General features: G+C 43.2%; 35 protein-coding genes and 1 tRNA gene (1 of these 36 running past the window's edge). 22 read left to right on the top strand and 14 right to left on the bottom strand.

Annotation, left to right across the window (positions count from 1 at the left end):
• Nucleotides 1-503: 503 nt before the first annotated feature.
• Together ACRD7A_RS16615 and ACRD7A_RS16620 are read right to left on the bottom strand one after the other, a co-directional pair.
• A complete protein-coding gene (locus tag ACRD7A_RS16615; protein WP_430812424.1) occupies nucleotides 504-4,526 on the bottom strand; it encodes a glycoside hydrolase family 2 TIM barrel-domain containing protein in 4,023 nt (1,340 codons plus the stop codon).
• Between the two features lie 119 nt (nucleotides 4,527-4,645).
• Nucleotides 4,646-4,918 carry an HU family DNA-binding protein gene (locus ACRD7A_RS16620; protein WP_430812423.1) on the bottom strand — a complete coding sequence of 91 codons (273 nt, stop codon included), beginning with the start codon at nucleotides 4,916-4,918 and terminating at the stop codon, nucleotides 4,646-4,648.
• Nucleotides 4,919-5,209: 291 nt separating this feature from the next.
• Here ACRD7A_RS16620 and ACRD7A_RS16625 point away from each other — a divergent pair, with 291 nt between their 5' ends.
• The 13 genes from ACRD7A_RS16625 to ACRD7A_RS16685 all read left to right on the top strand — a co-directional run bounded on the left by ACRD7A_RS16625 (nucleotide 5,210) and on the right by ACRD7A_RS16685 (nucleotide 31,836).
• A complete protein-coding gene (locus ACRD7A_RS16625) occupies nucleotides 5,210-6,853 on the top strand; it encodes a tetratricopeptide repeat protein (protein ID WP_430812422.1) in 1,644 nt (547 codons plus the stop codon).
• 298 nt (nucleotides 6,854-7,151) lie between these two features.
• Nucleotides 7,152-7,313: a hypothetical protein gene (locus tag ACRD7A_RS16630; protein ID WP_430812421.1), complete on the top strand. Its 162-nt coding sequence runs from the start codon at nucleotides 7,152-7,154 to the stop codon at nucleotides 7,311-7,313.
• A gap of 33 nt (nucleotides 7,314-7,346) precedes the next feature.
• Nucleotides 7,347-15,002: a S8 family serine peptidase gene (locus tag ACRD7A_RS16635; RefSeq protein ID WP_430812420.1), complete on the top strand. Its 7,656-nt coding sequence runs from the start codon at nucleotides 7,347-7,349 to the stop codon at nucleotides 15,000-15,002.
• A gap of 78 nt (nucleotides 15,003-15,080) precedes the next feature.
• Nucleotides 15,081-15,515, top strand: coding sequence for a DUF4625 domain-containing protein (locus ACRD7A_RS16640; RefSeq protein ID WP_430812419.1), 435 nt, complete (start codon nucleotides 15,081-15,083; stop codon nucleotides 15,513-15,515).
• Between the two features lie 347 nt (nucleotides 15,516-15,862).
• Nucleotides 15,863-17,425 (top strand): tetratricopeptide repeat protein, encoded by a 1,563-nt coding sequence (locus ACRD7A_RS16645; protein WP_430812418.1) that lies wholly within the window; start codon nucleotides 15,863-15,865, stop codon nucleotides 17,423-17,425.
• Nucleotides 17,426-17,816: 391 nt separating this feature from the next.
• Entirely contained in the window at nucleotides 17,817-17,954 is a 138-nt protein-coding gene (locus ACRD7A_RS16650; protein WP_430812417.1) for a hypothetical protein, read from the top strand.
• 60 nt (nucleotides 17,955-18,014) lie between these two features.
• On the top strand, nucleotides 18,015-25,532 hold the full coding sequence (locus ACRD7A_RS16655) for a S8 family serine peptidase (protein WP_430812416.1): 7,518 nt from the start codon (nucleotides 18,015-18,017) through the stop codon (nucleotides 25,530-25,532).
• Between the two features lie 79 nt (nucleotides 25,533-25,611).
• Nucleotides 25,612-26,046 carry a DUF4625 domain-containing protein gene (locus tag ACRD7A_RS16660; RefSeq protein ID WP_430812415.1) on the top strand — a complete coding sequence of 145 codons (435 nt, stop codon included), beginning with the start codon at nucleotides 25,612-25,614 and terminating at the stop codon, nucleotides 26,044-26,046.
• A gap of 162 nt (nucleotides 26,047-26,208) precedes the next feature.
• Nucleotides 26,209-27,795: a sensor histidine kinase gene (locus ACRD7A_RS16665; protein WP_430812414.1), complete on the top strand. Its 1,587-nt coding sequence runs from the start codon at nucleotides 26,209-26,211 to the stop codon at nucleotides 27,793-27,795.
• Between the two features lie 3 nt (nucleotides 27,796-27,798).
• Nucleotides 27,799-28,449: a response regulator transcription factor gene (locus tag ACRD7A_RS16670; protein WP_430812413.1), complete on the top strand. Its 651-nt coding sequence runs from the start codon at nucleotides 27,799-27,801 to the stop codon at nucleotides 28,447-28,449.
• A gap of 198 nt (nucleotides 28,450-28,647) precedes the next feature.
• Entirely contained in the window at nucleotides 28,648-29,079 is a 432-nt protein-coding gene (locus ACRD7A_RS16675; protein ID WP_430812412.1) for a response regulator, read from the top strand.
• 45 nt (nucleotides 29,080-29,124) lie between these two features.
• Nucleotides 29,125-29,856, top strand: a complete 732-nt coding sequence (locus tag ACRD7A_RS16680) for a hypothetical protein (RefSeq protein ID WP_430812411.1) — start codon at nucleotides 29,125-29,127, stop codon at nucleotides 29,854-29,856.
• Between the two features lie 33 nt (nucleotides 29,857-29,889).
• Nucleotides 29,890-31,836: a methyl-accepting chemotaxis protein gene (locus ACRD7A_RS16685; protein WP_430812410.1), complete on the top strand. Its 1,947-nt coding sequence runs from the start codon at nucleotides 29,890-29,892 to the stop codon at nucleotides 31,834-31,836.
• A gap of 316 nt (nucleotides 31,837-32,152) precedes the next feature.
• Here the strand turns inward: ACRD7A_RS16685 and ACRD7A_RS16690 are convergent, their stop codons facing one another.
• The 4 genes from ACRD7A_RS16690 to ACRD7A_RS16705 form a co-directional block, all read right to left on the bottom strand.
• Nucleotides 32,153-33,175, bottom strand: coding sequence for an aldose epimerase family protein (locus ACRD7A_RS16690; protein ID WP_430812409.1), 1,023 nt, complete (start codon nucleotides 33,173-33,175; stop codon nucleotides 32,153-32,155).
• A gap of 60 nt (nucleotides 33,176-33,235) precedes the next feature.
• Nucleotides 33,236-34,510: a galactokinase gene (locus ACRD7A_RS16695; RefSeq protein ID WP_430812408.1), complete on the bottom strand. Its 1,275-nt coding sequence runs from the start codon at nucleotides 34,508-34,510 to the stop codon at nucleotides 33,236-33,238.
• A 64-nt stretch (nucleotides 34,511-34,574) separates the two neighbouring features.
• On the bottom strand, nucleotides 34,575-35,621 hold the full coding sequence (locus ACRD7A_RS16700; RefSeq protein WP_430812407.1) for a UDP-glucose--hexose-1-phosphate uridylyltransferase: 1,047 nt from the start codon (nucleotides 35,619-35,621) through the stop codon (nucleotides 34,575-34,577).
• 24 nt (nucleotides 35,622-35,645) lie between these two features.
• Nucleotides 35,646-36,347, bottom strand: coding sequence for an NUDIX hydrolase (locus ACRD7A_RS16705; protein ID WP_430812406.1), 702 nt, complete (start codon nucleotides 36,345-36,347; stop codon nucleotides 35,646-35,648).
• A gap of 196 nt (nucleotides 36,348-36,543) precedes the next feature.
• On the opposite strand from ACRD7A_RS16705, the gene ACRD7A_RS16710 reads away from it, so the two are divergent.
• On the top strand, nucleotides 36,544-38,160 hold the full coding sequence (locus ACRD7A_RS16710; RefSeq protein ID WP_430812405.1) for a DUF6377 domain-containing protein: 1,617 nt from the start codon (nucleotides 36,544-36,546) through the stop codon (nucleotides 38,158-38,160).
• A gap of 362 nt (nucleotides 38,161-38,522) precedes the next feature.
• The gene (locus ACRD7A_RS16715; protein WP_430812404.1) at nucleotides 38,523-40,541 is read left to right on the top strand and encodes a glycoside hydrolase family 97 protein; all 2,019 of its coding nucleotides are present in this window, start codon (nucleotides 38,523-38,525) and stop codon (nucleotides 40,539-40,541) included.
• Nucleotides 40,542-40,607: 66 nt separating this feature from the next.
• Here ACRD7A_RS16715 and ACRD7A_RS16720 read toward each other — a convergent pair whose 3' ends face one another.
• Nucleotides 40,608-41,570 (bottom strand): glycoside hydrolase family 130 protein, encoded by a 963-nt coding sequence (locus tag ACRD7A_RS16720; RefSeq protein WP_430812403.1) that lies wholly within the window; start codon nucleotides 41,568-41,570, stop codon nucleotides 40,608-40,610.
• A gap of 12 nt (nucleotides 41,571-41,582) precedes the next feature.
• Nucleotides 41,583-42,851, bottom strand: coding sequence for an MFS transporter (locus tag ACRD7A_RS16725; protein ID WP_430812402.1), 1,269 nt, complete (start codon nucleotides 42,849-42,851; stop codon nucleotides 41,583-41,585).
• 202 nt (nucleotides 42,852-43,053) lie between these two features.
• Between ACRD7A_RS16725 and ACRD7A_RS16730 the strand changes: the two genes are divergently transcribed.
• Nucleotides 43,054-43,710, top strand: a complete 657-nt coding sequence (locus ACRD7A_RS16730; RefSeq protein WP_430812401.1) for a DUF4956 domain-containing protein — start codon at nucleotides 43,054-43,056, stop codon at nucleotides 43,708-43,710.
• A gap of 47 nt (nucleotides 43,711-43,757) precedes the next feature.
• Here the strand turns inward: ACRD7A_RS16730 and ACRD7A_RS16735 are convergent, their stop codons facing one another.
• From ACRD7A_RS16735 to ACRD7A_RS16745, 3 genes are all read right to left on the bottom strand, one after another.
• A complete protein-coding gene (locus ACRD7A_RS16735) occupies nucleotides 43,758-44,471 on the bottom strand; it encodes a LytR/AlgR family response regulator transcription factor (protein ID WP_430812400.1) in 714 nt (237 codons plus the stop codon).
• Nucleotides 44,472-44,535: 64 nt separating this feature from the next.
• Nucleotides 44,536-45,222 (bottom strand): TrmH family RNA methyltransferase, encoded by a 687-nt coding sequence (locus ACRD7A_RS16740; RefSeq protein ID WP_430812399.1) that lies wholly within the window; start codon nucleotides 45,220-45,222, stop codon nucleotides 44,536-44,538.
• Nucleotides 45,223-45,304: 82 nt separating this feature from the next.
• Nucleotides 45,305-45,577: an HU family DNA-binding protein gene (locus ACRD7A_RS16745; protein ID WP_212226352.1), complete on the bottom strand. Its 273-nt coding sequence runs from the start codon at nucleotides 45,575-45,577 to the stop codon at nucleotides 45,305-45,307.
• Nucleotides 45,578-45,826: 249 nt separating this feature from the next.
• Here ACRD7A_RS16745 and ACRD7A_RS16750 point away from each other — a divergent pair.
• From ACRD7A_RS16750 to ACRD7A_RS16770, 5 genes are all read left to right on the top strand, one after another.
• Nucleotides 45,827-45,911: transfer RNA gene (locus ACRD7A_RS16750), tRNA-Ser, on the top strand.
• 309 nt (nucleotides 45,912-46,220) lie between these two features.
• Nucleotides 46,221-47,435, top strand: coding sequence for a site-specific integrase (locus ACRD7A_RS16755; protein WP_430812398.1), 1,215 nt, complete (start codon nucleotides 46,221-46,223; stop codon nucleotides 47,433-47,435).
• Nucleotides 47,436-48,055: 620 nt separating this feature from the next.
• Nucleotides 48,056-48,871 carry a hypothetical protein gene (locus tag ACRD7A_RS16760; protein WP_430812397.1) on the top strand — a complete coding sequence of 272 codons (816 nt, stop codon included), beginning with the start codon at nucleotides 48,056-48,058 and terminating at the stop codon, nucleotides 48,869-48,871.
• A complete protein-coding gene (locus ACRD7A_RS16765) occupies nucleotides 48,828-50,222 on the top strand; it encodes a PCMD domain-containing protein (RefSeq protein ID WP_430812396.1) in 1,395 nt (464 codons plus the stop codon). The genes ACRD7A_RS16760 and ACRD7A_RS16765 overlap by 44 nt, the downstream gene beginning before the upstream one ends.
• A 6-nt stretch (nucleotides 50,223-50,228) precedes the next feature.
• Nucleotides 50,229-51,404 carry a BamA/TamA family outer membrane protein gene (locus ACRD7A_RS16770; protein ID WP_430812395.1) on the top strand — a complete coding sequence of 392 codons (1,176 nt, stop codon included), beginning with the start codon at nucleotides 50,229-50,231 and terminating at the stop codon, nucleotides 51,402-51,404.
• Between the two features lie 1,150 nt (nucleotides 51,405-52,554).
• Here ACRD7A_RS16770 and ACRD7A_RS16775 read toward each other — a convergent pair.
• Nucleotides 52,555-54,195 (bottom strand): IS1182 family transposase, encoded by a 1,641-nt coding sequence (locus ACRD7A_RS16775; protein ID WP_430817957.1) that lies wholly within the window; start codon nucleotides 54,193-54,195, stop codon nucleotides 52,555-52,557.
• A gap of 67 nt (nucleotides 54,196-54,262) precedes the next feature.
• Between ACRD7A_RS16775 and tnpA the strand changes: the two genes are divergently transcribed.
• On the top strand, nucleotides 54,263-54,676 hold the full coding sequence (tnpA, locus tag ACRD7A_RS16780; RefSeq protein ID WP_430812394.1) for an IS200/IS605 family transposase: 414 nt from the start codon (nucleotides 54,263-54,265) through the stop codon (nucleotides 54,674-54,676).
• Between the two features lie 135 nt (nucleotides 54,677-54,811).
• Here the strand turns inward: tnpA and ACRD7A_RS16785 are convergent, their stop codons facing one another.
• Together ACRD7A_RS16785 and ACRD7A_RS16790 are read right to left on the bottom strand one after the other, a co-directional pair.
• On the bottom strand, nucleotides 54,812-57,568 hold the full coding sequence (locus ACRD7A_RS16785) for a M16 family metallopeptidase (RefSeq protein ID WP_430812393.1): 2,757 nt from the start codon (nucleotides 57,566-57,568) through the stop codon (nucleotides 54,812-54,814).
• A gap of 41 nt (nucleotides 57,569-57,609) precedes the next feature.
• A protein-coding gene (locus ACRD7A_RS16790) for a hypothetical protein (RefSeq protein WP_430812392.1) crosses the window boundary here: on the bottom strand, nucleotides 57,610-57,671 show its final stretch. The gene runs 688 nt beyond the window's last position; only the last 62 of its 750 coding nucleotides appear in the window; the start codon falls outside the window, past its right edge; the stop codon is at nucleotides 57,610-57,612.

The raw sequence follows: 57,671 nt of genomic DNA on the forward strand, positions 1-57,671 counted from the left end.
GGGGTTTTGTTATACTTTTAAGATAGTAATAATTATCTAGATATCAAAGATATAAGTCAACTTATGAATATCCCTAATCTAGAAAAATTTATACCTGGACTGGTTCCATAAACGTCCATATAGACAAAAAGTCGTGTTGCTAGCAAATGACATAGCGCATAAGGCGATGTCCGCGGGTCAATAAGGCATGCTGCTTCGGTCAGCTTAGCCAAATGGTTGATTTGGCTCACCAAAAAGAAAAGTTAAAACCAAATACAAGGCTTTGGCTTCCCTTCTCTTCTCTTATCGAGGTCTGCAAGGTCAATTCACCTTACGCGCCATGCTGTAGGCCGCTACTGAAAAAAAAGGTGCATCCCCAAAGAATGCACCTTTTCAAATATTATTCAAGAATTTAACTGGCAGTAAGTTCTGATAGTTTCATTCTAAATAAGTGTTTACGGAACGGTTCTTTATAAGCATCTTACCAAAGAGAACCGTTCCCAAAAAACTTATTGAACGCTCTACTAGTCAGCCAGCACACTGAATTCTGCGCCACCGGCAAAATCCTGTCCGTTCTGCGAGCTTTTACCCGTAAAGCGGATGTAACGAGCCTTAACGGTTTTACTAAAATCCACACGTTTCTCTTTCTTGCTTCCATCAAAGCTGCCGCTGTATATGGCTTCACCCCAGTTTTCACCATCGTTACTCACGTGAATGGTATAGTCCTTAATATCACCATTCTTTCCACCATCCTGACGAGGCAGGTAGGTGAAACCTTTGATGGTTTTCGTTTCGCCACAGTCAAAATCCACCCAATGAGGGTACTGGGCTACGGTTACCGAATACATGGTATGCCAGGTAGTGGCCGGGTTGCCGTCAACCAGATTTTTGGCTGAGCTGCCGCCTCCGGGCTCCTCACTGCTGGCAAAGACAACGGTTGTTGCAATCTTTTCAATCTTATTGAACTTCATGCTTACTTCCGAGTCTTTGTTTCCCTTGAACCAAGCCTTCACGGTGCCGCCATTGCGCAAGGCTACAGGGGCAGTATAATCCTTAGTGGCACCCCCGTTAACAGCATAACAGATTTTTGCATCTGCTTTACTGGTAGAAATTGTAAGCGTACCGTTAAGGGTGCGGGTGATGGTAATAGGTACCTCGCCCGATGGTGCCACATTGGCAATTTCATCCAGGTTATCGCCGGCAGGGCGTATGATAAAACCAAAATCGTTCTGCCCTGCATACACACGGTCGTGGGTGAGTGGTCCGCCCTGTCCGCAACTGGCGCCTCCCAGGCCGGTTACCTTAGCATCAAGGTGGAGGGTGATGTCACCCGCTTCGGGTAACTCATAGATATGAGCCGCTGTGGCCATGGCCTGAGCCGTGTAAGGGAGAGCGCTCACTGTCATATCACCCGTGGCCACAAAAACAGCGCCTGCACCCTCCTTTGTTAAGGCACACCAACGTGTTTCTTCGTGGTTGGCCATGTCCTGTGGTTTGGGGAAGTTCACAAATTCCTCGTTAACCGTTGTGGTGTATTTCTGAATGTTCTGCGCTGTCTTGCGGTCGTTGTAGTTCCCAATGGGGCCACGTCCGTAGTAGGTAAAGTTCTCATAGGTCTTGGGTATCGTCATGGAATAACCCAAGCGTGGAAGAACAAAGTGAGCCTCGTTGGATGTAATGCTCGACTGTAACTCTACAGAGCCATCCTGATAAACTGTCCATATCTGGTTGGTAACAAAGCGGAAATCATCCTCGCCGAAAGTGCGGTCGGTCAGTTCCTCAACGGATATGACATTGCCGCTGGTGCCACCATGCTGACGGGCAGCGTTGGGAGCTTGCGAAATAACGGTGAACGACAGCGTAGCTGTTCCGTCCTTGTTGGTTCGCATTTTAGAATCAATGGCTTTGTGCTTCAGGTTATGCAGGCCTTTTTCGTACCAGCTGCGATATCCCCATGTGTCGTTATTAACAAAGGCACGAAAGGCATCCAGCTTGGGGCCATGTCCATCGGCAATAATGGTTTTGCCATCATAAGTAAGCCCATAAAGCGAACCATCTGTCAGGTTGAATTTAGCAATAAAGCCTTTGCCGCTAACCACCTTGATGTTATTGCCGGCATCACTTATCTTCACTTTACCTTGGCCATTTACTTTGGCTACATCGGCAATAAAGGGTATTTCGGTCTTGGCTTTTAGTAGGAACTGCTCTTCCGCCTCCACAAAGTCTTTTTTTGCCCAAGGCTGATCCTCTTTCAGCACAAACTGAAGCTTTACAAAGTACTCAGCACCGGCTTTCATATCGGCAAAACGATAGGGAAGCGTTATAGTACTTTTTGTTCTGGCAGCAATGGCACCGGGCGTCATACGGCCTTTCTTAATCTCCGAGCCGTTTTCCCAGATTGACCATACCAGATCGTAATCGGCCAGCGATTTGAAATAGTACTTATTGAAGATTTCAAAAGTACCCTTCTGAATATCCATGGCTTTCACACCAATATTCTGGTATACCTTTTTCACTTCGTAGTACTGGGGTTTCAGGTCGCGCTCGGCAAACAGGATGCCGTTCATCACAAACTGACCGCTGTTGGGTTTATCGCCAAAATCGCCACCGTAAGCCAGATAACGTGTGCCATCGGCCCGGTAGTTGTAAATGGCCTGGTCGATCCAGTCCCAGATAGCGCCACCACAGAAGAAGTTAGTGGATTCAATGGCCTCCCAGTAATCAATAAGGTTACCACAGGCATTACCCATTGAGTGGGCATATTCAGAGATATGGAATGGATATTTAATATCCATTTTACCGGTTACGGCGCTCTTCATCCAGCCGATGGATGGATACTGGTTAGAACCCATATCCACAATGCTGTTGTTACGTTCGTACTGCACCGGACGCGATTGATCGATTTCTTTCAGCGCCTTGTAGGCATGCACAAAGTTTTTGCCCGGCCCGGCTTCGTTACCCAGTGACCAGATGACGATTGAGGGGTAGTTTTTGTTTTGGTGAGTCATTTCAATGACACGACCTACGTGGGCATTTTCCCATTCGGGAGGATGCGACAGCGATGCTTCACCGTAGTAATACTGATGCGATTCAATATTGGCTTCGTCTTCCTGATAAATACCATATTTATCACACAAGTAGTACCAATAAGGATCAGCCGGGTAGTGAGAGTTACGAACATGATTAATATTGCCGCGTTTCATCAGCATTACCTCATGCTCCATTTGCTCACGTGTAAGCGTATGACCCGTTTCAGGGTGCGTTTCATGACGGTTTACGCCTTTCAGTTTTACCGTTTTACCATTGATATAGTAATAGCGACCGGCCAGTCCGAATTCATCATCCTCGGCTGCTGTATCTTTGATTTCTACCTCGCGAAAACCGGTATGTGTCGATATGGTCTCAACCACTCTGCGTTTGTTGTCTTTCAGCTGGGCAACCAGGGTATAACGATAGGGGTGCTCGCCTGACCATAGCTTGGGTGATGATATCTTTAATTCTACTTTTGCCTGAGCCTGCTCACCGCGTTTCACTACGGGCACCGTTGCCTTAGCCACAGCATCGTTTACCAGTGTGTTATTATCGGAATACAACTGGTTGGCATACAGTGAATATTCGATGGAGTATCCTTTAGCCGTTTTCTTACTCAGGTTACGGATGTCGGCCGATATTTTAAGTGTACCATGCTCGTAGTTATCATCCAGCTCCGGCAGGGCAAACAGGTCGCGAATCTGCACTTTGGGTGTGGAATAGAGCTGCACGGTGCGGAATATACCGGGCAGGCGAAACATGTCCTGTGCCTCAAGGAATGAGCCGTCGGAGTTACGGTATACCTCAACGGCAATTACGTTAGTGCCTTTTACCAGGTATGGACTGATGTCGAAAGTTGCGGCATTGCGCGAGTTTTTTGAGAATCCAATGTAATGACCGTTGATCCATAGGTAGAAAAAGGAATCAACCCCGTCGAACTGAACAAACACCTCACGGCCATCCCAGTTTTCGGGTATCTCAAAGTTACGGCGGTAGGAGCCCACTTCGTTTCGAGCTTCGTAGGTTACCCAATCTTTTGCCGGCTCACGCATTACACCACCTTTCCAGTCGTCCACTTTTACGCTGTGTTTAAAAATAACCGGCTGGTTGCAATAGATAGGAGTACCGTATTTCTGCCCGCCATCCTTGGCCAGGCCATATACGTTCCAGTTGGAAGGAACGGGAATTTCATCCCATTTGCTGACATCAAAATCTGGTTTGTAAAAGTCTGTGGGGCGTTGCTCGGGGCGCTTGACCCAGTTAAACTTCCAGTTGCCGTTAAGTGTTTTCCAATATGCCGAGTTTTCCGGTAGTACTTTACGTGCATTCTCCACATCGTGGAATGAGTAGAAGGTGGCCCGGGGCTGTTCTTTATTATGGGCTATGTGCGAGGGGGACTCCCACTCTTTTCCGTTAGGCCCTTCTAATTTTCCGTAGGTGTAGCCCTCGAGCTGAGCCGAGGCTCCGTAATGTAGCGCAAACAGGCACACCAACAATCCAAAAAATCCTTTTGTCATGAAAATAGATTAAATTAATTTATTGCCTTTTGTTAAAAGGCAAATCTAATATTTAAAGTGGCGTAAAAAAAGGCTACCCCAAGGGGGTAACCTTTTTTATTTTTCTGATGGGCTAAGTCTTAGTTAATGCTGTCGTCTAATGCTTTACCCGGCTTAAATTTCACAACGTTTTTAGCGGCAATCTGAATTTCTTTACCTGTTTGTGGGTTGCGACCTGTGCGTGCAGCACGTTCTGATACAGAGAAGGTTCCGAAACCAATTAGTTGGATGCTTTCTTTATTGGCCAGGGTTTTCTTGGTGGTTTCTACGAAGGCGTTAACGGCCTTTTCGGCATCTGCTTTTGTAATGCCTGCTTCTTCAGCAATTGCAGTAACTAAATCTTGTTTATTCATATCTATGTAAAATTAAATTTATGCTAAAACTATATTTTTTTTCCGAAGTACAGCAAGGAATGATTCATCAAATTATGGTTTATTTATGAGGAATAGCGCTACTTATCAGATTATCAGATAAAAAAAATCAATCGCTTCATCCTGTATTAGGCTAGCATACATAAGGTTTAGAGTTTGTATGTGATTGATAAGGAGATGTTGATAAGTGGTAGATTAAAAAAGAAAGATGTTTTTTAGGAATATAATTATTTATTTGCTTTTTTTAAGTCTTCCTAAATCAACCCAATTAGCATGAGTGCGCTCAAAACGTTTTTTTTTGCCATAAATATCTTTTCGTGTTTTTGTGCCTTTGGGCATGATAAGGAACGTGTGGACAGTCTGATGAATCGACTGGTGCACGAGGAGGATAAGCGGCAGCGGGGGGAGTTGTATTTGGCCTTGGCCGATTGCTTTGGTTATAGTGACGTTATCAAGAGCTATGATTATATTGAGAAGGTGAGAAGTTTGGCAGAGCAGGAGGGTTACAATGATTTGCTGTCGAAGGGCAATTTTCTCCTGGCCAATTTGCTGATTCGCCAGGGTAAGCTCAATGAGGCTTTGCAATGCCTCAACGATGAGCTGGCCGAGCTTGATAAAGAGGAGCAGGCTTATAAGCATGTGGTGTTGCTGGCAAATATTGGTGCTATCTATTACAGTTTGGAGGAGTCAGATACGGCACTGTCCTTTTTTATGAAGGCTCTTGAGCTTGTAGAAACCGGTAAGGTGGATTGTAGCGAGCGCAAGTCGGTGGAAATCATTATCGTCATTAAAAATAATATCGGAAATGTTTATGGTGATATGAACGATAATGCCAAGGCTCTGATGTATTATAAGGAAGCCTTGGTTATGACGAGGAAAATAGATGCAAAGGAGCACCTTGGGGTTATCACTAAAAACATAGGCGATTTATATATTGAAGTGAATCGGCGGGAGGAAGCCTTACCTTTTATCAGAGAGTCCATCGATATACGCGAGGAGATTGGAGATTTAGCTGGGGTGGCCTCCAGCTATTGTCTTTTAGGTGATTATTATCGAGATGAGGATAACAGTAAAAAGGCCATTGACGCTTATCAGATATCTTTGCAACAGGGACTGAAAGCTAATGCTTGGTTGGTAATTTCGGAAACGGCACAAAAGCTGTATCAGACTTTTAAGCAACAGGGCGATTATAAAAGGAGTCTGGAATATTTTCAAACCTATCATCAGTATAACGATAGCCTGATGTTGCAGAACTCAGAGAAACAGCGTGCGTCTATTGAGTTCGATTACCAGATGCAACAACGGCAGCAGCAATGGGAAGAGCAGCAGCGCAAAGAGCGTTATCTACATTATCTGGTGGGTGCCGCTTTACTAATTGTGGTTTCCTACCTAATGTTGCTCTTTTTATTGTCGCGGGCTCGTATGAAACGCATAAAGCTTGAGCAGAAGAATCTGGTGCTGGAGAAGGAACACCTAGAGCAGGATCTGCATCTAAAAAAGAAGGAGCTGACCACCAATGTGATGTATCTTGTGCGTAAAAATGAGCTTATTAAAGAAGTGGCACAGCGCCTTATGAATGACCTGGGCAAGTTCAAGCCGCAAAACCAGAAGATAATACAGGGGGTGATGATGGACTTGCAGCAGTCGCTCGACAACGATGTGTGGGAGGAGTTTGAGCTGCGATTTAATCAGGTACACTCCGATTTTTATGAGCGTTTGCGCAGTGATTTTCCCGATTTAACACCTAATGAAGTGAAGTTGTCAGCTTTCTTACGGTTAAATATGAGTTCCAAAGAAATATCTGCTATCACCCATCAAACGATCCGAAGTATTGAGGTGGCACGTACGCGCCTGCGTAAAAAATTAAACCTCACAAACACAGATACAGGTCTTGTAGCTTTTCTGAATCAATTTTAAAGCATCTTTTTTACCTCTTTGTTAATCTGCTTAAAACCAAACTTATAAAATTATTTGTGCAGTGCTTGTTGTGGTTCAATATTGTCTTTGTATCATTTTTGAGATATTCAAATGTGTTTTTGTGACAGTTATGTTGAGGTTGTATAATTGAATCGCTGCATTTCGATAATTAGTTTTACAGGTGAGCAGAATAGGGCAGTGCTAAAAATTGCTAACTATCATAATCCAAATCGCCTGTTTGATTCTGTCTTGATAGAAATCGAAAACAAAATGCTAACTAATTGTAAATGAAAATGAGGTGAAGAAGAAATCCCTAAAGCCATCTTTAATAATAAAAGGAGATGATAGCACACATGATTTTGAGCAGTTAATGGCAGAGAATGAAGTCCGTTTGAAAGCCTTAAAAAAACTACTCAACAAACTGAATGAGAAGAAAAATCCCCCAAGATCAACAGAATAACACATTCGTATTATTAACTTAAATAAATAGACTATGAAACAAAATCTACGATCGCTTACCTGTTACACAGGGGTGATAATAATGGGTCTGCTGCTGAGCTTTAGCAGTATGGCACAGAATTATAAAGACGGTATCCTGCAAGGTACCTTCCGGATTAAGCTGCAGCCCCACCTGGGGCAAAGCATCCAGGTGAAAAGTGCAGGTGGTGGCCAGGCGGTGACCACCGGTGTGAACGATATTGATATGCTTAATAGCCGTTATTCAGCGGTTCAGATGGAGCGTATCTTCCCTTATTCGCCGCAATTTGAGGATAAGCACCAGAAGTATGGCCTGCATCTGTGGTACAAAGTAACAATCACTGACGAGGCGAAAACCCATAGTGCTATCAGTGCATATGCTAGCCTGGCTTCAGTAGATGTTTGCGAACCCGTGCGGGAAATATCGTTGATACATCCCATGAGCAGTCAGGCCTTTGATAAGTCGCAGGTGCTGAAGGCAACCAGCGAAATGCCTTTTAATGATCCTTACCTGCCCATGCAGTGGCATTATAATAACACAGGACAGACCAATGGCTTGCCCGGTGCCGATATTAATGCTTTTGAAGCCTGGAAAATCAACACAGGCTCCAACAAGGTGATCGTGTCCATCCATGATGAGGGTGTAGATGTGAATCACGAAGATTTGCACGAGGCCATGTGGGTGAATGAAGCCGAGTTAAATGGCGAGCCCAATGTGGATGACGATGGCAATGGTTATAAAGACGATATATATGGTTTTAACTTTGGTGATAACATGGGGGAAATTGCGCCCGGACACCATGGTTCGCACGTGGCCGGTACGGTTGGAGCCATCAACAACAACGGCATTGGTGTGTCGGGTGTTGCCGGAGGTACTGGTAGTAACGATGGAGTTCGCATTATGAGTTGCCAAATATTAGGCGGTGTGAGCCAGGGTAACCTGCCTTCCTCATTTGTGTATGCTGCTGATAATGGAGCGGTTATATCCCAGAATAGCTGGGGCTATAAGCGTCCTGATTATGTGGAACAAGCTGTGTTAGATGCCATTGATTATTTCATTCAGGAGGCCGGATCGTATGCAGGTAGCCCCATGAAGGGTGGCGTGGTTATTTTTGCCGCCGGTAACGACAACGCCGAGGGGCTGTTTTATCCCGGCTGTTACGAAGAGGTCATTGCCGTGTCGGCCTTAGGATCGAGCAACAAACGAGCCGGTTATACCAACTATGGAACCTGGGTGGACCTTGCTGCACCGGGTGGCGACTCTGATGATAATGCCAATATGACTGATAGCCAAGCGGAGGCTGGTTTCTCAAACGGGGTATTAAGCTGTTATGCCGGCAATGCCTACGGCTATATGGATGGTACTTCCATGGCCTGTCCGCATGTATCAGGTATTGCTGCTTTGGTTGTTTCCCAGCACGGTCATAGTGGTTTTTCCAATACTACATTGAAGAACCAGTTGATTACAGCGGTTAATGATATTTACCAAATTGAAGGAAACGCTCCCTATAAAGGAAAGCTGGGTTCCGGTGCCATCGACGCCGTACTGGCTCTTAAGAATAACGAAGGCAAGGCACCTGTGGCCATCACTGATTTAAACATGCTTGGTTTAGCGCAGGATTTTGCAGTGCTGGAATGGAGCGTGCCTGCCGATGAAGATGACGGTAAGCCCTGGGAATTTGAGATATTGTATTCGAAGAAGGAGATTAGCACTGCAACTCTGGAATATGCTCGTCGCATCAATTTGAAGAATGATTGGGCAGTGGGTGAAAAAGTAAGTTTTGAAGTGGAAGGCCTTGAGGCCATGACTGAATACTATTTTGCAGTGCGTAGTATCGACCGTTGGGGTAACCAATCCGATTTCTCCAATCAGCTCAGTGCAACAACCAACGAAGGGCCTGATGCTCAGATTGACGAAGCTACGCCAAACGTAAATCTTGTGGTGGATGCCACGGAGTCAACGGAAGCAAGTGCCAGCTTTAATATTCAGAATGTGGGAACCGGTTTGTTGCGCTGGACTACTGAGAACCATCATGTTTCAAGTATGGATGCTTACAGTATTGCAGATGTTCGTTATCCAAAAATTAAGCAGCAGGCATTTTCAGGGAAGGCGAATATACAAAGTACTGGAGCCAATTTTGATATTCCGATACATACCTATCGTCAGAAGCCGGCAACCGATCAGATGAGCTACTTCAGTATGTGGAGCGGACTGTATTATATTGGTGAGGAAGACACCTCTTATACCAACTCAGCTGCCATTCGCTATTATGTGTCACAGGAAGAGGGTTTTAATATGACTCACCTGAATGCTTTGGTACGTAACAACCCGGAACGTGGGCCATTGGTATTTGAGGTGCGCGAAGGTGCTGATATTTTGGATTCAAAGCTTATCTATGCACAGGAACATGAAGGATCAGAAGGGGGGGATTTTGTTAACATTAAGCTGAAAGAGCAGCTTTATTTCCCGCAGGGAAGCTATTTCTGGCTGGTGTTACATGTGCCATCAGGCAACCGTTATCCGATAGGAGCCGGTGTAGAGATGCAGCCCGAGCTGTCTGAGATGTGCTACATGAGCCTTAATGGCGGCGAAACATGGGCGCTTTTTGAGGATATGTATTATAATAACCTGCTGGTGTGGGCCATCACGCCGGTCAGCACTCTAAAGCCCGAGCAAAAATATATTAGCATCAATCCGGAGAGTGGCGAGACCCCTTCCAATGAGACAACAACTGTTGATGTAAGTGTGGATATGTCGCAGCTTGTAAACGGTACTTACAAGTCCAATGTTGTGGTTTACACCAACGAAACAGAAGAGTCTATGCTGCGTGTACCTACACAGGTAAAGCTAAGCGGTCATCCGCATAAGATACAGGGCGAGAGTATTGTTGACTTTGGTAGTGTAGTGCTGGGCAACACTAAGGAAATGCCTGTTAACATCGACAACATAGGTCTGGGTAACTTCTCTTCTGCTTATATTGAGATTGATAATCCTGCCTTTACCGTAAAGCGTAATTATCTGGGTCAAATAGCAGCTCTTTCGGGTGTTCAGTTTAAGGTAGTTTATAATCCTACTACTGCCGGTAATACCAATGCCGTAGCCCGTATTTATAACAGAAAAGGTGATGAGTTTACCTTCAATCTGTTTGGTGTGGCGGCCGAGCCACCGGTAATGGAAATCAGTCCTGCCGAGCTTTCATTCGATAACCTGAACATCGGCGATGAGGTAAGTGGTGAGTTTACCATTACCAACCATGGGAATTACCCGCTTGAGTACTTCTTTCCTTCATTTGTGCAGCTCGATCAGAGTGTTCAGGTGGATCCTAAGACCTGTTTGTTTGGTTATGCAGCGCAGATTAACGAAGATGGTGCATTGCCCAATCCGGCTTATGAATGGGTAGATATTGTAGCGACCGGAACAAAGGTAGTGCCTGAAAATGCTAACGCAGATTATTTCTATTATCCTGTGGAGCTGGATTTTGATTTCCCCTTCTTTGGTAAGCGCGAAAATAGTTTGTTCATTACCGATTGGGGTATGATTACCTTCGATCAGAATAGCGTATTTAATGTGTTGCCTCCGCACTATAAACTAGATGATTGCCCCGACCGCTTTATCTCGGCTCTGGGTAATAAGTATCGTTTAAATGACGGGGGTAATATCTACTACCAGAGCTTTGGCGATAAGTTTGTAGTGCAGTACGATAAAGTGATATGGGAAGGCTTTGACTGGGGTACCGGTGAATTTACACCGCACGAGCAGACTTTCCAGATTGTGTTGCATAGCAATGGAAACATAGATTTGATTTACAAAACTTTGGGTGGGTTAAATAGTGATGCTTTAAGAAAAGCATTTATCGCTATTGAAGATCAAAAGCAGGATGATGGCTATTTTATTAGCGATATAGATTCGCCTGATCTGATTGTGAGCGATCAAACGGTTGTTCGCTTTGTGAATCCCGGCTTAGGTTTGGTTACCGAACTAAGTAACCCTAAAGGCAAAGTACAGGTGGGTGAGTCGGTTACCGTAGCGTTTAAAGCCTCAACCGAAGTGCTGAATGTGGAGCATCATCGCGAGAAACTGGCGGTACTGAGTAACGATCCGCAAAATAACCCTGGAATTTTCACAATTGACTTAAATGTTACCGGAGGCGGAGAGCCAAAAGTGGAATTGGCACAAACGACCCTTGATTTTGGTAAGGTGTTCCAGGAGGCACAGGTAGTGCAGCCGTTATGGGTGCTGAATAGTGGACGTGCTGATGCCGATATTACCTCAGTTAAGAATAGCAACAGTGTGTTTACCATTGCGGCCGAAACACCACAGATCCTGACACCCGGTCGTAAGTTGCCATTTAATGTTACCTTGAATACTACGCAAATAGGTATTTACGAAGATGTAGTGACTATACTGGCAAGCGATGGCACAGAGTTAACGGTAGCTTTAAAAGCAGAAGTGATTGAGGCGCCAACGATAGACCTCGATATCGCAGAAATTACAGAGACAGTAGCCTCGGGTACTGTAAAGGATGTTTCTTTCTCGGTTACGAATAACGGTGGTAACAATCTGGAGGTAGCACCCATTGGTACGCCATGGATGACTGTGCAGGAAATGATAGCACCCCAGAGCACAGCAATTAAGGACTTCACCTACCATGTTGTTAGCAGTGATGATGAAAACGGGCCGGAGTACCGCTGGGAAGACATCCGTGAGAGCGGCATCCAAATTTCTAACGAGGTGTTGGCCGAGAGCTATTGGGCCGGTAATATTGAATTGCCATTTACCTTTGATTTCTATGGTGCGCCTCAGAACAGTGTCAATATTGGTGCCAATGGTGTATTGTGTTTTAATACCTATACCAATCCATATCCATTCGGAGGCGATCTGATTCCTAATACGGCAGAACCCAATAACCTGATTGCCGTAATGTGGGGTTTGAACGGACCGAATACCTATATGTATGAAGATGCTGGTATTTATTATCAGGTATTTGAGGATAAGCTAATTGTGCAGTTTGAGAAATATATCGATGGTTTTGGTATGAGTGATGCTACCTCGTCGCAAGTGATCCTTTATGCCAATGGTACCATTAAAATGCAGTATGAATGGTACGATGCCTGGTTAGTAAATGTACCGCAATTCTCGCAGGTTGGTTTAGAAAATGCCGACGGTACCGAAGGAGTTTCTTTTGCTGCTTACGAAGAAGGTACAATACATGATGACTTAGCCGTAGTATATACACCGGTTGAAAAATATGTGGTGGCACCGGGTGCCAAGCGCGACTTTGTGGCTACTATCAATGCCAAAGAGCTGTTTGCTGGTTCTTACTCTTCAGTACTGCAAATACTGAACAATACCCCCAATACATCGATGGTTGAGGTGCCTGTTGAACTAACGGTAACGGGCGAAGCTAAATTGGTGGCGCCTGCAAGTGTAGATTTTGGAGCACCCATGGTGGTAGAAAATCCCAATGCCGGCATGTATGATCCTACTCACCAAACTTACGAGATGGAGTTTGAGTTGAAAAACGAAGGAACGGCACGCTTTGAAATCACAGGTTTCGACCTGTCGGAAGTATTGCAGCTGAACAGTGCCGTGTCCTTCGATGAGAGTATAAGAGCTTACGTTGAAGCTACTGATTGGATGGGTAACAAGGTAATGCAGTGGATGGATTTGAACAACCTGCCCATCTTCGATTGGATGACCGGTACAACGCAGCCTATTTATGTGGAGCCACAATCAACGCTTAGATTTAAGGCTGTGTATATGCCGGATGGCACAATGAATGCCGAAGGTACTGCACCTGAAGCATTGGCCGATAAGCTGATCATCAATACTGATCTGGCTGACCATCCTGCTATTGCCGTTTCCCTTACTGCTCAACCTGTGTTGCCACCGGTGATGGCCATCAGCGAAGATTTACTGAGTGTGTATGCCCAAGATGGCAATGTGGTTGAAAACCATAGTGTTTTGATTGATAATACAGCGGGCAATTCAGACTTGCACTATAACATCGTGATGGACTATACCCGTAACACCGGAGCCGATGCTAAGGAAGCGGCACAGAGCATGCAGGCAGTTACTGCTGAGCCACTGCAGGCAGAAGCCTTCCAGGCAGGTAACAAGGTGAATGCCACTACTTATAGCGATACCTACAACCGTGTACTGACTTATTCAGAGGCTGTTGAGCCAGAATCAAAGCTGGGCTTTGGTGGTGCTTATCAGTTTAACTCGGCAACTCGTTATTATGCACCCGAAAACGGCTTTAACCTTACGCATGTGCGCACCTGGTACGCGCCAGAAGATTGGTTGGAGTCGAAAATAACGGTTACGATCATGGCAGGATCACCCTACATTTCGCAGTGTGAAGCACTGTATTCGCAGGATTATATGCATGTGATTACCGAAGCTGATCATATAGGTGACTTCCTGACTATTGAATTGGATCAAACACAGATTTTCTATCCTAACGAGCCTTTCTTTGTGGTGTTTACTTACCCAACAGCAGTTAAGTATCCACAAGGGGTGGTGGAGACAGGCGATCCTGTTGATGGCCGATTCATGTATACTTCCGGTAGTGACTGGAGCGATCTGGCTGGTAGTGATTTCGCCTCAAAAGGATGGATGACAGCCGCCATCGAAGCCGAATATAAAACGGGTCTTTGGGTTGAGCTGGCCGACAATAATAATATGGAAGGAACCGTTAAAGCCGGCGAATCATTGAGTCTCGACTTTGCCTTTAATGCTGCGTATGCCGAACTGGGCGATAACTATGCGGTGGCAAGCGTATCGTCCAACGATCCGCTCAATATGCATCAGAAGATTAATTTACATTTGCTGCGTAATCGTGCTCCTGAAATTACTTATGATGGTAAAGCCATTTCAGTGATTGAGAATGAGACCCAGACACTTGAAATTTCCGCCATTGATCATGAGCAGGATACTTACGAGTTGGTACTGAATGATGCACCGGAGTTTGTAAGTACTCAGGTTGCTGAAGGCACCATGACCATTACCCTTGAACCGGGTTACGATGCAGCGGGCACTTATGCTTGCAAACTGGTGGCTACTGACGCCTTTGGCAATGCCAGCACGATTCCGCTTAGCATTATGGTGGTGAACAGTAACCGTGTGCCTGAAGTACTTATGGCCATTGAAGATCAGGAGGTGATTATGGAGTATGGCGTAGTTGATATTGACCTGGCTGCTTACATTACTGATCCGGATGCTGAGCAGCTGAGCTTCGAAATGAGCCATACAGATAACAATGTTGTAGAGGTGTTTGTGGCTGGTAATAAGATGATGCTTAATCCGGTGGGTATCGGTGAGTCGGTGGTGACACTGACCGCTACTGATCCAAACGGTGCTGCCGCTACCCTGGAGTTTACGGTGACTGTGCGCAACCGCACCGGTTTAGACGCCAATGAGAAAGGTAAGTGGATGTTGTATCCGAATCCGGCAACCACACATGTTACCGTGTCATGGGGTAATGATGTGCAGTCGGATGTGCAGGTTCGCCTGTTAACTGTCGGTGGTACGGTGATTGCCAATGAGGTGGTGAATGCGGCTGAGCATAGCCAGTACGATCTTAAGCTTAATAAGTTAACGCCGGGTGTGTATTTCGTAGAGCTGATCGAAGACGAGCAGTCCTTTGTTTACAAGTTGATTAAGAAGTAATAGGTTTTAATAGTGAGAAATCATGGTGCGGTGATAGTGCCGCCCATGATTTTACCACGAAATAATAAAATTAGACAGATGAAGAAGTATATATCGAAAATAGGTGTGCTGCTGGTGGTATTGTCGGGCCTGTTGGTAGTGAGTTGCTCCGACGACGACGATCCGGCAGATACCAATGCACCGCAGGCCAGCTTTACAGCGCCTGCCGAGGCGGCTGTTTATCAGCGGGGACAATCTTTAATATGCGATGCCGTATTTGAAGACGACCGCGAACTGGCGCAGTTACATGTATCCATCGCCAATGTTTCAGGTCTAAAAGGCTGGGATACACCCTGGACGGACGAAGAAGTCATTCCTTTGGTGGGGAAGCGCATGGAAATGTCAGGTCAGCAACTCTTTGGAGAAGCCATACCCATGGAAATCATGTCGGGCGAATACGAGGTGACTTTTACCGTGGAGGATAAAACAGGCAATAAAAGCGAGGGCTTTGTATTTGCCATTGTTATTAACTAGTGCCTTGGGTCTGATATTCTTGCTTTTTTGAGCAGAATATTTTCGCAGCCGGTCATTGAATGGCCGGCTGTTTTTGGTGTAAGTTTTTGTTGTGCTGTTTATTTTTTTGCAAAATATTTTAAGGAAACTAATGGGCATGATAACTTTCTGCTTTGCTAAGCTTGGGCATGCCATACTCCAGATATGAAGGCATAACGAAATATATTCACTGCTTGAAAGTGCCATATTTAGTGTTATTATTTTAGATTTGTAAGCATATTATAACAATTGGTTAAATGATTTCATTGCGCATTTTCTCTTCTTTTTTCTTGTGTCTATTAGTCATCTTGCTTAAGGGGCAGAATGTTATGCTATTGGATAGTCTTAAGGTTCAACTAAATTATGCGCAGCAGGACAGTGATAAGATAAAAACCCTTTGGGAGCTTTCTGACTATTATTGGGCCGATGACTTGCGGGAGTCGTACCGTTATTCTGAGCAGGCATTGGTAATTGCCAGAAAGTTAAAGGATAAGCGACTGTTAGCCATTTCCTTTCAAAAAGTGGGGGATGCACTTGTTTTTAGAGGAGACAACAGTAATGCACTTAAGTATTACCTGGACGGTCTTGTACTTGCCGAGAAATTAGATGACCAGGCAGTGTTGTTTACCTTATATCATAACATGGGTGTTGTATTTGACCGTTTAAATGACTATGACCAGGCCTTGCGCTATTACGAGCAGGCCTTGTTTGTATATAATAATGCCGCTTCAAAAAACAATGCCATGGCTGGTGTTTATACCTTGTATAATAGCATTGCTAATATTTACGATAAGAAAAAGGATGCCCAAACAGCCATGGATTATTATACAAAAGCGCTTGCCATGGCAACCGAGAAGCAGGATGATCAGGCGTTGGGTACCATATTCAATAATCTGGGTAAAGTAGCCATGGAAGCGGAAAAGTGGGAGGATGCCTACAATTATTTGCAGCAGTCTTTGAAGTGCCGGCAAAACATCAATGACTTAAACGGTATGGCGAAGTCATATAACAATTTGGCTATATACTATCGTTTGCATCAGGGAATTGATGCAGCCTATGATGCCGCCCAAAAGGCCTTGCATTATGCCAATCAGTCCGGTGCCATGTATACACGTCTCACGGCTCTTGAAAATATTTCACTCATACAAGAAGAAAAGGGAGCTCTCCAAGATGCTTTGGTAATGTACAAGCAATATAAATCACTAAGCGATAGTTTGTTGAATGAGAGTTCGATAAAAAAACAAACCGAGTTGCAGATAAAGTATGAGTATGAGAAGGAGCAAAAAATTAAACAGGTGGAGCAGCAAAAGAAAAATTTGCATTTCACACTGATCATTGCCTTCCTGTTATTAAGCCTTATAATTTCGATACTGTTTTATTTGCTTACCATCAATCGTTCCAAGCGCATACGGCTGGAGAAAGAGAATCTACAAAAGGATTTGGATATTCGTACGCAAGATGTTGAAAATAAGGATAAAGAATTAGCATCGTCAGTGCTATATCTGCTGAAAAAAAATCAATTATTGAATGATGTGTCAGAGCGATTATTATTGCTTAAAAAGCGGATGAAGGCTGAGAATCATAACGCGATTCAAAAGATTATTCTTGATATACAGGAAGGAGCCAAAGAGGATGCATGGGAGGAGTTTGAGATGCGTTTTCAACAGGTACACGATGATTATTTCCGAAAATTAAAGGCTCATGCTCCGGATTTGACTCCCGGTGAAATTAGAATATGTACTTTTTTAAAGCTGAATATGACCAGTAAAGAAATTTCAGCCATTACCCGACAAAGCGTAAAAAGTATTGAAGTAGCCAGAACACGAATTCGAAAAAAGATGCGATTGACCAATAAAGAGGTTAATCTGGTTCACTTTTTAATGGACATGTAAAGGAATTTAAATTTTGTTCTCGCTTCAGTTCTCACACTTTCTTTAAGAAGAAACTGGCTTATTAGTAGTTTATATTTCTTTTTACGATTAAATTATCAGGGGCATATATTGCACAGTTAATACTTAAAAACTTACTCCATTCATTGGTTTATCTGTCTCAATGATGCCTTCATCACTTAGGATTCACTTACATTTCTTTATCTGAATTAATTATCTAATAATCAAATTAGTGTATCTGATAGTAGTGTCATTGTAGGGTTGATATGCTGCTTTTGAGTGTTTCTTATGTTTGCTTGTAGTTGTTTTAAGTAGTTGCTTTTTTTCTTGCACAATCTCTCTGTAAATATATTAGCGTACCCAATTTTTTAAATCAGCAAATTATAAATGGAGTATGGAGAGCAAATCAGATCGGGAGATTAAGCAGTTAATCGATCGAAAACGCCTGGAGAGTGAAGCACTCAAAAAGATATTGACTGCCATCGAGGCTCGTCGGGCAGCAAATGGCAAACAACAAAAAAAAGATAATTAACCCAAAGAATAATATGTCCGAGAGGACAGCAGTCATATTTGTTCAATTAACTTAAAATCTATGATGAAGTCACTACATTTCAAAAGAGGCATACTCTTGGGACTCAGTCTGCTGCTGTTAAGCAGTATGATGGCACAGGTCTCGGTGAAGGGTATGCACGAAGGTGTTGTGAGAGTCAAGTTTAAACGCTCACTCTCAGCTACACTCAAAACAATGCAAACCACCCGCAGTGCCGGTGTCTTGTCCACGGGCATCACCACGTTTGATGCGGCCAGTAAGCAAGTGCTGGCAAAAAATATGAAGCGCGTATTCCCCTATTCAGCCAAGCATGATGCCAAACACCGCAAGCATGGACTCGACCTGTGGTATGAAGTTACTTTTGATATGTCAGTGAGCCCGCTTCAGGCTGTTTCTGCCTACCAAGCAAGTAATGAAGTAGATCTTGTAGAGCCTATCTACGAGAAATCACATATAAAAGGTCAGGTGCTTCCCTTTGAAGGCTCTGTATTAAAAAGTACCGCCAACTTACCATTTGATGATCAGTTTTTAGCTGATCAGTGGCACTACAATAATGATGGCAGCCTGGAGCCAAGTGTGGCAGGTGCCGACATTAATGCTTTTGAGGCCTGGAAGACGCAGAGCGGACAACCCAATGTTATTGTATCCGTTGTGGACGGTGGTATTGATGTGGAACATGCCGATCTGGAGGCCAATATGTGGGTTAACACAGCAGAGTTGAATGGGGTAGCCGGTGAAGATGATGATGGCAATGGTTATATTGACGATATACATGGTTTTAACTTTGCCGATGTAACAGGAACCATCACTGCACACGACCATGGTACCCACGTGGCCGGTACCGTGGCCGCTGTTAATAACAACGGTATAGGCGTGGCCGGTGTGGCTGGTGGTACCGGCAACAACGACGGCGCCCGTCTGATGTCATCGCAGGTATTTACTTCTGCCGGTGGCGCCGGTGGTTTCGCGCAGGCCATTGTTTATGGTGCCGATAACGGTGCCGTTATTTCTCAAAATTCATGGGGATATAAGGCGGCCGGTGTGTATGAGCAAACTGTATTGGATGCCATCGACTATTTTGTGGCCGAAGCGGGTATGTATGAGGGCAGTCCCATGAAAGGTGGTATTGTTATTTTTGCTGCCGGTAACGACTTTGTGGATGCCGAGATGTACCCCGGTTATTACGATAAAACTTTTTGTGTGGCAGCGCTAGGCCCGGAAAATAAGATTACCCACTACTCTAACCACGGTAGCTGGGTGGATATTTCGGCTCCTGGTGGTGATTTGATGTTGAGCCCGGTGGCTGGCGTGTTAAGTACTACACCTAATAATTCCTACGGCTATATGCAGGGCACGTCCATGGCTTGTCCACATGTGTCAGGTATTGCTGCTTTAGCAGTGTCGCAGCACGGAGGTTCTGATTTTACAGCGGAAGAGTTACGTTTGTACCTTGAGAGTTCAACTCATGATGTGGATCAATTGAATCCCGATTTTGCCGGTAAGCTGGGTGTGGGGTATATTGACGCCGCTATGGTGCTTAAAAAGAATGAAGGACTGACACCGGATGCGGTGACAGATCTTTCTTTAGAAGGTATTGCGCAGGATTTTGCCACACTATCGTGGACAGTGCCGGCGGATGGCGATGATAGCTACCCTTCCGTTTTCCAGCTTTACTATCATACTGAGGCCATCACCGAAGCCAACCTGGCACAGGCACAACTTCTGAGTGTTAACAATAATGAAGTGGCCGGTACCTACATGCAGGCCGAGATAAGTAGTCTGGAGCCATTAACAACTTATTATTTTGCGGTGCGTTCTATGGATCGATGGGCCAATAAATCGGCGCTTTCGGACAATGTATCAGGGCAAACCAATGCCGGACCCGATATTAATATCCCCACAGCTCCGCTTAGTTTTGACCTGAATCTGGCCAATAACTATGTAACACAGGGCAGCTTCGAAATAGAAAACCTCGATGAGGGATTACTGAAGTGGGAAGGCATCATGCGTCACAAATATCATTTCCTGGATTCGTATTCCTCGCAAATAAATTATCCCAAGTCGGGTGCCTCGGCGACAATGCTAAAGCCCAATGTACGAAAAGTACCGGCTCAGTCACTATCGAAAAAGGCAACAGTTAAATCGGTTGAGTTAAGCGGTTTTAGAGATGATATTAAGTACGGTGAGGGGAATCTTTATATTATTGGAGATAGCGATGAGACCTTGACAAATTCATCGGCCACTAAGTTTTTTGTAGATCGAAAGGAGGGTTTTAACCTTACTGATGTGGAGATGTTTGTGCGTCACATCCCCGAAACAGGCCCTATGGTTATTGAAGTGTATAAAGGTGAGGACTTGCCCGCTGCTGACCTGGTGTATGCTCAGGAGGTAGAAAGTTATTCGGCCGATCCTTATGAGTGCAAGGTGCAGCTCAATGAGCAGTTGTATTTTCCTTATGGCGAAACCTTCTGGATTGTGTTTCATGTGCCCACCGGTAATACTTATTGCCTGGGTGCCATAGTGGAACTGGAACCCCATTTTTCTGATTATAGCTTTATGAGCTTTGATATGGGCGCCAACTGGTTGCCACTGAGTAGTGTGATTGATGATTATTACACCTGGTCTACCAAGGCCGTTAGTAACAGTAAATATGTGGGCGAGTACATCACTTTAATGCCGCAGTCGGGCAACGTTTCTGCTAACCAAAGCCAAACGGTGCAGTTGAAGGTTGATGCCACTCAACTGATTAACGGCAGCTATACCGGCAATGTGCTTATTAAAGCAAATGACTCGGACGAAAAAGAGACACGTCTTGATGTGAATCTTACCGTAGCCGACCAAAAGCCGGATTTACGAAATGTGGATGTCATTGACTTTGGTAGCGTGTTTCATGGCTTAAGCAAAACACTGATAATTCCGGTAACGAATTTTGGTTATGGTAACTTCTATGGTATTGAAACGGTAGTGTCAGACGCGCAGTTTGAAGTAATTCAAAGTGATTGGAAGATTAATGCCCGTGACTATGGATACGTGAAGGTGAAGTACACACCCGATGGAACGGGAAATGATAATGCCGTATTGACACTCAGTGACGATAAAGGCAACAGCCATGCGATACGACTGTTTGGAGTGGGCAGCAAGCCTGCCAAGATAGCGCTTTCTCCTGCCCAGCATGTCTTGCCGGATATGCATATTGGTCAAACGGCTGAGGCATCATTTACTATAAGCAATACGGGTGAATATCCTTTACAGTACAAAATACCGGCCTTTGATGAGGCACCTTTGACACGCCAGGATAGCCTGCGTCATAAGTTTGGATACACTTACGAGAGCAATATCAATGGAAATACTGTTGTGCCTTTCGAATGGGACGATATTAGCAGTACAGGAACAGATATATCTGAGTTCTTTAAGAATATTCACCCAAGTCATACCTATAAAGAGCTTGAGCTGGGCTTTGAATTTCCTTTCTACGATCAGTTAGTGAGTCGCTTGTTCATCACGCGATATGGTATGCTTACCTTCGATAAAGAAGGGCCTTTTGGAAACTGTTCGCCACCGAATTTTGATCCACGCTGTGGACCCAAGGGCGCCATATCAGCTATGGGATGGCCTTTTGATATTAACCGTCAAGGCCAGATACATTATAAAAAGGAGTCGGATCGCGTGATTATCCAATACACAAATGTATTCTTCGAGGAAGTACCTACTTATTATTCCGGTACTTTCCAGATTGTTTTGTATAGTAATGGAGACATTGATTTCAGATATTTGGATGTTGAAAACATGGACTTCCTGGATACTTATCAGGCGCTTATTGGTGTTGGTGACCCACATTATAAGGATGAGTTCCGTATTAGTGGTGCCGACTTTCTATACGGGTACGACCGTTATGGAATATTACAAAGTAACGAAACCATTTTTAAGGTGAAGCATCCGGGTGCATCGCTGGTTGAATCCGTTTCAAAAACAACGGGCTATATAGCGCCGGGCGAATCGGAAAAAATTGATTTGATCATTAATACGGCCAATGTTTGTGAAGGATCTCTTTATCAGAATATCTCCGTTTTGAGTAACGATCCCTTTTCGTCGGCCACACCGTTTAAGGTAAGTGTGAATATTACAGGAGGTGGAGAAGCCAAGCCGGCCATCGATCGTGAAATAGTGGATTTTGGTACTCAATTTGTAGGAGCACAGGCCGAGCAACTATTGACATTGGTCAACACCGGGACTAAAGATGTGGAGATCAGCTCGGTGACACTGGGCGGTAGCGGCTTTAGTATTGAGGATGTGTATCCTAAGTTACTAAAGGCCAAAACATCGGCCTACATTCCTATTCGTATGTTTACGGATGCTATTAGTTCCTATAAGGATGTGTTGACTATTACTTTGGCTGATGGTACAGTTTTTACCGTGCAGCTTAGTGGGGAGGTGATTGCTGCGCCTCAAATAGAAATAGATGTAGCCGCCTTCGATGAAATGGTGGAGGCCGGCAGCAAAGTGGTTCAACCAATCACTATCAGTAACCCTGGTGATAATCCATTGGAGCTACTGATTAGTGGTAACGATTGGTTGTATTTGGATGAGTCTGTTGCTCCCTTGACTTTGCCGGACTTTACCTATTCTTATTCAACTTCTGATGATATGGAGGGTGCCGAGTTTAACTGGGAGGATATTGTCAAAGAGGGAACAAAGACTTCGATGAGCTGGTATTACGGTAATCAGGAGCTATGGAAAGCCGTTGAGCTACCCTTTGAAATTGAGTTGTTTAATAAGCCAACCAGCACCTTATGGATTAGTTGGCAGGGTTTGATAACAACTGTGGAGCCAAGGATTAACCCGCCGTATATGCTGCCCGATATGTTGCCTTCAACAGGTGAGCCTAATAGTTTAATAGCTCCTTACTTTGCTATTCATCAATATGAAAGAACCCCCGAAGAAGCCGAGGTATCAGGTGTGTATCATAAGTTTTTTGAGGATCGTATTGTTGTGCAGTGGAACGAATGTTACGATATGTATGGTTTGGGTCAAAACTATAGCTTCCAGGCTATTATTTACACCAATGGTGTTATTAAGTATCAGTATAAAGCCGCTGATTTTAATACTTGGCTGCATCTGGGAGTTGTTGGTCTGGAAAACCATGACGGTACCGAAGGGGTAATGGTTTCCGGTTATCAGACTTTCCTAAAGAATGATTTCGCAATTGTGCTGACACCAGCTGAAAAGAAAGTGATTCCGGCCAAAGGTTCCACTACTTTTAACATTGCCATGGATGCCAGCTACTTGAATGATGGTGTTTATTCGGGCGATGTGAAGCTGATTACCAATGTGCCTGATCAACCCACAGCGCACATTCCGGTTAATTTAACAGTGAGTGGCGAGCCGGCCATGGCAGCACCGCAAGAAGTTGTCTTTGGTGAAGTAATGGCCTATGAGGCATTGGATGACTGGGGTTGGTTATCACCCAAATCCTATTATCAGGAGTTTGAGGTGCTTAACACCGGACGTGCTAACCTTAATTTTTCTTCACTTACCCTTACGGATAATACCGAGCTAACAGTTGAATGGTATATTAATATGCGTGGTATGTGGATGTGGGTGAATGTGCCACCGTCATTTAGTCCTTGGGATCCTTTTGAACTGAAGCCTGGTGAGTCTAAAAAGTTAAGGATTTGTCTGACGCCAAGTGGTGATGTGTCAACAATAAGTTCTGAGTTGGTTTTTGTGGGTAATCTGCCTGATGGTGATTATAAGATCCCGATCAGAGCAAGCGTTGCAAAAGCACCATCAGCCGCTATCGAGGGCGAGGTCATTAGTATTATTGCCAATACACCAACGCACAAGGAAACGCGCAGTGTGCTGCTTTCAAATGCTGGAGGACAAGGGCCATTGGATTATTCCTTGGCTATCCGATACAGACGCGGGGGGGAGTCCGTCGCTCAGGAAAAAATGATGCAAGGTGGTTCCACACAAGTGCAAAGCCTTAGCAATACAGCAGCCCCGGCTGGAACCTATGCTCCGGCTACCGATGGCTTTAATGCCACGCTGGAATACGATACCCGCACTGCACCTGATATTTTTACCGGTTATGGTGCGGGTCAGGCCTTTACTCCCGGTATTGTGTTTACCGCTCCTGCCGAAGGATTCAGACTGTCGCACGTAAAAACCTGGTACAATCCCAAAGACATACTTTCGTCAGACATTACGGTGTACGTGATGGCCGGAGGTAACGGCTTTGAAGATGCACAGCTGTTAACCGAGCAAAGTTATACGCATAAGGTAAGCCAACCCGTCGATGGTGGCAGCTTTGTTACCATTGAGCTGGACGAGCCACAACAGTTTTATCCTTATGAGAAGTTTTATGTGGTAGTGGCCTATCCATTTATGGCTGATTTCCCGCAAGGAACAGCTCTGCTGGACGAGGCTGTGGCAGGTCGTTATTACTTCCCGGCCGATAACGGATGGCTGGATGTGGTGCAGGTGCCCGAGTTGCAAAATTACGCATGGATGATAAAGGCCTTAGAGAAAGAGCACAGCACATCGGCCTGGGTGAAATTGTTAAGCCCCGCTGCCGGACAGGTTGAGGCCGGACAGTCTATAAGTGTCGATATGGAATTTAATGCTACAGGTGTTCTGGAAATCGATAATGAAGCGCAATTAGTGCTTGAGAGCAATGATCCGCTGAATCCCATTGTGAAACATGCACTTAATCTGCGCATCAATCAAGGCCCGTCATTTACTTTTGATCCGGAAGCTGTTCTTTCTGTGGAGGAGAATGCTATTTTGAATTTTGATGTGATGGCTAGTGATTATGAAGGTGATGACTGCACATTTGGCCTGACAGATGCCAATGAGCTAGTATCACTGAGTGTGGCTGACAATGTGATTACCGTTACGTATTCACCCGATTATGCATCGGCCGGCACACAGGTAATTTCAATAACTGGAATTGATGCGCATGACAATGCCTCCGTAATTGAAATCCCGGTGGAAGTGATTAATGTGAACCGCGTACCAATGATCAGTGTTGCCATTGAAGATCATTTGCTGATATGGGAGAGTGGCATCGTTGATATTGATCTGGACACTCATTTTGCTGATCCTGATGGTGAAGCTCTTGTTTATGAGGTGATGAGTGCGGACAACGAAACACTGGCTGTTTTCTTATCAGGCAATAAGTTAAAGTTGGAGCCTTTGATGGTAAGCAAAGAAGGTATTGATGTTACCGTAATTGCCAGCGATGAGCAAGGCGCTGTTGCCGAGCAGGTTTTCAATGTTAAAATAGAGCATCGAACCGGACTTAACGATCATGATAACAAGCAATGGTCGGTTTATCCGAACCCGGCCAGTTCTTTTGTCTATGTTGAAGGCAATGTAGCTGAAGCGAATGTGCGCGTGCGCCTGATGAATGCTACCGGTGCACTTGTAAAAGATGGAGAGTATCCTTGGAGTGCAGCTCAAAAGCAGCGCATCGACATTGAGGATCTGCCCAATGGAGTTTATCTTGTTGAGATATACTTTGGCGATCGTACTAATGTTTACAAGTTGATTAAGAAGTAATAAGGTTTTAATAGTGAGAAATCATGGTGCGGTGATAGTGCCGCCCATGATTTTACCACGAAACAATAAAATTAGACAAATGAAGAAGTATATATCGAAAATAGGCGTGCTGCTGGTGGTATTGTCGGGCCTGTTGGTAGTGAGTTGCTCCGACGATGACGATCCGGCAGATACAAGTGCACCGCAGGCCAGCTTTACAGCACCTGCCGAGGCAGCTGTTTATCAGCGGGGACAATCTTTAATATGCGATGCCGTATTTGAAGACGACCGCGAACTGTCGCAGCTGCATGTATCCATCGCCAATGTTTCAGGTCTAAAAGGCTGGGACACACCCTGGACGGCTGAAGAAGTCATTCCTTTGGCGGGTAAGCGCATGGAAATGTCAGGTCAGCAACTCTTTGGAGAAGCCATACCCATGGAAATCATGTCGGGCGAATACGAGGTGACTTTTACCGTGGAGGATAAAACAGGCAATAAAAGCGAGGGCTTTGTATTTGCCATTGTTATTAACTAGTGCCTTGGGTCTGATATTCGTGCTTTTTTGAGCAGAATATTTTCGCAGCCGGTCATTGAATGGCCGGCTGTTTTTGGATATACAAACATATATAAGTACATATTAACTTGCAAAAATTGGCTTCAATGTACTAGATTTGCAGCCTGTTTTTAAAGGGTTGACATGCAAAAAGATGAGACATTTCGAGAGATAGTAGAGTCGTTTCAGAGTGTTAAGAATAGGGTGATTGACTTTAGTTTGCGTATGATAACGCTTCTTTTGGGACCCTTGTATGCCTATGGATTGTATGATGGCTGGGAGGATAAGGATATTATGTGGGGCATTAATCTGTTTATCCTGTTTTTTTTACTTGTGTTTAGTTTATCGGGAGTAAGCATTCAGTTGAACCTCAAAAAGTATATCCTTCTTTTTATCCTTGGCTATGGTAATGTTTTCACTACCTATCATTTGGGCTTTGTTGGTGGGGCGCAGTATTTTATGATCATGACCTTTGGTCTTCTTATTTTTTACTTTAAACGCCGTACAGCCATTTTAATAACTGTCCTACTGGTGGCTTACTACTTCTTGTATATGTATTTGTATATGAGTGGGGTAATAGTGCATCGTTCTGTGTTTGAATTAATTAGTTCAAGTGCAGCGCTTTGGATAGCTGATTTTAATATGATGGTTTTAATCGTGTTTATTATGGTTTATGCCCTGCATCTTACCTTTAAGGCCTATCAGCAGAAGGGGAAGGAGAAAATAGAAACCCAGCGGCAGTTTAAGTATACATTGCATAACCTGCCCATTCCTGTTGCCGTCATAACACACGATGAACAAATAACTTATACTAACGATGTCTTTTATCGTTATTTCGGATTTAAAAGTAATGAGGTGCCGACTTTAGAGCATTGGATGGAGCTAGTTTATCCCAATGATCTAATACGGAGTAGAGTGCTTTCTTATACGCATAGGGGCATGGAAAAGGGTTTTCGCGAACGCCGCCATACGCCCATTGAGTATTTCGATTTTAAAACCAGATATGGAGGTTTACGAAGCGCCGAGGTGCATTATACTTTTGTGGATAATGTGGCTGTATGTGCTTTTATCGATATAACTGACCGCCGAAGGCAGCGCCGTCTTATCGTAGAAACGGCGATGCAGGCCGAGGAGCAGGAGAAAAAGCGCATTGCCCGCGATTTGCATGATGGGGTGGGTCCATTGTTGTCAACAGCAAAAATATACGCACATACTTTAACGCAGGCGGGCGATCATACGGCTCGGCTTAGTTTTGGTACTAAATTAAGCGAGTTGCTCGATAACTCCATAAAAGAGCTACGCAATACAATTAATAATGTAAGCCCCCAAATACTTCAAAAATATGGTTTAACAGCTGCTTTAGAGGCATTTGCCGATAATATTATGGCGGTGGTCGACGTGGTAATTAGTGTGCAGGAAAAACGCCTGTGTAAAGCAAAATCCATTGTTGAGCTGGCCTGCTATCGTTCGCTTACCGAATTGATTAATAATGCCATAAAGTATGGTTCACCAGCGCATATAAATATTGAATTAAAGGCTGATAAACAGCAGTTATATGTGACTTATTGGGACGATGGCAAGGGCTTTAATTTTGATGAGGAGAGAAATAAAGGTTTTGGCCTTTCTAATATGATTAATCGCGTAGAGTCCATAGGGGGAGAGTTTATTATGAAAACGCGTCCTGGAGAAGGAGTGAAGGTAGACATGGTGTTTGATGCAAATGAGAATTGACATATGATACAGATAGCAATTGTAGAGGATCACCAAATGGTGCGGGAGGGACTGAAGGTGCTGATTGATCAGTGGGAGGATATAAAAGTAGTGGCCGAATTCAGTTCGGGGGAGGAGTGGCTGGCTAGTTTACAAAGTCATCAGTACGACGTGTCTCTCCTTGATATTGATATGCCGGGTATGTCAGGGCTCGAAGCCCTGGATAAGGCGCAGCAATCTGATCCATCGCATCGTATTATTATGCTAACGATGCACCGTACTGCCAACTTTTTTCGTGAAGCCTTTATTAAGGGTGCCCGCGGTTATGTGGCTAAGGATCGGAGTGTTAATCATCTGGCTGCCGCCATTCGTGAAGTAAGTGTGGGCAATACATATTTTTCCGACGAGTTTTTAAAATCGTTGGCCAGCAATCTTAAGCATCAGCATGACTTTGATCAGCGGCAAACCAATAATCCGATCAACTTAAATGCGAATGAGGTACACTTGCTCAATAATATCTGTCAGGGTTACACTAATAAAGAGCTGGCAGAGAAAATGTTTTTAAGTGTAAAAACCATTGAGAGTCAGAAAACAAAGTTGATGCGCAAGACTGATACAAAAAATAATGCCGGACTCATCGTATGGGCCATTAAAAATAACGTAGTTGATATTTAAGTTTTTTTCACAGGGAAAACCCTTTAAAATATAGTGATTACCCCCCGGTTTTTCAAGGGCCTTTACCGAAACCAAATAATTCGATCTGCGTTTACTAGCATACAAAATGGGGAAGCTTATGAGGGAGCTGATACCTTGGGTATGCAGTTGTATTCAGTTCCTTTTCAGATTATGAGGCTTTTAAGCAATGTTATGGGGATGACAGCACAGAGAGAATATAATGTGATTATTGTTGATGATAGCGTTGAGTTTACGCAGGGGCTGAAGCTTTTTATGGAGGCCTTTCCGCACTTCAAGGTATTGGATGTGGTGCACGATGGAACCGATGTTATCGATCATGAAATGTTGCATCTGTGTGATATAATTCTGATGGATGTAAACATGCCATTGCTCAATGGCATTGAAGCCGGCCGGCAGGTTAATTTTATGTATCCTGATATTAAGTTGGTGGCGATCACGCTTAACAGAGAGCAAGTATTTCTTGAAGAATTGGTGGCGGCAGGCTTCAGAGGGTTTGTGGATAAGCAATCTATTGTAGAGTCGCTTGAGGAAGTATTACGCACCGTTGTTGCCCAAAAATATGCTTTCCCGCGTTGTATGAATGTGACGAAAGGAAGTTCTTCGGTCTGAGAATTTCCAGGCTTTGATTTTAGGGAATGTAAATTATAAGCACTTATGATTATTAAAAAAATGAATGCCTGCCTCATGGTGGGTGCGGTACTGCTATTGTTAAATATTGGCAGTGTAATGGGCCAGGATGCTCCCTCAAAAGGGTCGTGGCATGTGGGTGCAGACCTGATGTCGCGTTACTATTGGCGGGGGATGGCCTTAAGCACATCTCCGGCTATTCAGCCTTGCATTGAGTATAGTATTGGCGGGTTTACGGCCGGTGCATGGGGCTCTTATTCCTTCTCGAAGGAACCCTATCAGGAGATTGATCTGTACCTAGCTTATGAATTTGGTAATGTAAGTCTAGCGGTATATGATTACTTCAGTTTTACCGACTCGCTGGACGTATCACATCAATACTTCGATTGGGATAGTCATGGCACTGCGCATACATTAGAGGCGATACTTGAGGCTTGGGACATTTTTGGAACTCCATTTTCGCTGGAAGCCGGCTTGTTTTTGTATGGTGACGACAAGAATGACGAGGGTAAGCAATATTACTCTGCTTACATCGAGCCGCAGTATAGCTTTTCGATGGGCGACAATGAGTTGATGGTATTTGCCGGTTTCAGCCCCGCTGAAGGTGCTTATGCCGATAAGTTTGGCTTTGTAAACGTGGGCATTACAGGCTGTCGTAGTTTAAAAATGAGCGATGTTTTTACTGTGCCCATCAGCGCCACTTTTGCCGTAAACCCAAGTAGTGATAGTGTGTTTTTAGTGGCCGGGTTATCCTTTTGATTGAAAGTTTTTTAAAAAATTATTTTTATAGTTATGAATATTTTCAAGAATTTGAAGTTGAATGCTAAGCTCAATATGTACATCATATCGGTGTTTATGTTGATTTTTGGTGTTGTTATTGCTGTTATTGTTTATAACACTCTGGATAAGGCGAAGCTCGATTCAGCCCTTTATTCAGAAAGTGCAGGACGCAAGGAAGCAGCACTTATTGAGGGTTATTTTGAACAGGCTTTGAGCACGAGTAAGACCCTTGCGGAGTCGATGTTAAGCTTGAAACAAACGGGCTATACTGATCGCGAACTGGTGTTGAGCATGTTAAAAAATTGTATGGCTGGTAACGATCATTTCTTTGGCGTATGGACTATTTGGGAGCCTAATGCCTTTGATGGACTGGATGCTGCTTACGCAGAGAAATATGATCAGAAAAATGGGTTTTTTACCGCTTCCTGTTATAGAGAAAATGATAAATTGGCATTTCAGAACTATGGCAGTGAAGAGATAGTTAATTATTGGAGCGGCGATGATATCGCGGAATACGAGGCAGAGTATTATGCCATGCCCAAGCAAACTAAGCGTCAGTATATCGATGATCCTTCTCAGTATAGTTTTACTGGACTAGCCGAAGACATGGAGGTAGTAGTTTCTATTGTTACACCCATTATCGAAGAAGGTGTTTTCCTGGGGGTTGCAGGTATTGATATTGATTTTAAAACATTAATGAAATTAAGCAATCAGGTAAAAGTGTATGAAACGGGTTATGCATCCATTATTACTAATAGTGAAGTGGTGGCAGCACACCCCAATACTGATTATGTGGGGGCATCCATCGACACTCTGCTTGCCGATTATTCCCCCGAGTTGTCCGAAGCCATTCGACAAGGCCGTTTTTTGATAGAACAGGCGCATTCAGAACATTTGAATACGCAGGTGGCGCGTGTTTTTACTCCCATTGAGTTGGGTAATTCCAATAAGTCCTGGTCGGTGATGATTGAAATCCCCGGAAGTGAGATACTGGCCGATGTTAAAAAAATGACCTTTGTAACGCTGTGGATTGCTTTGGCCGGAGTTATTGCCATGATTACAGTTGTGTACTTTATTGCCCGAAGTATTACACGACCCGTTGAAAAAATTGCCGGCCAGATGAGCCGTATTGCTGCCGGCGATCTGGGAATAAGATTTATCGAATCGAAGCGGAACGATGAGTTGGGCATCCTTGAGCATGCTATGCAGGCCATGGTAGAAAAAGTAAAGGGAGTTGTCAATGGTATTAAGGAGAGTGCCGATAATATTGGAGCTGCCAGTCATCAGTTTAGCTCTTCATCGCAGCAGATTGCCGGGGGTGCTAATGAGCAGGCGGCCTCAGTGGAAGAAATATCATCTACAACCGAGGAGATTGCTGCTAATATTGAGCAGAATGCCAATAACGCCTCAACCACCAGTAAAATTTCCGGTAAGGTATTAAAAGGCATGAAGGAAGTTGGGGATAAGGCTTCGCAAAGTGTGGAGGCAACGCGTATAATTGCCGAAAAAATATCTATTATTAATGATATTGCTTTTCAAACCAATATACTGGCGCTGAACGCCGCCGTGGAAGCTGCCCGTGCCGGTGAGCATGGCAGGGGCTTTGCCGTTGTGGCTGCCGAGGTGCGTAAACTTGCCGAGAATAGCCGTCAGGCAGCCGATGAAATTGTGGCACGCACACAAAATAGCCTCGACTTAGCGGAAACAGCTGGTGGGATGTTGTCGACTATTATTCCAGAAATTGGTAAGACCTCTCAGTTGGTGGATGAGATTGCTGCAGCCAGTAATGAGCAAAATAGTGCTACGGCGCAAGTAAACGCCGCCATTATGGAGCTGAGTAATGTAACACAGCAAAACTCGGCATCGGCTGAGGAGCTGGCTTCCAGTGCCGAAGAGTTGTCGGCACAGGCCGAAGCACTCAAAGATATGATTGCTTTCTTTAACTTAAAGGAAGAGTAAGTATTATTGGTATTCAGTTTTGAAAGTTTCATGTTAAATTAGCATTTACAGAACTGTTCCATATAGGCTATTGAAGGCTCTATTAATACAGATTACTACGATAACTCCAATTAAACAGGTATCACCGTCCTTTCAACATCTTGTGTGAACCCTTTAATTGGAGTTTTTTATAACATACCGAATGATTAGCGCCATGGCTTAAGCATCAAGTCTAGTCGCATTCAAATAATAAGGTGCAAATAAAAAGGGTATGAAAAGCCAATTGGTTTTTCATACCCTTTTATATTATTTTAGGGCTTAGTACCCTACTATCGTCTTAGAAAACAAACTTATACACGCAGGTGTGCTTGTAATTTTCTTCTGCTTTTAGCACCGCATTTGGAAAATGCTCGTGGTTGGGCGAGTCGGGGAATATCTGTGTCTCCAGCGCCAGTCCGGCCCATTTTTCAATGGGTTTACCCAGTTTACCGGTTTCAGTGCCGTCAAAGTGGCTGCCTGTATAAATCTGCACACCCGGCTGATCGGTGTATACCTCCAGACAACGTCCGGCATCCTTGTTCTCCAGTCGCGCTGCCAACTTCAGGCTACCATCATATCCGTTGATCACAAAATTATGGTCGATACCATCCACCAGCTTCACCTGCGGGCAGTCAGCCTCAAGGGCTTCACCAATCTTTTTACAGGTAGTGAAATCCATTGCCGTACCTTTTACTTCGGCAATTTCACCACTTACTGTACCAATGGCACCGTCAATGGGCGTAAATTTGTTGGCGTTGATGGTTAGTTCATGATCGGCAATGGTGCCCGTGCCGGCGCCTGCCATGTTAAAATAGGCATGCGAAGTAAGGTTAATGATCGTGTCCTTGGTGGAAACTGCATCGTACTCTATCACCAATTCATTATCATCGGTAAGGCCATAGATAACCACTGTAGTCAGCTCACCTGGGTAGTTCTGATCACCATCGGGGCTTACCAGCATCAGCTTGTAGGCCTGAGCAAATTGTGGCAACTCTACTTCTTCTACGTCCCACACACGTTGGTTGAAACCCTCGTGACCGCCATGCAGATGATTGGGGCCGTTGTTGGTGTCGAGCTGTATGGTTTCACCATTAAGCTCAAACTGACCTTTCACAATACGGTTGGCATAGCGTCCGCAGAGAGCACCAAAATAGGCATCGCCGGCCAGCGCCTCATCTACACTGTTATAGCCAATCACCACATCGGCAATTTCGCCCTGTGCATTGGGCACTTTAATACCCGTTATCTGGCCGCCACGTGCAATAAAAGTGACTTCAACCTGGTTATTATTTTTTAAAGTAAATACATCAGATGCTTTCATAATTATTGGTCTTAAAGGTGAAAATAAAGCGGATTGATATCCGCTTTACCTAATTTTGTTTTATAAGGCTACTTCTACGGCTCCTTTAGAGCGGATAAACAGCTTATGGCAGTTGCCTTTACCAAATACCGACTCAAGGGTAGTGATGTAGTCATCCAGCAAGTCGTTAGGCACAAAAGCCTGGATGGTACCGGCAAATCCGCCACCATGCACGCGCCATGCACCTTTGCCTTTCAGCACTAATTCTGATAGGGCCAGTGCCAGTGCCACATTCTGATGCTTGGTTTCGCCACCCACAAAGATGTTCTGGTTGTACATGTACGAGCTAAAGCCCGACTCTACTACCAGCTCCAGAAATTTATCAAACTGTCCACCTTCCAGGGCTTCTACCTGATAAACCACACGTTCGTTATCGGCCTGGAAGTGGATAGAGCGCAACAAGGCACGGTCGCCTACTTTCTCGCGGATATTTGGAATGCCTTTCACTACATCTTCCATCGACAGTGGACGCAACACTTCCTGTCCCAGCTCTTTGGCAACGGCCTTCATCTCGCCGGGCAAAGCATTGTATTCCTCGTCAAGACCACCGTGGCTACCACCTGTATTGGTAATCACCAGTGAATAGCCTGTTTTGGCAAAATCAAAATCCAGTGCTTTCACAACGGGGTTGGCTTTGTCGGCAAAGTCAATAGTGATGAAACCACCCACGGCACAGGCTGTCTGATCCATCAGTCCACAGAACTTCTTGCAGGCATGCTCTGCCTTCTGACCAATCTTGGCATTGTCAACCGGATCAAGCTTACCCTCGTTAAACAGGTTGCTGAAAATAGCACCAATCAGTACCTCGAACGATGCCGATGAGCTCAAGCCTGAACCTTCGGGCACGCAACCGTGTATGACAGCGTCGAAACCTGCAATTTCAAAACCTAAAGCTTTAATTTCCTTGGCAATGGTACGCACAATATTTCCGGGTGTCAGCTTAAACTCAGTTACCTCAAGGGTGTTTAAGTCCACTTCGAAGGGCTCGAAACCAACCGATGTGATGCGCACTTTATCACTGCTGTTAGGGGCGGCTACCGCGATATTATCAAGGTTAACAGCACCGGCTAATACACGACCTAACTGGTGATCGGTGTGGTTACCACCAACCTCGGTACGACCCGGTGAGCTCAATAGCATTACATCATCGGTGCCATAAATGCTTTTGAACTCATTCATGTATTTGATGTAACGATCTGCCTGTTCTTTTAAAATGACTTCGTCGTTACCATAAATCTCTTTGAAAAACGGATTGTTGCCACCGTTTATCTTTTCAATTAAACTTGTAATTTGCATATTTCAACTGAATTAAGTGTTATTATATCAAGCCAATGTCGAATAAAAATGGGCATTGACTATATTATTTTGCTTTATAGTGCACTGCTGGTAGGTCGCGCAGACGCTGAGCCGCCTGTTCGGGCGTAATGTCGCGCTGTGCATTGGCCATCATTTCATAGCCCACCATAAACTTCTTCACAGTTGCCGAACGCAACAAAGGTGGGTAAAAGTGCATGTGAAGATGCCATTCGGGGTGCTCTTCACCATCGGTAGGTGCCTGGTGCATACCGGCCGAGTAGGGGAAAGAAACCTCAAACAGATTATCGTACATTACCGTTAGTTTCTTATAGGCATCGGCCAGCGCCAGGCGCTCATCATCGCTCAGTTGCGTAATATTGGCTACTGCTCGCTTACTCACAATCATGGCTTCGAAAGGCCAGGTTGCCCAAAAGGGGATAAGGGCTACGAAATGCTCATTCTCAACCAGAATACGTTCGCCCGATTCCAGCTCGTCAGCCACATAATCTTCCAGTAGGGTCTTGCCGTGCTTGTCAAAGTACTCCTTTTGCTTGATGGCTTCTTTAGCCGGCTCCACGGGTACCGAATACTGTCCCCATATCTGGCCGTGGGGGTGTGGGTTGCTACAGCCCATGATGTCACCCTTGTTTTCAAATATCTGAACATGCTTGATATAGTCGAGGGCGCCAATCTCCTGATACTGCTCGCACCACAGGTCAACTACTTTTTTAATGTTGCTCACCTCCATCTCGGGGATGGTTAAGTCATGGCGAGGTGAAAAACAGATAACTTTACAGAAACCGCGCTCACTTTCGGCTCTAAATAACTCACCCTTGGTGTAATTACCTTCCGGAATATCGGGCACCAAGGCACTGAAGTCGTTCTGAAACACAAAAACATCCTTGTAATCAGGGTTCATATGGCCGCCAACGCGCTCGTTACCCGGACATAAATAACATTTTTCGTCGTATTGCGGACGCTCTTCAATGGCCGGTTTTTCAACTTTACCCTGCCATGGACGCTTGGTGCGATGAGGTGAAACCAGCACCCAGTCACCGGTGAGGGGGTTATAACGACGGTGCGAGTGTTCTGTAAATTCAAATTGTTCCATAATAAGTATGTATTGTGCAGTTTGTTAACTTAATGATCTTTTAACTATTGGGTCAATAAATTCGGTTTGTTTTTTGGGTTTGAACTTAAAAAGATAGGCTCCTTTTCTGGATTCTGACATATCTTTTTCGTCCAGTTTCTCCAATATCTTCAGCGATAGAATCTTTTTGCGAAAATTACCCGGATCAAATTGTCGCTGAAAAATCTGATTGTAGAGGTTGCGTAGGCAGGTAATCGTAAATTTTTCGGGCAGTAATTTGCGGCCAATAATTTCGTAGCTCGAGCGCAGTCTCAGCTTTTCAAGTGCCTTAGCTACCAGCACATCGTGGTCGAAGATGAGTGGGGGCAAGGCATCGATGGTAAACCAACGGGCACCATAATCTTTTATCAGGTTATTGGCTTTTTCGTCAATATTGATGAGGGCATAATACTCAACGGTGATAACGCTGCCTCCGGGGTCGCGGTTGGGGTTGGAAAAGGTGTGCACCTGTTCGAGGTAAACATCTTCCAGGCCGGTTAGTTTGTTTAGCACACGTCGGGCTGCATCTTCGCTCGTTTCATTAGCGTTCACCCAGCCACCCAGTAAGGACCACTCACCTTTTGAGGGCTCTATGGCGCGTTGAAATAGCAGGAGTTTTAACTGCTCATCTTCATAACCGAAGATTACGCAGTCGACTGACACAAAGCGCTTATTGCCCTGGTATTGTTCGTAAATGCTTGTTTCCATAACAGGAACAAATATAAAAGTAAAAAGTACTTTTAAAAACACTTTGCGTGCAAAAACTAATTTTAATTGTATGAAATATGTCACGGGTAATGATTACAGTGCAATCAGGTATGTTTACTTTTTCCTCAGCAAAAAGCAGTCAGGCCCGGTAAAAGTTTATTTTGTACTTTAGCAAGCCACACTGAAAGTTTCATTGATGATTAAGTACAGCATAACAATGTTATTGCTCCTATTTGTTTGCCTTGGTAATTATGCCAATAATTTACCGGCTTACTTGCTGGAGGAGATTAAAGCCACAGCGCAAAATTATAGTCAGCGCAAGATATTTGATGCGATTAAGCAGGGGCGCATTGACTCAATAAATGCCCAGCTGAACCAAAATCATACCTTAAACAAGGAACAACATTATTCACTGAATAGACAACTTTTTGCGGAACTGTATTCGTTTAAAAGCAAAGAAGCTTTTAATGTAGCTATCCGAATGGAAGAATTGGCGGGTCAAATAAAATCGGATGAAAAACAAACAGAAGCCTTGTTGTGCAAAACTGATGTTTTGCTATGTTCTGGTTTATTTCATGAAGCCATTGAGGTTATTTCTCAGGCTCGCAATATGCCAACGCCTGAATTAAAGGTGTATTATTATCGTTTAATGACCAGGCTTCATGGTGATTTAATGGCGTATAACGATATACCCAATTACCATCATCAGTACAGAGCAATAAATCACTTGTATGCCGACTCCCTTTTACAGCTGGCCAACAAGAAAAGTGTGGACTATCAGATGGTACAAGCACTTCGGCTTATTGACTTAGGGCAAGCGAAAAAGGCCTTTGACCAGTGCAATGAGTTTACGCAACGAAGGGATGTGTCAGAGCATGAAAAAGCAATGATCTACTCATGCATGGCTTGGAGCTGCCGTCAACTCGGTGACCTGGAGGGGCAGGTACAATACTTGCTGAAAAGCATTGAATCAGACATCCGATCTTCAACCTACGAAACAACCTCCGGACGTCTACTGGCTCAATTATTACTTGAAAATGGAGAGGTGCGCCTGGCGCATCAGTTTCTGATACGTGCAATTCAGGATGCCGAGTTTTATGGTGCCCGTCAGCGTAAAGCTGAAATAACACATATTGTACCTATTGTAGAAATGCAATTAAGAGATTTGCAGCGACTCAAAGTAATCGCCATATCATCAGTTTTTATCATTGTGCTATTAAGCTTATTGGTGATTATCTATTTATGGATGCGACTGGCACGCAGACACCGCGAAGTGAAAAGTGGCCGTGATAAAATTAATCAACAGAACAGTTTGTTGGCGCATCAAAATAAGCAGCTAAGCGAATCCAATAAAATTAAGGAAGAATCACTTACCAATTATTTCGAATTAAGCTCTATTTATTTTCACGAAATAGAAAAGATGCAGGCTAAAATCAGAAGCTTGCTCTTGCAAAAGAAGTATGATGCAATTGCTGATTATTTGGCCAATAGTAATGCTCTTGATGATCGAGAGCGGCTTTTTGAACGATTTGATGCTCTTTTCATCAAACTATTTCCCACGTTTATTGAGGCTATAAATGCCGTTTTGCATCCTTCGGTACAACTCGATGCAAGCTCTTCAAATGCTTGCCTGAGTGCTGAAATTCGTGTTTTCGCTCTACACCGCCTGGGCATCGTCAGTGCCGAACGGGTTGCTTCCATATTGGGCATATCCCGAAATACGGTATACACCTATCGCAATCGAATAAAAACAAAGGTAGATATGGCTCCCGGCGAGTTTGAAGAATATGTGATGACAATACCTGCCTATTAGTTCAAGCCGATTGTTTGGGAATAAATTGCAGTTATGTGCCTGTTTTAGGTCAATCTATTTCTATTTAAGTATGCTGCTGTGCCAGTATTTTCTTTACATTTTACTTGTACATCCATAGTATTAAGCTGTTGTTATGTAATGAGTTGTTGTTTTGTATTTCTATACACTCCCCTGTATTTCTCCTTAATCGGTTTCTTTTGGCTTAGGTTCGATATAACTTAGCAATACTAAATGGCCTTCATTTTTTAGTGCAGCCAAACCTTTAAAGGGCTGGGTTCATTGATGCCATTCAAAAATGGTGGATGAGGGGAGTAGTGCATTATACTAATACAAAAAGTATCGTTCATAAATAAATATAGACAATGAAAACAATCGTTTACACTTTAGCCGTTTTACTCATTATTTTGGGTCAGTATGGTTGTCGTTCAAATGAAGCGGGTAATAAAGTTACCTCGCCCGACCAGCAACTGACCATTGCATTAGAATTAAACGATGGCAAACCTTTCTACTATGTTACCTTCAAGCAGGATACTGTTATTTATCCCTCTCAATTGGGTTTTACTTTTAAAGATTTACCGGCTCTTACGGGTGATTTTACAATTTTAAGCACTAAAATAGCTGAACATCAATTATCGTGGGAGCAACCCTGGGGTGAAAATAAAACGGTTCAGAACCATTATCAGGAGCTTGTGGTTTGCCTGCAGGAAACAAGTGAACATAAGCGTTTCATGAATTTGTATTTCAGGGCTTACAACGATGGGGTTGCCTTTCGCTATGAACTGCCGGAGCAGAACAGTCTGAGTGATTTTGTGATCATGGATGAACTCACTCAGTTTGATGTGAGTGGCAATCCGGATACCTGGTGGATATGGGCTGATTATAACACTTACGAAAAACTGTATCAGAAAACCTCAATGGAGGAAGCCTCATGGGTAGCTACCCCGGTAACCATGAAAGGGGAGAATAATGTGCATATCAGCATCCACGAGGCGGCATTAACTGATTATGCGGGCATGACCCTGAAGCAAAAAGAAAAAGGGATATATGAAGCGGAATTGGTGCCATGGGCCAATGGAGATAAGGTACGTGGATCGGTCCCCATGAAAACGCCCTGGCGTACCATTCAAATTAGCGATAATGCTGCTGGTTTAGTGCAAAGTAATCTGATCGTTAACCTCAATGAGCCTAGCCGCATTGACGATACCTCCTGGATAAAGCCCATGAAATACATCGGTATCTGGTGGGGCATGCACCTGGGTACCGAAACTTGGTATCCCGGGCCACGCCATGGCGCCACAACCGAAAATGCATTGGCACATATTGATTTTGCTGCCGCCAAGCAAATTGAAGGGCTTGTTATTGAAGGGTGGAACGATGGATGGGAGAACTGGGGTGCTAAAGATGCCTTTGACCATGTGACACCGGCCCGCGATTTTGACCTTGAAAAAGTAGCTGCTTATGCTCAGGAAAAAGGCGTGAAACTTATCGGGCACCACGAAACGGGCGGTGATATAGAATCCTACGAAAAGTATATGGAAGCCGCTTATAAGATGTGTCATGATTTGGGTATTCATGCTGTTAAAACCGGTTATGCCGGTGGTATTTATCCCCGCGGAGAACACCATCATGGTCAATTTATGGTTCGTCATTACCGAAAAGTAGTTGAACTGGCCGCCAAATATGAGATTATGTTGGATGTGCATGAGCCAATTAAACCAACCGGTATACGACGTACCTGGCCCAATATGATGACGCGTGAAGGAGTGCGGGGCATGGAATGGAATGCCTGGAGTGATGGCAATCCTCCATCGCACACCGTTATTATACCTTTTACACGAGGGCTTGCCGGCCCCACAGATTACACTCCCGGCACCTTTGATTTGTTGTTTGCCAATGCCGGTAAGCGAGAAAAGTGGAACGCTGACGATATTAGCATGACGCGTACCCACACCACACTGGCAAGGCAGCTGGCTAATTTTGTGATTTTATACAGCCCCTTGCAAATGGCCAGTGACCTCCCTAAGAACTATGAAGGACATCCGGCTTTTCAGTTTATTGCCGATTATGAAGCGGATTGCGATGAGTCGCGGGTGTTGAATGGTGAAATAGGACAATACATCACCCTTGCTCGCAGGAGCGGTGAGGAATGGTTTCTGGGCAGCGCTACCAATGAGGAGGCAAGAACGCTGACGGTGAAACTTGATTTTCTGGCACCCGGAACAAGTTACCTTGCTCAGGTTTATACGGATGCCGATGATGCCCATTGGAAAACGAACCCGCAAGCTTATGTTATTGAGGAAGACGAAGTGACCAGCGAAACAGTGTTGATACTTAAGCTGGCAGCAGGCGGAGGGCAGGCCATTCGTTTTGTAAGAAAATAATAATAAAAAACCGGAGGAGCTGAACCTGATTTGCTCTTCCGGCTTATTTTTATCTTTAGTGTTTTACTAAATCGAGTTGTTCTTTACGAAATCGATAATTTCCTGAAGGTAGCCAAAGGCTACCCCTACAACAGTATCAGCAGCTCCATAGTACACCACCACTTTTTCATCGTCGTTTAAGGCGGCGCAGGGGAATACTACGTTGGGCACATCTCCTGTGAGCTCATAAAGCTCGGCCGGCGCCAAAAGATATGGCTGGCTGCGGTAGAGCACTTTATCGGGCTGTTCCAGGTCGAGTAGGGCAGCCCCCATTGAATAGCGAAATCCGTTGCAGGTGTTAATCACCCCATGGTAGAAGATTAGCCATCCGTCCTTTGTTTTGATGGGTACGGCGCCGGCACCAATCTTCGTGCATTGCCAGGCGCTGTCCTCAAAAGGTGTTACTTTCATCACACAGCGGTGCTCGCCCCAGTACTTCATATCGGGGCTGTAGCTGATGTAGATATCGCCAAAGGGCGTGTGTCCGTTGTCACTGGGGCGACTCAGCATGGCATAGCGGCCATTTATTTTCTCGGGGAAAAGCACACCATTGCGGTTAAAAGGCAAAAAGGCGTTCTCGCACTGGTGAAAGGTTTTAAAATCAAAAGTATAGGCTATGCCAATGGTGGGGCCGTGATATCCATTACACCAGGTAATCCAGTACCGATCTTCGATAAAGGTAACACGTGGGTCGTACTTATAATCCGAGTCGATCATATTGGTGTTACCAGTTTCCATCACGATGGGCTCATGCTCAATGTCCCAGTTGATACCGTCTTTACTGAAGCCTGCAAATATATTCATCTGCACCGCTTTGTTGTCGCAGCGAAAAACACCGGCATAACCATCCTCAAAAGGTACTACGGCACTGTTGAAAATACTGTTTGACGTAGGTATGTGGTAGCGGCCAATAATGGGGTTTTTCGAGTAACGCCACATTACATCATTGTTGCCGGCAGGGCGTTCTTCCCAAGGTATTTGATTTTTCATTGTCATATAGTTTTATTGCTTGTTATCATCAGAATATACAAAAGGCACAAAGCGTGCGGCCAGTAAGGCCGGAATAGTGGCTATGAGCACCCATATAAAAAATTCTTTATAGCCCAGTAAGTCGCTCATCCATCCACTGATCATACCCGATGGGATAATGCCCAGGTTCATAATACCCGAGGCAAAGGCGTAATGGGCCATCTTGTATTTGCCGGGTGCCACCTGCTGCATCATAAAGAGCATTAACCCAACAAAGCCAAAGCCGTATCCCAGCCATTCGGTTAATACCGAGGCATAGACCCAGGCAATATTATCGGGGCGGAAAAGGGAGAGGAGGAAATAGCACACAAAGGGCACATTAAAGGCCAGTGCCAGATACATCAATGAGCGTTTCAGCCCTCGTTTTGAAATAAAATAACCCCCCAAAAGCGATCCGGCCACAAAGGAGATACTGCCGGCACCGTAGACAGAGGCCACGGTAGAGGTATCAAACCCCAGTCCACCGTCGGCTGTTGAGGCCTTTAGGAACAGGGGCACAATCTTTAGTGCCAGTCCTTCGGCAAAGCGGTAGAGTATGATAAATACAATGTGCCAGATGATCATTTTCTTCTGAAAGAAAGTTCTGATGACTTCCAGTAAAGTGTTAAACCCGTCCTTCAGTGAGGTAACCTCGTGGGTAGAGCTGCCACCCGAAGGTAGCATTTTTAGGTGGTAGAAGCCCAGTAAGATCATCAGAGCACCGCAGCTGGCCATGGCCCACATCCAGGCAGTGGCCGGTCCCATGGTTTTGCTGAGCTCGCCGGCCAGGTAGGCAAAGCCCGACATGGATAAGAATTTGGCGATGTTATAGGCAGCTCCCTGCCATCCGATGTATTTGGCTTGCTCCTGAGGAGTGAGGGCACTGATGTACACGCCGTCGGTGGCAATGTCGTGGGTGGCTCCGCTAAAGGCCAGCAGGGCAAAGAAGGCGATGGAATACTGAAAAAAGGACGGTAGATGAAGCGAGAAAGCTACAAAAACCAGTGAGATGCCGGTTATCCATTGCGTTGCCAATACAAAGTGTTTCTTTGTTTTAAACATTTCCAGTAGCGGACTCCAGATAGGCTTAAAGGTCCACGGCAGTGTTATCAATGCGGTCCAAAAGGTAATCCGGGCATCGCTGACCCCCAGATCTTCATACATGAGTACCGAAGCCATGGTGACCAGTGCAAAAGGCAGCCCCATGGCAAAATACACCGAGGGTATCCACAGGGCAGGAAGTAATTGTTTGGATTTATTCATTTGTTTATGTTTTGTGTCTACATTAATGACGGTTTTAAGCCCTTATGCCCGCATTGCAGGGGCTGCTTTATTTTTAAGTCAGGTAGTTTTACTGCCCTGTTTTTAAACCGACGCGCAATAATAGTATAAAAAATCGATGGTATTGTAATCTGCTTTCCCGATATTGCAATAACGAAGTTTAATCATTCAATATTGCTGTTATATGGCGTTTAGTTTATCTGAACTTAACCTTGTGAATGTGGATAATCTGCTGCAATTGATTATACGATTCACCTTCAACCTGCTGGTTACCCTTGTTTTGGTTCGCATTCTTTACTATCAGAATACTCGTCGTAAAGATTATCTTTTCACTTTTCTGCTAATCAGTACCATTGTTTTCTTATTGTGTATTCTGCTCGAAAATGTGAACCTTCAGTTGGGCTTTGCCCTGGGCCTGTTTGCAATCTTTGGTATTATCAGGTATCGCACCACTCAGATACCCATTAAGGAGATGACTTATTTGTTCATCACCATTGGTGTGTCGGTAATTAATGCGCTGAGTGGCTCTAAGGTAAGTGTGGCCGAGCTGGTAGTAACCAACCTGCTGGTGATTGCCGTTACTTTCGCGCTGGAGCGTTTGTGGCTGTTAAAGCACGAGTCGAGCAAGCTGATTATTTACGAGAAGATAGAGCTGATAACACCAGCTCGTTATGACGAGATGCTGGCTGACCTGAAGGAACGCACCGGGCTGGATATTCATCGTGTTGAGGTAGGGCGGATTAACTTTTTGCGCGATACAGCCGACGTTATTATTTACTATTACAATGCCGGCGTAAGTAATGTAACAGATTTTGAAGTTGGCGATGACGATGATGATTAGTTGCTATTGGAAACAAAAAAAACCGTCGTTTAGACGGTTTGGTGTTTTTATCGGGTGATTAAGTTAATGTCATCCATTAAGCGGTCTTTATAGGACTTGCCAATGGGGATTACCTTGGAGCCGCCTTCGTAGTTAATGACTACAGAGTTGTCTTCAATTACTTTTATCTTGTTAATGTTAACGATAAACGAGCGATGCACACGTACGAAACGCTCTGACGGCATTTTCTCCGAGATGGCTTTCATAGTAAAGTGGATAGTAAACTTATCCTTAAATGTGTTGAGTACTACATAATTCTCTAAGGCCTCAATCCACAATATATCGTCGTATTTAACACGTACCAGCGAGCTGTTGTTTTTGATGAATATTTCGCTACTCTCACGTGTTACTGTCTCTTTTTCTTCAGATCTTTCAAGGGCGCGCTTTACCGCTTTGATAAAACGTCCGTATTGTACCGGCTTAAGCAGATAGTCGGTAACGTTATATTCGTAGGAATCAATTGCATATTTTTCCTGTGAGGAATATACAATAACCTGCGGCAGTTCATCCAACGATTTTAGAAAATCAATGCCACTCATCTCGGGCATCTCAATGTCTAAAAATATTAGGTCGACTGATGCTGCATCTGGTTTCGACAGGAAATTGATGGCACTGACGGCACTATCAAAGGTGCCTGACAGGTTTAGGTCATCTGTTTTTTCAACAAATTCCTGAATGATCTTTGTTGAAAGCTTGTCATCATCGATTATAATGCAATTCATAGAATCTGATTTTCCTCAAAAATAAAAAAATATCGTCACTAATAGTTGTATCATGCCGAAAATTTTACCTTTTAAAGTGGGTATTGTTTCTTTTGTTGAACTCATCGATAAGTAGGTCGCTACGTTTAATTGATTGTTTAAGCCATTCGAGGTAAAGTTCGTTGTACTCACTTGTGGATAATGGCCAGTCTATATCGCCCTGTTTTAGCTGGTGACTCAGGTGTTGCAGGGTGATGGCCGCACACACCGAGATGTTTAGACTCTCGGAAAAGCCCTGCATGGGTATTTTCATAAATTCATCAGCCTCCTGCATCACAGGGTCGGAGATGCCTTGGCGTTCGTTGCCAAACACAAAGGCGGCCTTGCCCTTGCTGAGGTCAAATTCGTGGAGACTTACATCGTTGCGGTGGGGTGTGGTGGCCACAATACGATAGCCCTGTGCCTTTAAATGTTGTAGGGTTTGCTTTGTGTTGTTGCTTGTCGCACCGTATCGGTGCATGTGCAGCCATTTGTTGGCACCCATCACTACCTGCGGGTTGATGTTGAAGGTGTTTCTATTTTCGATAATGTGCGCGTCTTGTACACCAAAACAGTCGCACGAGCGCAGTACGGCACTGGCATTTTGTGTCTGGTATATATCCTCAAGTACCACCGTTATGTAGCGTGTTCGTTGCTGTGCAACAGTTTGTAATTGCTGTATCCGATCCGGGGTCGAAAACTGTTCTAAAAAGGTAATTAATGTTTCAATCATGCTTCTGCTTATCTCAGTCCGATCCATGCAAAAAAAAGAGAGTGCACGAGCACTCTCCTTAATATCTTACAGTTGTTTTTTTTTAGTTGATAGCGTCGCTGAGTTCGCTACCGGCTTTAAATTTAACAACTTTTTTAGCAGGTATTTCAATTTCTTTACCGGTTTGCGGGTTTCTACCGGTACGAGCGCTTCTTTCAGAAACACCAAAAGAACCAAATCCTACTAAAGCAACACGACCACCGTCTTTTAATGCATCGCCAGTTACTTTAATAAATGCGTCCAACGCTTTTTTAGCATCTGCTTTTGTTAATTCTGCTTCACCAGCAATCGCATCAATTAATTGAGCCTTGTTCATAATACTCCTTAATTTTAGGGTTAACTAATTTAATTCTTAAACTTTCCTCTACAAATATAGAGTATTTCCCATGTTTACCAAATGTTCGGCATAAAAAGTGAGATAAAAATGATTCATTAGAAGACATATTATCTTCATCAGTATTTATTCGTGGCTAATTGCAATATTTTTTTCGAGAAAGTGTTGGTGTGAATGATTAAATGTCTATATTTGCACCCGCATTGAAGGAAATGCATATCATTATTTACTGGAGAGATGGCAGAGTGGTCGAATGCGGCGGTCTTGAAAACCGTTGTACCGCGAGGTACCGGGGGTTCGAATCCCTCTCTCTCCGCATTGCAAAAGTCAAATTACATCAAAAGGCTGTAAATCAAATGATTTACAGCCTTTTTCATTTGTTCTGAAATCATATATTCCCATATTTATATAAAAGTTAAGAGAGCTCTCTGGTGAACGAATCCTTTCTCATTCATGTTCACTGAATATTCCGTAACAAATTGAATCAAAATGCATTGAAATTATTTTCTAGCCCTAATGCTCTTGACGTAATTACAGTGTTTTTGTAAATTGAGTGAACACTTTTGGATATTTCAAATCTTCTTGCATTTGCCAAAGTGTATTAAACCGTTCTAAAACGTCTGTTATGAATACATTTTCTGTTCTAAAAGTTAGTTTCCTGATACGAAAGAATAGGACTAATAAACATGGTGAAGCTCCAATTTACATGCGCATTTCCATTGACCAGGGGCGGACTGAGATTACAACAGGCCGATACATCAATGCTTTAAGCTGGAATGGGAAATTAAATAAGGCCTATCCTAAAAGGAAAGGTGGAACACAGATAAATCAATTCCTGGATGTATTGAAGAATGGCATTTTTGACCACCACACGGACATGGTGAAGAAAGGGGAACACATTTCTGCTAAAACTTTAAAAAATCGCTTTCTTGGCATCGAAGAAGACAAAAGAACGCTATTGGAGGTTTTTGAATATCACAACAGGCAATTATCTGAACTATCCGGCATTTCTTATTCCCCTGCGACCATTCAACGCTATGTGACGACCCTTGACCATATTAAGAACTTTATCAAACATCAATACAAGCTGGATGATATCGCACTTAATCATCTCAAGTTTTCTTTTATCACAGATTTAGAGCACTACTTTAGGACTGTTCGCAAATGCAATAACAATACAACCTATAAATACATCAAGAATTTTAAGAAGGTAATTAATATCGCCATCCGCAATGAATGGCTGGAAAAGGATCCTTTCGCCAAGTACAAAGCTTCGCTAGTTGAAGTCAAGCGGGAGTTTCTTAGCAAGGATGAGTTGCATCAGCTCGAAGACCTTAAAATAAATATATCCCGTTTAGACACAGTTCGTGATATTTTTATCTTCTCCTGCTATTCTGGCCTAGCTTATATTGATGTGGCCAACTTGACGATGGACAATATCCGAAAAGGGATTGACGGTAATCTTTGGATAATCACTCAACGTCAGAAAACCAAAGTACCATCAAATGTTCCATTACTGCCCAAGGCAATTGAAATAATAGATAAGTACAAGTTCTACCCGGCTAAGAAAACCGAAGAGCATATTCTACCAAACCTCAGCAACCAAAAGCTTAACGCTTACCTTAAAGAGCTAGCAGACCTGGCATCTATTAATAAAAACCTCACTTTTCACACCGCCAGGCATACCTTTGCTACTACTGTTACTTTGGCTAATGGTGTTCCAATTGAATCCATCAGCTTTATGTTGGGACATAAAAACATTCGTACAACACAGATTTATTCGAAAGTAATTAACGAAAAAGTTAGCAGAGATATGAATGAATTGCGAAAGAAGATATAATTCTATTATTACACTTATAGACCAACGGGATGTTTCAATGGTTTTGGTCGCACCAAAACATAAACTTGCTAATAGCTTCGCTTAAGAAACAGGCATTAATATCTCGTAAGCTATTTCTACTCACTAACCATACAACTTCTTCTCTTTCCGATACATACATTGGTGCTTTTTTACATGCGTAAGCCACCTTCTTTTACAAGGTCATGGTTTGGCAAAAGGAAGCGGAATAAAAAGCCTCGTGCGATGGAAAGAAAAATCATGTCAAATAGATTTTGAGCGGACAAGGCAAAAGACTTGTATTTTGCGGTACGCAATAATAACAAGCTTTTTGCTGTCGGGTCTGTGCGGTGGGAGAGAAAATGTGTTTAAGTGATTTTGGCGCGTTTATGCCGAAAACTTTTGCATCAATCCACGACCGGTCACACCTTTGCTGAAGCATGTATAAAAAGCATGGCTTATTAATGATGATTTGCTCTATTTTTAGACTTAAACAACTTCACTACAATAACCTTAACAATATATTACTCCCCGATGATTCTAGCGTTAGAAATTGACTTTGTTTTCTTTTTATACGAAGTTTATGCCTTTAAATACTTTTTGCAATAAAAAATTATATCGCCATGATATATCAATTTGTTTATAGAATTCTAATAATTATTGGGGTATTTATGATTAGTCTGCACTCAAGTTATTCGCAAGAACAATACAAAGTCCCTAATGATAGTACTCACAAAGCATCTTTACGGGAGTTTAATATTAAGAAGGATTCTAAATTTGAAAAAGGAGATTTCTTTATAGGTGGTAATTTAAGCTTTGGTGGCTTAGAGGGTGAAAATGACTTTATTATAGCTAATGTCGACCTTATTGATGTAGACAAGCAAAATTTTAATGTCTCTTTTATTGGTGGTTATTTTATTAATCCCGTTACCTCATTCGGCTATCGAGGAAAATACAGCTATGTGAAGAATCAACAAACTCTGGAAGCAGATTTTTTAAATATCTCATTTAATGCAACAACATACAGAACACAGGTGGTTAGAGATCGCTATGAAAGTCACATTTTTATGCGTAACTATGTACCAATTGGCAAAAGCGGAAATTTTTACGTTGCCTCTGAAACTTCAGTATTTTATAGTATTAGTACTAGTTATCAGCGGGCTACTCGTAATCCTGGCATGGCCGATGAGAGCATTTCTACTATTTTCTCAGAAACATCTGGGATGGGTGCAGGTGTTGGCTTGGGTTTCACCTATTTTACATCACCAAAACTTGCGTTTGAATTACAATTGGGAGCAATTGGGGTGGAATACAAATGGAAGGACGTTTTAAAAGACAAAGTAGATGAAGGTAATTCTAAAAAATTTACCTTTCGCGATGGTATCAGTGTGCTGAATGTACAAGTTGGATTTACTTATTATTTTTTTGGAAATAATTAATTATACGTTTGTTATGAAAATCTTTACTGTAGTTACTATATTTTTATTGGGGTTGATGTCTTGTATAGATGAAGATGTGTTTGAGAAATCAAAACGCAACAGACCGACCGGAATATATGTTGTAAATCCAATAAATCCAGGAACCACTTTACAGGGAGATATTCAATGGGGAGATGGCACCGAAAGTAGTCCTGATCAGGCTTTTGTAAGCTTGCCCCCCAACTCTTCATTGGATAGCATCCAAATTCAAAGTATTACTATTCCATCATTGGCATGGGTCGAACCAGATTATCGAACGATATACGATTTCAATGATATTCAAACCTTTTGGGTTGTGGCCGAAAATGGTATTGACCGAAGACAGCTGGATGTTTCTATGAGTGTAGGTGAGTTTGAGCGTCAAATTAAATATGGTTCATTAACAAATTACTGGTTTCCAATTGGTCAATTTAGTGATGGTAACAATTACTTTTCAGTAGGGGAAGAAGGGCAATACACCCCTTGGGCTAACACTAATGTAGTGGCGGCAGTTCTTAATAAAGCAACGTGCATTCCCTCTGAATTTCCATATCCTAACGGCCATGTTACACTTACAACTCTTTATAATGGTGTTGCAGGAAGTACAGTAGGTTCAGGTATTGCAGCGGCAACTATTTTTGTGGGTGCATTTAGAGCAAACGGTGCTAATTTTCTTCCTCGAGACAAACAACGCAATAATACAGATCATGGAATACCGTTTGTTTATAAACCTAAGGGATTGCGATTTGAATACAAGTATAAGCCGGGCACACAGGTAGTTGAGTGGGTGCAGGGAAGTGGTGTCACCAAGTGGGTCGCTGAAGAACGAAATGAGACTGACTCCATGGAAATATGGGCCATTCTTCATAAACGTGTTTACGATCAACAAAACCCGGCTAATACTAAGTTTTATCGGATTGGTTCAGCGGGCTTTATCAGTTCAGAAACAGTAGAAGAATGGAGAAGCCACGAAATAACATTTTATTATGGACGTCAAGAGATTGAAAATAGTATCGAAGCTGATCCCTTTTCATATCGTGTAGCTGGCATTAACAAGCCCTGGGCACCAATATGGGTGCATCAATTCTATACAGATCCTGAATCTGGAGTCAATGGCCCTCCAATACAGGAAACAGGCAATAGTTCTAATTGGAAATATACAACCCAACGCATCTTAGAAATATGGGGGAACAATACAGATACACCAACACATTTATCGCTCAATTTTACGGCAAGTGCTGGAGGATATCGTTATAAAGGAGCCGGAGTTAATCCGTCAAAAGGTCATGACGGTTCAACCTTAGAAATAAGAAATGTTGAATTAATCTATTAACCTGCATTGAAACAATTAACTGCTTTTCTAATATGCGTCTTACTATATGGAAACTTAGTAAGTATTTCTGCACAAAAGGATAGTTTAAGGCTTGCAAGGAAAGAGCAACGCAATGCACGCTTCAGTATATTAGGTGGTCCTGGGTATTCTCCGGAAACCGGTTTACTTATTGGGGGTAGTATGCTGGCAACATTTGATATCAACAGGCTTGATACTCTTAAACCGCGGTCAGTTGTTCCTCTTGCATTTGGCATCATCTTATCAAATGGGGGTGGCATAACTCTTTCAAGCCGTCCACAATTATTTTTTAACGCTGATCGCTTAAGGATTACAGGCCAGCTATCATATAGACAAAGCCCTGATCATTATTATGGAGTCGGTTACCAGAACGCTCTTCATACAATAAGAAGTGATTCTACAACCGCTTTTGATGGAATACTCTTTCAGTTCAACCCAGTTATTCTGTTGAAGCTAGGGCACAGTCGCTTTTACCTTGGTCCAATGATTGATTTCGTGCATGAACAAATAAATAAACCATCAAAAGGCATAGTTGACGATCCTTATTACGCGAGATATGGAGGAACTGAAACAGGCTATGTGATGACTACCAATAGCATTGGCTTTAGTCTTTCATATGACACCAGGGATGTACCAGCAAATGCCTACAAAGGGATATTTCTTGATGTAAAAGTTACTTATGCAGATAACTGGTTGGGAAGTGATGTGCAATTTGGTACCTATGCGTTGGAATACCGCCAATATCAGTCTATAAGGCCTTTCGGACCGCGTAGAATTTTAGCCTGGAACATCAGTAGTAAGTACAGTTTTGGTGATGTACCGCCAACACGCATGCAGCGCATTGGCACGCCATTTGATTTGCGTGGTTATTACAGCGGTCAATTCCGTGATGCAGCGGGGAATGTGTTCGTAGCTGAATACCGACACATGTTTAACACCGGAAGTGGCAAAATTGGTCGTTTATGGAAACATATTGGTTTTGCTGGGTGGGCAGGAGCTGGCTTTATGGGATCTTCTCCATTTGATATCGAAGGTGTATTGCCAAATGCTGGACTTGGCTTACGCATAGAGTTACAGCCTCGTATGAACTTTCGATTGGATGTCGGACGTGGATTCAAGTCCAATCAAACCCTCATTTATTTTAATATGACTGAGGCATTTTAATCGTCTTTTTAATCAAATAAATCTCCTGATTGAGTATTAAAAGCCATAAAATTGATAGTAAACCTGTTTGTATTCATTCATATGATTTTCGAAATTAGTAAGTTTTACTATTCAACCTGTATACTAAGTTCTATGTACTCACTTTTAGCAAACCCCTAAAACATAAGGCTACATTTCATTGCCTACATACTGAATTGTTAGAATCGACGTAGCCCATTAACTTATCGATTTGAGATCCAAATTTTGTTTTCGTCTTTTCTTTTCCTCGAACGATTAACCTAAGCTCGATTTGAGTTAATTATGCGAATCAATAGGGGAAATAATCTACAAGAAAATGATATAAACGATTACAAAACAACAAGTGAAATCCTATTATATCATTAATATTCTGAGTTTTAAACTGCATTTAGAAGCTTTTGTAGATATGATTTCCAAGGATAAAGACGACAAGCTAGTAAGAATATGTTTTCTCATCTGTGATTATTTTGAAGAGTTACAATATAACTGTGAACGGTTCAATTATAACAATAAGCCAGAGTTTGCTGATCAAGAGATAATGACTTTTTATCTTTATGCAATACGTTATAAAGGCCATACAACAATCAAACATATTCACCGCTTTGTAAATGAATACTTAAAGGATTGGTTTTCCAAAACAACAAGTTATCAGTCATTTATAAATCGCATCAACAGGATTAAGGAAGCATTCTCTAGACTGATTGAGTTGTTAATAACCGTCTATGCGCCTAGTGATTGACTTTTTGATCAGAGCTTGTTGGATTCAATGCCAATTATTAGATGCTCTGACAAGTGCTCAGGAAATAACCGATAAGGGATTCTGCTCAACAAAGGGATTGTATTATTATGGAATGAAGCTGCATACTCTTGTATGCTGTCGCAAAGGCAGACCTCCACATCCTGAACAGATTTAATTAACCCCAGCCTCTTTAAATGATATTTCCTTAGGCTACAATGTCATATAGAAATAATTCACAATAAGAGAACTCTGCGAAATATAAGGTAGACTATAAAGGGTCAAGCTCTAACCAAGCTTAACCCTATGAATATTTATTCAAAAATAAAGAGGGTGTCCAAAATTGAGACATCCTCTTTTTTTGTGCTTATAAATTAAATTGCTTTGGTCTAATTGTTATGCTGCTATGAAGTTGTGAGCGGACTGATATTTATGTTTACAGCTTAATACGATAGCTAATAGTCTTTTTATGAATAAAACAGAGGCATTTAGAGCCTTTTTCTTCAGCTTTTTGGTCATTTTACTAATATTTAAAGCAATCGCCACCAGGCCAAACTCCAGGCCAACACCATCGAGCCCTTTTAATTTAAACCGATTAAACCCTTTGTTGTATTTTATCTGACCAAAGACGGCCTCTGGCTCAATGGGGCGTTTACTTCGGTGTTGTAGGCCTTTATCACTATTCAGCGCTTCTCTGGCTTGTTGCTTGTAAGCTCTCAGTCTAAAGTTTACTTCAATGCTGCGGTTGCCTTTGCCTTTGAAGCATCGGCCTCTGATGTGGCACTTACTGCAGTTTTTTGCCCTATACTTTCTAAGTGTACTTTTATAGCCATGGGTATTTTGTTTTGCGTACTCTGTAACAAAATGCATGTGCTGCCCCATCGGGCATACAAAGTAATCGCCAACTGTATTGTAATGCAGATTCTCTACTTTATAGGGATTGGTTTTAAATGCTTTCTTTTGTTCTGCATGAAAATAGTTGAACTTCACATAGTGCTCAATTTTCTCTTTTTCAAGATGCTCATAGTTTTCTTCGCTGCCATAGCCACTATCGGCTACAACCTCTTTAGATTGCTTATTGTAGCGGGTCTGAAACCCCGTGAGATAATCAATAAAGGTGCGTGTGTCGGTCGGATTCTGATAAATGCCATAATGAGTAATAAACTGGTTCTCGGTACTCATCTGCACATTGTAAGCCGGCTTTAACTGGCCGTTCTTCATGTGGTCTTCTTTCATCCGCATGAAGGTGGCTTCCTTGTCGGTTTTAGAACAGGAATTGCGGTTGTCACCAATGTCTTCGAGCTTTTGTTCATATTCTTCAAGCTTGGGCAGGTGCTTATTCTCCAACTCTTTTACCAGCTTCTTAACCGGTTTTTCCCGTGCTTTCTCTGACTGCTTGATTTGTGCAATCCGCTTTTTGAGTTCGTTGGAATCAAAGGGGCGAGGTTCGTCATCATGACTTTGATTGTCGTCAGCAATGCCCTGCTCAATCTGCTCCAGAATGTTAGCAATCTTCTTCTCCAGACTGACTTTGTACTTTTCCACAGACTTGCGCCAAACAAAACTATAGCGGTTGGCCTTGCTTTCAATCTTAGTACCATCAATATACTGTACATCCAGGCTCACATACCCCAAATCAACCAGGATGAGAACAACTTGGGTAAACAGTTTATGAATGTGCTTTTTCAGGCGCTTACTTCTAAAATCGTTAATGCACGAATGCTTCGGAAACTGTTTGCCGCTTAGCCACATATAAGCAATACTTTCTGTTAGGGCCTGCTCCATCTTACGGCATGAAAACACATTACTTAGATAGCTATAAAACAACACTTTTAGCAGCATTCGTGGATGATAACCTTTACAACCACCAGCTTTATAACTCTTTACTATACCGTCTATATCGAGCTCTTCCACTACTTGACTGACTATACGAACCGGTGCGTTCTCGGGAATAAACTCATCAAGGCGCGAAGGGAACAATTCGTATTGATTATGAATACAAAAGAGGGCATCCGTTTTTGGACACCCTCCACCAATATAGGCTTTGCCGTTAAAAACTCATGACTACTTTTCGTCTGTCGTTTTCAACAGAAAGAAACTAGTCATGAGCAGATTTAAAAAGTTATCACACAGTGTATGGTATTGTAACTATCATATAGTGTGGACACCCAAATATAGATATAGAATCTTAAAGGGTGAAATCAAAGCAGATATAGAGCGAAGTATTCATCAATTTGTGGAACAACAGGGAGGGTTAGTCGATGAACTCAATGTACAAATAGATCACGTCCATTTGTTAGCAAGTGTTCCACCCAAAGTATCCATATCGTCATTTGTTGTTAAAGTAAAAGGACAAACTTCAATCCGTATATTTCAGAAGTATAAATCATTAAAACAGAAACTGTATTGGGGCAATCATTTTTGGGCACGAGGTTATTGTGTTGATACAGTTGGTTTGGACGAGGAAATGATCAGAAAGTATGTGAAATATCAAGAAGAACGCGAGCCCAATAAATAGTATTAATAACCGAAGACGACAATCGCCTTGCCTCCTTTGGAGGCATAAGGCAATTTCATCCCCCTTTGGGGGTTATATCAAAGCTCCGCCCTTAGGGTGGAGTTTTTTACTTCTATAATTCGGACTGTGTAAAATTTACATTTCCGATTTAAATGTCAAATTGAGTATATCTGCTCCATTAAAATAGTTCTGCATTATTTTATTGACATCAGCCAAGGTTAATTTATTAATGACTTTCAATTTATACTTGGCAGCCGTCGTGTTCTTTTCACCTTTCAAGGCATACTCTACATCCACCATCCAGTCATCTTTATACTTTAGATCTTTTAGCAAGGTCTGACGGATTTTTGTAACCGACTCCTCAAAATGAGTTGGCGACACTCCACTCTGCAGAATAGCGTTCATCACCATGGCCACTTTGACTTTTAAATCCTGCGCACGTTCGGGCGCACATAGAAACTGTACAGAGGTCATGAGACAATTGCCCATCTCCTTTTCATGGCGCTGTTCCACAGAAATCTTATACGTACCGCCTTCCTTCTCCCGGATGATGCGTACCAGTTCATTGTGCACAAAGGATTTGATGATGGCATGACTGATCTGCTCCTGGTTGGTATACGCCACCTGCTTGTTGTATACAATCAGATTGATGGCTTCTTTTTGATCGGTAACATATTCAAATGTTTTTTCATTGTAGCCCTTTGGAAACAGGTACGGATAGTCTATCGGCGCATCACAGCGATCGATGTCAGTAATATTGGCCAAGTATGTTTTAAGATAACCTTCAATGACTTCCGGCTTTAAATTGGCCGTGATGAAAAAGGTCCAGTCACTGGCATCACCAATGCGCGCTTTGTACACGCGTTCAATAGCAGCCAGGTTCAAATTATTGTAATACGACTCGTCAGCCTTCACATAACGTTTATCTCCATTCAGCAGTATACTGTTAAAGTCAGCCTGCATCAGCTCTTCAATTGATTTAGTTTGTTTTAAACTCGCCAAACCGGCAGCGATGAACTCCTGTAGCTTTGCTTCGTCGAACCGGGGCTGTTCAAACTGGGCATAAATAACCTGCATCAGGTCATCCAGACTGTCTTTATGACAACCGCCTTGTAAACGCTCAGTTTGTTCTGTGAGGTAAACCTGACTTTTAACCTGTTTTTGCGCAATAAGCTTAGCATATTCAATGGTACTTAAATTCCCCAGCCCAAACATGTGCTGTTTATCAATAAGCAAGCTAGCCGGTAAATCCTGCTCCGGAATAACGCTGGTGCCGCCAGGGCTTTTTGCATAAATCAGCACCCGGTCCTCAATTTTAGGATCCTTTTTATACAGTACTATCAGGTTGTTGGGTAAAATATATTTGATGGCACCATACTTACCCATTTTCTGCATTTGCAATGATTCAACAGGAGCCGGCAGCGCACTCAACAATGGCTTATTGCAATTAATTGCCGGGCGCTGCCATTTTTCGTCTGTCTGCAAAGCCGCTTTCAGCTCTTCTACGGTCAGAAAAGTCGCGTTAGTGTTGCCTTCCATCAAAATACTGGCATTTTTAGTATAATCAATGGCATCCACATAAGCCTTCAAGGCATCGAAACTTAAAGCTTCGATCAGGGCGATCATCTCCCGCGCCTCTGTATGGCTATCCTGAAAAACCTGCCCATTCAAAAACTCATCTTTTATTTTTTGCATAAAGGCTTCCTCGCTCAACGGTGCATCAGTTTCAAGCTGCGTTGCATAGTATGTCAGCCAGCGTTGCTTTTGTATTTCAAATTGTTCTTCAGTAAACGGATGGTCCTTTAAGGCGTTGATATAGCTGGCCACATAATGCATCGCCTCAGCGTCTTTGCCTGCTTTAGGCATTATCGAGAAGCGAATGGCTTCATAATCGCCCTTCAAATCTTCCAGAGCTACTTGCAGCATCGTAAACGGAATAGGACCGGCTTCAATCATCCTGGAGATATCGTTTTTTATTAAGTTGCTCAAAAAGTTTCGCTTCAGTAGATACTTTTTATAATCCAGACTACTTTTCTCATAGGGCGTCTTAACCCGAAGCTCGTAATGATATGAGGTACTCTTAATATCATCTTCCTTGTAGGTAACCGTCAGTAAATCCGTGTTATCAGGCACTGTAATAACTGGCATAGCCAGTGCCCCAGTCGGTACTTTTTTAGCCTCGAACCGGGCTTTAATAGCGTCCTCTATTTTACCGACATTCACATCACCATATACAACCAGACTCTGCATATCGGGACGATACCACTTTTGATAAAAATCGCGGATGGTTTCGACCTTAAAATTCTCCAATACAGCCAGGTTACCAATAATGGAGCGGTGGCTCCAGCGGGTATCATTGTATCGGGCCAACTTAAATGCATTGATCTTTTTTTTAGTACCACGCATCACCTTTCGGTGCTCTTCGATGATCACGCCCCGTTCCTCATTCACATCTTTTTCGGTGAGCAATATGGCATCCGACCAGTCACTGGTGAGGTTCAACACATCGTTAACAGCAGCATCGTTATTGGTGGGTACATTATTGACAAAATACACAGTTTGATCAATGCCCGTATACGCATTGATGTTACGTCCGCGAATGATGCCATACTGACTAAAATGCTTACCAATGGTATTGGCCTCAAAATGCCGGGTGCCATTAAAAGCCATGTGCTCTAAAAAGTGGGCCAAACCATCTTCATAATCCTCCTCCAGGATAGCACCCGCTTTCTGAATAAAATAAAAAGTAGCTTTACCGGGCTTGGCTTTTGTTTTGTATATATAGTAAGTAAAGCCGTTATCAAGCTTACCTTTAATGATATCACCTGAACTATTTGCCTGCATTTGCCAGGCAAGAAGAGTAGAGGTGATTAACAAAAACAGTTGTTTCATAAACAAAAATTAAAGAGCTGCACTCCTGTGCAGCTTTAGTATTATTTTATGATTATTCTTAACACTTCTTTTTGCACATATTGCCTTCCTTCGTTACTTATTT

This window comes from Carboxylicivirga longa (assembly GCF_050589825.1).
Taxonomy (GTDB): Bacteria; Bacteroidota; Bacteroidia; order Bacteroidales; family Marinilabiliaceae; genus Carboxylicivirga; species Carboxylicivirga longa.

Bases quoted from the DNA above. Each gene is read 5' to 3' on its own strand.
- ACRD7A_RS16760 (WP_430812397.1), top strand. From the start codon at position 48,056: ATGATATATCAATTTGTTTATAGAATTCTAATAATTATTGGGGTATTT.
- ACRD7A_RS16640 (WP_430812419.1), top strand. From the start codon at position 15,081: ATGAAGAAGTATATATCGAAAATAGGTGTGCTGCTGGTGGTATTGTCG.
- ACRD7A_RS16650 (WP_430812417.1), top strand. From the start codon at position 17,817: ATGGAGAGCAAATCAGATCGGGAGATTAAGCAGTTAATCGATCGAAAA.
- ACRD7A_RS16720 (WP_430812403.1), bottom strand. From the start codon at position 41,570: ATGAAAAATCAAATACCTTGGGAAGAACGCCCTGCCGGCAACAATGAT.
- ACRD7A_RS16645 (WP_430812418.1), top strand. From the start codon at position 15,863: ATGCTATTGGATAGTCTTAAGGTTCAACTAAATTATGCGCAGCAGGAC.
- ACRD7A_RS16635 (WP_430812420.1), top strand. From the start codon at position 7,347: ATGAAACAAAATCTACGATCGCTTACCTGTTACACAGGGGTGATAATA.
- ACRD7A_RS16685 (WP_430812410.1), top strand. From the start codon at position 29,890: ATGAATATTTTCAAGAATTTGAAGTTGAATGCTAAGCTCAATATGTAC.
- ACRD7A_RS16690 (WP_430812409.1), bottom strand. From the start codon at position 33,175: ATGAAAGCATCTGATGTATTTACTTTAAAAAATAATAACCAGGTTGAA.
- ACRD7A_RS16715 (WP_430812404.1), top strand. From the start codon at position 38,523: ATGAAAACAATCGTTTACACTTTAGCCGTTTTACTCATTATTTTGGGT.
- ACRD7A_RS16755 (WP_430812398.1), top strand. From the start codon at position 46,221: ATGAATACATTTTCTGTTCTAAAAGTTAGTTTCCTGATACGAAAGAAT.
- tnpA (WP_430812394.1), top strand. From the start codon at position 54,263: ATGAGCAGATTTAAAAAGTTATCACACAGTGTATGGTATTGTAACTAT.
- ACRD7A_RS16680 (WP_430812411.1), top strand. From the start codon at position 29,125: ATGATTATTAAAAAAATGAATGCCTGCCTCATGGTGGGTGCGGTACTG.
- ACRD7A_RS16725 (WP_430812402.1), bottom strand. From the start codon at position 42,851: ATGAATAAATCCAAACAATTACTTCCTGCCCTGTGGATACCCTCGGTG.
- ACRD7A_RS16615 (WP_430812424.1), bottom strand. From the start codon at position 4,526: ATGACAAAAGGATTTTTTGGATTGTTGGTGTGCCTGTTTGCGCTACAT.
- ACRD7A_RS16730 (WP_430812401.1), top strand. From the start codon at position 43,054: ATGGCGTTTAGTTTATCTGAACTTAACCTTGTGAATGTGGATAATCTG.
- ACRD7A_RS16695 (WP_430812408.1), bottom strand. From the start codon at position 34,510: ATGCAAATTACAAGTTTAATTGAAAAGATAAACGGTGGCAACAATCCG.
- ACRD7A_RS16700 (WP_430812407.1), bottom strand. From the start codon at position 35,621: ATGGAACAATTTGAATTTACAGAACACTCGCACCGTCGTTATAACCCC.
- ACRD7A_RS16675 (WP_430812412.1), top strand. From the start codon at position 28,648: ATGACAGCACAGAGAGAATATAATGTGATTATTGTTGATGATAGCGTT.
- ACRD7A_RS16765 (WP_430812396.1), top strand. From the start codon at position 48,828: ATGTACAAGTTGGATTTACTTATTATTTTTTTGGAAATAATTAATTAT.
- ACRD7A_RS16705 (WP_430812406.1), bottom strand. From the start codon at position 36,347: ATGGAAACAAGCATTTACGAACAATACCAGGGCAATAAGCGCTTTGTG.
- ACRD7A_RS16620 (WP_430812423.1), bottom strand. From the start codon at position 4,918: ATGAATAAACAAGATTTAGTTACTGCAATTGCTGAAGAAGCAGGCATT.
- ACRD7A_RS16710 (WP_430812405.1), top strand. From the start codon at position 36,544: ATGATTAAGTACAGCATAACAATGTTATTGCTCCTATTTGTTTGCCTT.
- ACRD7A_RS16665 (WP_430812414.1), top strand. From the start codon at position 26,209: ATGCAAAAAGATGAGACATTTCGAGAGATAGTAGAGTCGTTTCAGAGT.
- ACRD7A_RS16785 (WP_430812393.1), bottom strand. From the start codon at position 57,568: ATGAAACAACTGTTTTTGTTAATCACCTCTACTCTTCTTGCCTGGCAA.
- ACRD7A_RS16660 (WP_430812415.1), top strand. From the start codon at position 25,612: ATGAAGAAGTATATATCGAAAATAGGCGTGCTGCTGGTGGTATTGTCG.
- ACRD7A_RS16745 (WP_212226352.1), bottom strand. From the start codon at position 45,577: ATGAACAAGGCTCAATTAATTGATGCGATTGCTGGTGAAGCAGAATTA.
- ACRD7A_RS16625 (WP_430812422.1), top strand. From the start codon at position 5,210: ATGAGTGCGCTCAAAACGTTTTTTTTTGCCATAAATATCTTTTCGTGT.
- ACRD7A_RS16670 (WP_430812413.1), top strand. From the start codon at position 27,799: ATGATACAGATAGCAATTGTAGAGGATCACCAAATGGTGCGGGAGGGA.
- ACRD7A_RS16655 (WP_430812416.1), top strand. From the start codon at position 18,015: ATGATGAAGTCACTACATTTCAAAAGAGGCATACTCTTGGGACTCAGT.
- ACRD7A_RS16740 (WP_430812399.1), bottom strand. From the start codon at position 45,222: ATGATTGAAACATTAATTACCTTTTTAGAACAGTTTTCGACCCCGGAT.
- ACRD7A_RS16735 (WP_430812400.1), bottom strand. From the start codon at position 44,471: ATGAATTGCATTATAATCGATGATGACAAGCTTTCAACAAAGATCATT.